At 37.9% G+C, this 57,671-nt stretch carries 57 protein-coding genes, 1 tRNA gene and 4 pseudogenes (2 of these 62 running past the window's edge); 27 read left to right on the top strand and 35 right to left on the bottom strand.

The window, feature by feature from the left end:
* The 16 genes from ACFIJ7_RS03275 to ACFIJ7_RS03200 form a co-directional block, all read right to left on the bottom strand.
* A protein-coding gene (locus ACFIJ7_RS03275) for a hypothetical protein (protein WP_375644601.1) crosses the window boundary here: on the bottom strand, positions 1-1,261 show its 5' portion. 140 nt of this gene lie to the left of the window's left edge; the window shows 1,261 of its 1,401 coding nt (coding positions 1-1,261); its start codon is at positions 1,259-1,261; the stop codon falls past the left edge of the window.
* Positions 1,262-1,267: 6 nt separating this feature from the next.
* Complete coding sequence (locus ACFIJ7_RS03270) at positions 1,268-1,531, bottom strand: hypothetical protein (RefSeq protein WP_375644600.1); 264 nt, start codon at positions 1,529-1,531, stop codon at positions 1,268-1,270.
* Between the two features lie 9 nt (positions 1,532-1,540).
* Positions 1,541-2,521 carry a tail fiber protein gene (locus ACFIJ7_RS03265; RefSeq protein WP_375644599.1) on the bottom strand — a complete coding sequence of 327 codons (981 nt, stop codon included), beginning with the start codon at positions 2,519-2,521 and terminating at the stop codon, positions 1,541-1,543.
* The gene (locus ACFIJ7_RS03260) at positions 2,514-3,506 is read right to left on the bottom strand and encodes a transglycosylase SLT domain-containing protein (protein WP_375644598.1); all 993 of its coding nucleotides are present in this window, start codon (positions 3,504-3,506) and stop codon (positions 2,514-2,516) included. The genes ACFIJ7_RS03265 and ACFIJ7_RS03260 overlap by 8 nt, the downstream gene beginning before the upstream one ends.
* Positions 3,506-5,737, bottom strand: coding sequence for a hypothetical protein (locus tag ACFIJ7_RS03255; RefSeq protein WP_375644597.1), 2,232 nt, complete (start codon positions 5,735-5,737; stop codon positions 3,506-3,508). Before ACFIJ7_RS03255 ends, ACFIJ7_RS03260 begins: the two co-directional genes overlap by 1 nt.
* Positions 5,730-7,589, bottom strand: a complete 1,860-nt coding sequence (locus ACFIJ7_RS03250; protein WP_375644596.1) for a hypothetical protein — start codon at positions 7,587-7,589, stop codon at positions 5,730-5,732. Before ACFIJ7_RS03250 ends, ACFIJ7_RS03255 begins: the two co-directional genes overlap by 8 nt.
* Positions 7,589-8,644 carry a tail fiber domain-containing protein gene (locus ACFIJ7_RS03245; protein ID WP_375644595.1) on the bottom strand — a complete coding sequence of 352 codons (1,056 nt, stop codon included), beginning with the start codon at positions 8,642-8,644 and terminating at the stop codon, positions 7,589-7,591. Before ACFIJ7_RS03245 ends, ACFIJ7_RS03250 begins: the two co-directional genes overlap by 1 nt.
* A 1-nt stretch (position 8,645) precedes the next feature.
* Positions 8,646-9,029: a hypothetical protein gene (locus ACFIJ7_RS03240; protein WP_375644612.1), complete on the bottom strand. Its 384-nt coding sequence runs from the start codon at positions 9,027-9,029 to the stop codon at positions 8,646-8,648.
* 41 nt (positions 9,030-9,070) lie between these two features.
* The gene (locus ACFIJ7_RS03235) at positions 9,071-10,528 is read right to left on the bottom strand and encodes a hypothetical protein (protein WP_375644594.1); all 1,458 of its coding nucleotides are present in this window, start codon (positions 10,526-10,528) and stop codon (positions 9,071-9,073) included.
* On the bottom strand, positions 10,528-11,214 hold the full coding sequence (locus ACFIJ7_RS03230) for a hypothetical protein (protein ID WP_375644593.1): 687 nt from the start codon (positions 11,212-11,214) through the stop codon (positions 10,528-10,530). Before ACFIJ7_RS03230 ends, ACFIJ7_RS03235 begins: the two co-directional genes overlap by 1 nt.
* A gap of 72 nt (positions 11,215-11,286) precedes the next feature.
* On the bottom strand, positions 11,287-11,745 hold the full coding sequence (locus ACFIJ7_RS03225; protein ID WP_375644592.1) for a hypothetical protein: 459 nt from the start codon (positions 11,743-11,745) through the stop codon (positions 11,287-11,289).
* A gap of 19 nt (positions 11,746-11,764) precedes the next feature.
* The gene (locus tag ACFIJ7_RS03220; protein WP_375644591.1) at positions 11,765-12,907 is read right to left on the bottom strand and encodes a N4-gp56 family major capsid protein; all 1,143 of its coding nucleotides are present in this window, start codon (positions 12,905-12,907) and stop codon (positions 11,765-11,767) included.
* A gap of 97 nt (positions 12,908-13,004) precedes the next feature.
* Positions 13,005-13,916: a hypothetical protein gene (locus ACFIJ7_RS03215; protein WP_375644590.1), complete on the bottom strand. Its 912-nt coding sequence runs from the start codon at positions 13,914-13,916 to the stop codon at positions 13,005-13,007.
* A gap of 11 nt (positions 13,917-13,927) precedes the next feature.
* Complete coding sequence (locus ACFIJ7_RS03210) at positions 13,928-15,982, bottom strand: portal protein (protein WP_375644589.1); 2,055 nt, start codon at positions 15,980-15,982, stop codon at positions 13,928-13,930.
* Positions 15,967-17,292 (bottom strand): PBSX family phage terminase large subunit, encoded by a 1,326-nt coding sequence (locus tag ACFIJ7_RS03205; protein ID WP_375644588.1) that lies wholly within the window; start codon positions 17,290-17,292, stop codon positions 15,967-15,969. The genes ACFIJ7_RS03210 and ACFIJ7_RS03205 overlap by 16 nt, the downstream gene beginning before the upstream one ends.
* The gene (locus ACFIJ7_RS03200; RefSeq protein WP_375644587.1) at positions 17,273-17,587 is read right to left on the bottom strand and encodes a hypothetical protein; all 315 of its coding nucleotides are present in this window, start codon (positions 17,585-17,587) and stop codon (positions 17,273-17,275) included. The genes ACFIJ7_RS03205 and ACFIJ7_RS03200 overlap by 20 nt, the downstream gene beginning before the upstream one ends.
* A gap of 306 nt (positions 17,588-17,893) precedes the next feature.
* On the opposite strand from ACFIJ7_RS03200, the gene ACFIJ7_RS03195 reads away from it, so the two are divergent.
* Complete coding sequence (locus ACFIJ7_RS03195; protein WP_375644586.1) at positions 17,894-19,027, top strand: hypothetical protein; 1,134 nt, start codon at positions 17,894-17,896, stop codon at positions 19,025-19,027.
* 263 nt (positions 19,028-19,290) lie between these two features.
* On the opposite strand, the gene ACFIJ7_RS03190 is transcribed toward ACFIJ7_RS03195, so the two are convergent.
* The 4 genes and pseudogenes from ACFIJ7_RS03190 to ssb all read right to left on the bottom strand — a co-directional run bounded on the left by ACFIJ7_RS03190 (position 19,291) and on the right by ssb (position 20,861).
* The gene (locus tag ACFIJ7_RS03190; protein WP_375644585.1) at positions 19,291-19,518 is read right to left on the bottom strand and encodes a DUF6290 family protein; all 228 of its coding nucleotides are present in this window, start codon (positions 19,516-19,518) and stop codon (positions 19,291-19,293) included.
* 25 nt (positions 19,519-19,543) lie between these two features.
* Complete coding sequence (locus ACFIJ7_RS03185) at positions 19,544-19,801, bottom strand: AbrB/MazE/SpoVT family DNA-binding domain-containing protein (RefSeq protein ID WP_375644584.1); 258 nt, start codon at positions 19,799-19,801, stop codon at positions 19,544-19,546.
* A 69-nt stretch (positions 19,802-19,870) separates the two neighbouring features.
* Positions 19,871-20,365 carry a hypothetical protein gene (locus ACFIJ7_RS03180; RefSeq protein ID WP_375644583.1) on the bottom strand — a complete coding sequence of 165 codons (495 nt, stop codon included), beginning with the start codon at positions 20,363-20,365 and terminating at the stop codon, positions 19,871-19,873.
* A gap of 53 nt (positions 20,366-20,418) precedes the next feature.
* Positions 20,419-20,861, bottom strand: a pseudogene (gene ssb / locus ACFIJ7_RS03175) (single-stranded DNA-binding protein).
* A 189-nt stretch (positions 20,862-21,050) separates the two neighbouring features.
* Between ssb and ACFIJ7_RS03170 the strand changes: the two are divergent.
* The gene (locus ACFIJ7_RS03170) at positions 21,051-21,332 is read left to right on the top strand and encodes a type II toxin-antitoxin system RelE/ParE family toxin (protein ID WP_252619286.1); all 282 of its coding nucleotides are present in this window, start codon (positions 21,051-21,053) and stop codon (positions 21,330-21,332) included.
* 16 nt (positions 21,333-21,348) lie between these two features.
* Positions 21,349-21,642: a HigA family addiction module antitoxin gene (locus ACFIJ7_RS03165; protein WP_375644582.1), complete on the top strand. Its 294-nt coding sequence runs from the start codon at positions 21,349-21,351 to the stop codon at positions 21,640-21,642.
* A 49-nt stretch (positions 21,643-21,691) separates the two neighbouring features.
* Here ACFIJ7_RS03165 and ACFIJ7_RS03160 read toward each other — a convergent pair.
* The 4 genes and pseudogenes from ACFIJ7_RS03160 to ACFIJ7_RS03145 form a co-directional block, all read right to left on the bottom strand.
* A pseudogene (locus tag ACFIJ7_RS03160) lies at positions 21,692-22,020 on the bottom strand (hypothetical protein).
* 155 nt (positions 22,021-22,175) lie between these two features.
* A complete protein-coding gene (locus ACFIJ7_RS03155) occupies positions 22,176-22,694 on the bottom strand; it encodes a hypothetical protein (RefSeq protein ID WP_375644581.1) in 519 nt (172 codons plus the stop codon).
* Positions 22,636-23,683 (bottom strand): annotated as a pseudogene (locus ACFIJ7_RS03150) (YdaU family protein). The gene ACFIJ7_RS03155 and the pseudogene ACFIJ7_RS03150 overlap by 59 nt, the downstream one beginning before the upstream one ends.
* Before the next feature lie 124 nt (positions 23,684-23,807).
* A complete protein-coding gene (locus ACFIJ7_RS03145) occupies positions 23,808-24,059 on the bottom strand; it encodes a helix-turn-helix transcriptional regulator (protein WP_375644580.1) in 252 nt (83 codons plus the stop codon).
* 109 nt (positions 24,060-24,168) lie between these two features.
* Between ACFIJ7_RS03145 and ACFIJ7_RS03140 the strand changes: the two genes are divergently transcribed.
* The 13 genes and pseudogenes from ACFIJ7_RS03140 (at position 24,169) to ACFIJ7_RS03080 (ending at position 31,893) form a co-directional block, all read left to right on the top strand.
* On the top strand, positions 24,169-24,786 hold the full coding sequence (locus tag ACFIJ7_RS03140) for an XRE family transcriptional regulator (RefSeq protein ID WP_004865405.1): 618 nt from the start codon (positions 24,169-24,171) through the stop codon (positions 24,784-24,786).
* 157 nt (positions 24,787-24,943) lie between these two features.
* Positions 24,944-25,318, top strand: coding sequence for a hypothetical protein (locus tag ACFIJ7_RS03135; RefSeq protein WP_375644579.1), 375 nt, complete (start codon positions 24,944-24,946; stop codon positions 25,316-25,318).
* 66 nt (positions 25,319-25,384) lie between these two features.
* A complete protein-coding gene (locus ACFIJ7_RS03130; protein WP_375644578.1) occupies positions 25,385-25,747 on the top strand; it encodes an antA/AntB antirepressor family protein in 363 nt (120 codons plus the stop codon).
* 14 nt (positions 25,748-25,761) lie between these two features.
* Complete coding sequence (locus ACFIJ7_RS03125) at positions 25,762-26,490, top strand: Rha family transcriptional regulator (protein ID WP_375644611.1); 729 nt, start codon at positions 25,762-25,764, stop codon at positions 26,488-26,490.
* Between the two features lie 12 nt (positions 26,491-26,502).
* The gene (locus tag ACFIJ7_RS03120) at positions 26,503-26,820 is read left to right on the top strand and encodes a hypothetical protein (protein WP_156850804.1); all 318 of its coding nucleotides are present in this window, start codon (positions 26,503-26,505) and stop codon (positions 26,818-26,820) included.
* A gap of 14 nt (positions 26,821-26,834) precedes the next feature.
* Positions 26,835-27,404 carry a hypothetical protein gene (locus tag ACFIJ7_RS03115; RefSeq protein ID WP_330168699.1) on the top strand — a complete coding sequence of 190 codons (570 nt, stop codon included), beginning with the start codon at positions 26,835-26,837 and terminating at the stop codon, positions 27,402-27,404.
* A 75-nt stretch (positions 27,405-27,479) separates the two neighbouring features.
* A complete protein-coding gene (locus ACFIJ7_RS03110; protein ID WP_375644577.1) occupies positions 27,480-28,289 on the top strand; it encodes an ERF family protein in 810 nt (269 codons plus the stop codon).
* A gap of 1 nt (position 28,290) precedes the next feature.
* Positions 28,291-28,914, top strand: coding sequence for a lambda exonuclease family protein (locus ACFIJ7_RS03105; protein WP_375644576.1), 624 nt, complete (start codon positions 28,291-28,293; stop codon positions 28,912-28,914).
* Positions 28,915-28,981: 67 nt separating this feature from the next.
* The gene (locus tag ACFIJ7_RS03100) at positions 28,982-29,470 is read left to right on the top strand and encodes a DUF488 family protein (protein ID WP_015856313.1); all 489 of its coding nucleotides are present in this window, start codon (positions 28,982-28,984) and stop codon (positions 29,468-29,470) included.
* 131 nt (positions 29,471-29,601) lie between these two features.
* Positions 29,602-30,147, top strand: a complete 546-nt coding sequence (locus ACFIJ7_RS03095; RefSeq protein WP_375644575.1) for a hypothetical protein — start codon at positions 29,602-29,604, stop codon at positions 30,145-30,147.
* The gene (locus tag ACFIJ7_RS03090) at positions 30,144-30,530 is read left to right on the top strand and encodes a hypothetical protein (protein ID WP_375644574.1); all 387 of its coding nucleotides are present in this window, start codon (positions 30,144-30,146) and stop codon (positions 30,528-30,530) included. The genes ACFIJ7_RS03095 and ACFIJ7_RS03090 overlap by 4 nt, the downstream gene beginning before the upstream one ends.
* Before the next feature lie 75 nt (positions 30,531-30,605).
* Positions 30,606-30,854, top strand: coding sequence for a hypothetical protein (locus tag ACFIJ7_RS03085; protein WP_015857131.1), 249 nt, complete (start codon positions 30,606-30,608; stop codon positions 30,852-30,854).
* Between the two features lie 2 nt (positions 30,855-30,856).
* Positions 30,857-31,893, top strand: a pseudogene (locus ACFIJ7_RS03080) (tyrosine-type recombinase/integrase).
* 56 nt (positions 31,894-31,949) lie between these two features.
* Here ACFIJ7_RS03080 and ACFIJ7_RS03075 read toward each other — a convergent pair.
* The 3 genes from ACFIJ7_RS03075 to ACFIJ7_RS03065 all read right to left on the bottom strand — a co-directional run bounded on the left by ACFIJ7_RS03075 (position 31,950) and on the right by ACFIJ7_RS03065 (position 32,823).
* Positions 31,950-32,249: a HigA family addiction module antitoxin gene (locus tag ACFIJ7_RS03075; protein ID WP_330168901.1), complete on the bottom strand. Its 300-nt coding sequence runs from the start codon at positions 32,247-32,249 to the stop codon at positions 31,950-31,952.
* A gap of 18 nt (positions 32,250-32,267) precedes the next feature.
* A complete protein-coding gene (locus tag ACFIJ7_RS03070; RefSeq protein ID WP_004865366.1) occupies positions 32,268-32,549 on the bottom strand; it encodes a type II toxin-antitoxin system RelE/ParE family toxin in 282 nt (93 codons plus the stop codon).
* 199 nt (positions 32,550-32,748) lie between these two features.
* Positions 32,749-32,823, bottom strand: a tRNA-Gln gene (locus tag ACFIJ7_RS03065).
* 894 nt (positions 32,824-33,717) lie between these two features.
* Between ACFIJ7_RS03065 and ACFIJ7_RS03060 the strand changes: the two genes are divergently transcribed.
* Entirely contained in the window at positions 33,718-34,320 is a 603-nt protein-coding gene (locus tag ACFIJ7_RS03060) for a superoxide dismutase (RefSeq protein WP_012754850.1), read from the top strand.
* An 83-nt stretch (positions 34,321-34,403) separates the two neighbouring features.
* On the opposite strand, the gene ACFIJ7_RS03055 is transcribed toward ACFIJ7_RS03060, so the two are convergent.
* Positions 34,404-36,497: a S9 family peptidase gene (locus ACFIJ7_RS03055; RefSeq protein WP_375635750.1), complete on the bottom strand. Its 2,094-nt coding sequence runs from the start codon at positions 36,495-36,497 to the stop codon at positions 34,404-34,406.
* Between the two features lie 863 nt (positions 36,498-37,360).
* On the opposite strand from ACFIJ7_RS03055, the gene ACFIJ7_RS03050 reads away from it, so the two are divergent.
* Positions 37,361-37,798: a MucR family transcriptional regulator gene (locus tag ACFIJ7_RS03050; RefSeq protein ID WP_012754848.1), complete on the top strand. Its 438-nt coding sequence runs from the start codon at positions 37,361-37,363 to the stop codon at positions 37,796-37,798.
* Between the two features lie 98 nt (positions 37,799-37,896).
* Here the strand turns inward: ACFIJ7_RS03050 and ACFIJ7_RS03045 are convergent, their stop codons facing one another.
* Both ACFIJ7_RS03045 and ACFIJ7_RS03040 read right to left on the bottom strand, forming a co-directional pair.
* Complete coding sequence (locus ACFIJ7_RS03045) at positions 37,897-38,307, bottom strand: SufE family protein (RefSeq protein ID WP_012754847.1); 411 nt, start codon at positions 38,305-38,307, stop codon at positions 37,897-37,899.
* A 166-nt stretch (positions 38,308-38,473) separates the two neighbouring features.
* The gene (locus ACFIJ7_RS03040; RefSeq protein WP_375635751.1) at positions 38,474-38,791 is read right to left on the bottom strand and encodes a DUF5330 domain-containing protein; all 318 of its coding nucleotides are present in this window, start codon (positions 38,789-38,791) and stop codon (positions 38,474-38,476) included.
* Positions 38,792-39,925: 1,134 nt separating this feature from the next.
* Between ACFIJ7_RS03040 and ACFIJ7_RS03035 the strand changes: the two genes are divergently transcribed.
* Positions 39,926-40,750 carry a peptidoglycan-binding protein gene (locus ACFIJ7_RS03035; RefSeq protein ID WP_375635837.1) on the top strand — a complete coding sequence of 275 codons (825 nt, stop codon included), beginning with the start codon at positions 39,926-39,928 and terminating at the stop codon, positions 40,748-40,750.
* Positions 40,751-40,858: 108 nt separating this feature from the next.
* Here ACFIJ7_RS03035 and ACFIJ7_RS03030 read toward each other — a convergent pair whose 3' ends face one another.
* From ACFIJ7_RS03030 to ACFIJ7_RS03015, 4 genes are all read right to left on the bottom strand, one after another.
* Entirely contained in the window at positions 40,859-41,044 is a 186-nt protein-coding gene (locus ACFIJ7_RS03030; protein ID WP_375635752.1) for a hypothetical protein, read from the bottom strand.
* A gap of 1,452 nt (positions 41,045-42,496) precedes the next feature.
* The gene (gene ppdK / locus ACFIJ7_RS03025; RefSeq protein ID WP_375635753.1) at positions 42,497-45,163 is read right to left on the bottom strand and encodes a pyruvate, phosphate dikinase; all 2,667 of its coding nucleotides are present in this window, start codon (positions 45,161-45,163) and stop codon (positions 42,497-42,499) included.
* Between the two features lie 171 nt (positions 45,164-45,334).
* Entirely contained in the window at positions 45,335-45,997 is a 663-nt protein-coding gene (locus ACFIJ7_RS03020) for a DsbA family protein (protein WP_375635754.1), read from the bottom strand.
* 82 nt (positions 45,998-46,079) lie between these two features.
* Positions 46,080-46,580, bottom strand: coding sequence for a DUF721 domain-containing protein (locus ACFIJ7_RS03015; protein ID WP_375635755.1), 501 nt, complete (start codon positions 46,578-46,580; stop codon positions 46,080-46,082).
* Between the two features lie 142 nt (positions 46,581-46,722).
* On the opposite strand from ACFIJ7_RS03015, the gene mutY reads away from it, so the two are divergent.
* On the top strand, positions 46,723-47,781 hold the full coding sequence (gene mutY, locus ACFIJ7_RS03010) for an A/G-specific adenine glycosylase (RefSeq protein WP_375635756.1): 1,059 nt from the start codon (positions 46,723-46,725) through the stop codon (positions 47,779-47,781).
* Positions 47,782-48,554: 773 nt separating this feature from the next.
* On the opposite strand, the gene ACFIJ7_RS03005 is transcribed toward mutY, so the two are convergent.
* Complete coding sequence (locus ACFIJ7_RS03005; protein ID WP_372440009.1) at positions 48,555-49,643, bottom strand: site-specific DNA-methyltransferase; 1,089 nt, start codon at positions 49,641-49,643, stop codon at positions 48,555-48,557.
* A gap of 371 nt (positions 49,644-50,014) precedes the next feature.
* Between ACFIJ7_RS03005 and ACFIJ7_RS03000 the strand changes: the two genes are divergently transcribed.
* The 7 genes from ACFIJ7_RS03000 to ACFIJ7_RS02970 all read left to right on the top strand — a co-directional run.
* Positions 50,015-50,710, top strand: a complete 696-nt coding sequence (locus ACFIJ7_RS03000) for an HAD family hydrolase (RefSeq protein ID WP_375635757.1) — start codon at positions 50,015-50,017, stop codon at positions 50,708-50,710.
* A gap of 912 nt (positions 50,711-51,622) precedes the next feature.
* Positions 51,623-51,979 (top strand): hypothetical protein, encoded by a 357-nt coding sequence (locus ACFIJ7_RS02995; protein ID WP_375644573.1) that lies wholly within the window; start codon positions 51,623-51,625, stop codon positions 51,977-51,979.
* 181 nt (positions 51,980-52,160) lie between these two features.
* On the top strand, positions 52,161-52,523 hold the full coding sequence (locus ACFIJ7_RS02990) for a hypothetical protein (protein ID WP_375635759.1): 363 nt from the start codon (positions 52,161-52,163) through the stop codon (positions 52,521-52,523).
* A gap of 217 nt (positions 52,524-52,740) precedes the next feature.
* Positions 52,741-53,103, top strand: coding sequence for a hypothetical protein (locus ACFIJ7_RS02985; protein WP_375644572.1), 363 nt, complete (start codon positions 52,741-52,743; stop codon positions 53,101-53,103).
* A gap of 615 nt (positions 53,104-53,718) precedes the next feature.
* A complete protein-coding gene (gene thrC / locus ACFIJ7_RS02980) occupies positions 53,719-55,116 on the top strand; it encodes a threonine synthase (protein WP_375644571.1) in 1,398 nt (465 codons plus the stop codon).
* Positions 55,117-55,199: 83 nt separating this feature from the next.
* Complete coding sequence (locus tag ACFIJ7_RS02975) at positions 55,200-56,474, top strand: M16 family metallopeptidase (protein ID WP_375635762.1); 1,275 nt, start codon at positions 55,200-55,202, stop codon at positions 56,472-56,474.
* 400 nt (positions 56,475-56,874) lie between these two features.
* Positions 56,875-57,671: the start of an EAL domain-containing protein gene (locus ACFIJ7_RS02970; protein ID WP_375644570.1), read on the top strand. 2,089 nt of this gene lie beyond the right edge of the window; 797 of the gene's 2,886 nt are visible here — the first part of the coding sequence; the start codon lies at positions 56,875-56,877; the stop codon falls past the right edge of the window.

Here is a 57,671-nt window from a genome sequence, read left to right as displayed (position 1 = left end):
TCTCACCACTGATGCCCCCTCTGTTTCCTCCTCCATCCCCGCCTTTCTCTCCAAAGTTAACGAGAGCCATGGAGACGGAATATCCTCCTTCTGCTGTAACAAGCCCTTTGATCATTGTTCTACCACCATTGCACAAAATGTTACTGTCATTGCCTTTACCACCACGACCAATGTAAGCTGTTTTTAATTTATCTAAATCAGAACCTTTCATTTTAACATGCACGCATTGACCGCCGCCGCCGCCGCCATCTTTAACGCCACCACCACCACCGCCCCAAGCCCATACTTCAATATCGGTGTCAGCAGTAATACCATCAGGCAATGGAATATCTCCGCTTTCTGTCATCAGAATTTCAACAGGTTTTCTAACCCCGCCACCATTGTTGCCGCTACCACCGCCGCTGCTATTGCTACTATTTGCTTTGATTGAAGCCATCAATTTGGCTGGTGAGATAAGTGCATCCACTGTCTTTGTGCCATCAATCCAGTCTTTTTTTGCAAGAGGTTGAATGAGATCAACTTTTTTCTGTACACTATCCGCTGTTTCTTGTGCGACACTTGCCACATCTTCAATTTTATCAATTTTTGCAACCTGTGCACGTTCTTGAGGGGTTAAAATAAGATGCGTATTCCCCTCTTTCATATTCTCCATATCAAAGGCATCTTTTTCTATTTTATCTGGATCATAAACTGATTTTGACATACCAACAGACTTTGAGCCTACAAAATAACGAATGGTATTTTTGAGATCTACCGGAGATATGGGATAATAAACACCTTCATCTCCCCTCCGCCATTTTTCCATCGTTGGCTGCGTAGAACTCAACCATCGTAGCTTTGATCTTTCCTCTGTGGTTAAAATCTTTTTGGTAGGACCCTCGTGCATATTTTCCATAGAAAATGCATTTGCCCCCACATTGTCGGGATCATATGTAGCAGCCTTCATATCGCCAATCCCTAAAGGCGATATTTTTACCCAGCCAGCGCCTGATAAAATCGTATTCTCACAAGCTTCACCACTTGCTTTAATATCGTGAATTGTGACCTTATCTTTGTAAGCAAGAGCTCCAATATCTCTCTTTGCAACAGCATCATCAGCCTTTTTTCCTTGAGCAGCAGTTGCAAAATACTCTACCTCATAAGCTGCTGCACTCCCCACTGAAACGGGTGCAAGAGCCTTACTATCTAAAACACCTTCTTTAACTTCTTTCTTTGTTGCTGGTTCAAGCTTAAATATATGCGTATGATAGGGTAATGGCATCGCGTTTCATTCCTTAGTAAGTTTGTTTTTGAGGTTGTGGGGAATGAGAGACTGTAATTCATCAATAAGTTTTTGCATGATCTCTATGCGTTTATCTGTTGCTTCTTGATACTGTGCCAAAGCGCTTAAAAGATCATGCTGTATATCGTTTTTGACAAGATCAAGAATCTTATTCAATGGCGCATGAACCATTCTATTGCTTGCATAAAAAAGGACGCGGATTTGCTCCGCGTCCGCAATATCATCAATAGCAGACGGATTATTGATCATCTGAAAACCTTATGATTTTATGGCATAAACAACCGTAGCATTAACAGGGCGCGTTTCTGCCTCGCCCGTTGAAGAAAGTGTTACCTTGTGCGTGTGCACTCCAGCAGGTTCTGTTGTCCCTGTAAGGGTTTGATAGTGATAAAAGGGATTCCTTCTGCCAATATCATTGGCGCTCCATCCAACTCCAGCATACTGAAAATTGTGTGCGTGTTGTCCCGCCGATTCAACACTACAAGCATGTGTGTGCGATTTAAGGCAATCTTGCTGTATATCAGCAAATTTTCTACTTCTGTCTAAACCGCGTCCATTATCAAAGCCGCGCAAAAACATTCCTCTAAAGTCTGGAACTTTAAAGGTTGTATCGCTGTTTTTTCCCCATTTATCCCCTATCGCCTTGAATAATTGCGGATAATCCTTGCGTTCATAAGTAGCGCCATCACATAAAAGCCAGCCGTTTGGGACTTCTTGCATAGCAAAGGTCGCAATAAACCCGCAAGGAAAAGTTTCGACCTTTGGTGGTGGAATGGGGGTAGGATTTAAAAGATACCAGCCCTCAAGACCTTTTGTTGATGCGCCATCATTATAGACTATTTCATAAATGCCCCCTGTTTGTAACTCACCACCTGTCAATGGTACTATTCCCGTGCTGGTGGCTTTATAGAGTGGCTTTGCTCCTATATTATTCATGTTTATTGTTGTCGTACCAATATTTATACCACGCGCCTTAAAGCGGATAATGATATCGTTTTTATATTTTGCTATTGGCGAAACCGTCGTCAACGTAATTGATGTTGTTTGTTCCTTTCCATTCACAATAAACTTTGAGTCAAGAGAACCACCATTATCGGCAAGATATTCACGTATACGTTGCATCATGACCCGCGCACTATCATTAACAGAACTAGGCGGCTGCCCTTCTGCCCAATTAATGATACTATCGGAATTGGCATTTTGATCAGCTGTGAGTGACCAGTCATAAATATCAGACATGATAAGCCCCCGTTCTTCTTAATAGCTCTTCGCGCAATTGCTCTTCTTTTTGCCGCCCATAGGAACCAACAGATTGCCGCCTAGAGGGATCAATGAGAGGTGTTAAATCTGTCGGGCGCCCAGTCGATTGTGAGAAACCCGCCATGACTGGTTGCTGCAACATTTGTTGTTGTACCATCTGTGCCTGCTGTTTTTGTCTTTCTCCATTCTCTCTCATTAAATGAAGCAAGCCGGAAAAGCCCTTTTTAAGAGCACCTGCATCAATACCTTGCCCTTGCAATGGTGTGGTTTCCATAACCTGTCCTGTTAAATTGTCTCTGCTTTCAGGTGCCATCATTCTGTTTGGGAATGGCGTGTCATATGCCTTCAATTGGTTGCCCCCTTGATCACCTTGACCCACCTGATTACCTTGAAGTGTCTTTTGAAGCCTCTCAACCCCACGCAAAGGACCCACCTCGTTTGGTGCTGCTTGTCCATTGCTTTGGTTTTGCTGTATCGTTCTCTTCAAAGCATCTCCCGTTTTATTGTAAAGCCCATAAATATGATTCATAAAATCCCCTGCTGTAGCTTCCATGTTGCCACCGTTGAGTGTGACTGCCTGTCGACCTAAAAGCTGGCTTGCTGGAATATGTGGATTTTTGATAAGCTTTACTGCCCCTGCTGGTCCTTGTTGGTGTGCGAGGTAAAGCTCTGCCTCTGATGGCTCTCTGCCTAATGCTGTGGCTAAATAACGTGTATTATCCTTCGTTAACCGCGCCATAGCATCGGTTGCTTGAAAGGGATCAAACTTATTATTCAGTTGATACTGTTTTGCTGTTGAATCGAGAAATTGATACAGCCCCCCTGCACTGCTGTTCTTATTTCTTGCATTTGGATTACCATTACTTTCTATCATAGCAACACGTTCAAGAAAGCTTTCTGGCAAACCATATTTTTGTGCTGCCTGTGAGATAGCACGCTTCACATTAGGATGAAAATTGATCATTAGTTTATAACCGTTCTATCAACGCTGCTATTCAAAATAATGCCAACAAAATTAATGAATTTCGTATAATTTTCTCGTGTTATTAAGCGTTTCTTTTCTGCTTCATGAAACGTCTTAATTAATTCAACAGCTTTTTCTCTTGCTAACCCAAAATCTCCTTTTTCCCGCGCTGTTATAAGCGCTGCAATATCTCTCTCAGTATCTTTATGGACGCTTGAGAATTTGCGTCCAAATTCTCTTGCGAAATTTTTTACAACTGCCTTGATGAAAGCAATCTTTCCTATACCCATAGTCTGTTGTTCCCCCCTCTCTTCCACTTCACCTATATGGTTTGGCAAGCGTGCAAAAAGCTTTGTTCTTTCCACTTCTGGTCGCAACACTTTCATAAGTTGCTTAGCTTTATCTTCACCAAAAATACGCTGTAATTTTTCTTGACCATTTTTTGTGTCAAACAAACTCAAAAGATTGTGGTCAAAATTCTGTGCATTGCCTGCCGCAGTTTCTATTTGTGACCGTACACCTTTTTGAAACGCATCTTTTTCCATCAACCCAAAATCCGAAAGTTGACTGTTGATTGTGTCGAGATTAACGCTCTTCTTCAGCGCTTGCTCTCCCTGCTCGAGGGCATCACCAATAGTACGCTCGTCATAATAAATTTTCCGTGCTTTAGCATAATCTGGAGAGGACGTATCCAAAACGTCCAGAATGCGTTGTTTGAAATCAGTCAAATCTCGCGCATATCCTTGTTTTCCTTTGATGCGCGCAGAATTAATTTGATCATCCAAAACCTCTTTCATCTTATGTAAAATTCGCATATTCAGCTTTGGATATCCATTGCTCCCTATAACTGTTGCATCCGCTTCATTTGGCATTTGCGCAATTGCTTTTTTATAGGCTTTTTGGAAGGCAGGAGTTTCTTGCAACCGCGATAAATCTTTACTGACAGCATTAGAAATAGGAGAAGCTTTCGCCCTCTCATAAAATGGTTCAGCCTTTTTCTGTGCTTGTTTGATAATCTCTTGCTTTAAATTAAGCGTATCTACTTTTGGACCCATCACATCTGTCAACGCATCCTTTACCCGCAGTGCACTCGCATCTTGTCTTTCATTCAAACGATTACTTATGAGCGAATATGTATCATGGTCTTTTTTTGCTGCCTTAAAAGCTCTTTTAGCAAGCTCATCATGAAGATCAATAATCATTGAATCAGGACCTCGCTGTTTTAATGCTCTTTCAAGTTTATCAACACCTTCATCCCCTAAAGTTTGGCTTACATCCCTAAGCGCTCTATCGCTTATCTGAAATGCTTCTTTTTCTACACCTTGTGTTATTGGTTCAGTTTTACCAAACAATTTCTCAGCTGTTTTTTTGACAACAGCAGATGTTTTCTTAACACCAGAAGCCGTTACTTTGAATGGTTTTGTAACAAAAGGTGTAACCTTTAAAGCAGAATGTGCCACAAATGGTGTTGCAACGCCTAACCCTGCACCAAACCCAGCAGACACTAGAGTATCTGCAAGCCCTTCCCCTTCACCACTGCCTGCTATTCCACCATAAATGGCTCCAGTTTTTGCTGCACGCCCCAAGCTAAATTTTGCCGCCTCTTTACTTGCTACTGCTTTCATTGCTGCTTCACCTGCAGCTTTTGCCGCTGCCCGTTCCACACCCTCTGCTAAAGCAGATTGCACCGCCCTTTCTCCTGCTGCTAAAGCTTTACTGGTTATTTGTGCTCCTGCAACACCAGCTCTTCCTCCCAGCACAACATCAGCCCCAATTGCCGCACGAGCAGCCGCAGGAGCGCCAAGACCTGGTATTAGAAAAGGAATTGCAGCACCCGCTAAATTCCCCGCAATAGATGCATAAAACTGATCTCGGTTCGCCGCTCTTTGATAGTCACGCCATCGCTTTGTCACTTCATTATATTTTTTAACTGCTTCTTCATCTCCCATCCAATAATTAATAGGTCCCAGAGGTCCCGAAGCGAATACTCCAGCTATTTCATCATCATACCCCATAGTTAACCCATGAAGAGCTCCCCATCCAAAAGCACCCGCTGCACTTGGATGTGGACCATCTTCCTCTGTTGCACCATTATTTCCTGTAACAGAACCACTTAGCCTTTCCTTATTCTTCGCGAAAAGCTCTTGAAGCTGTTCTGGTGTATAGTCACTTATATGCCCAATGACTCTTGTGTTTTTACGATTAATAAGAGGGGGGATTACTTCAGCCATTGGTTTGTTTCTCCTTAATGCGTCCATCTCTATCAACGAACAACATGCCTTCCGGCAATGCTTCTATCTGTTTTTCTAGTGGATCATTTGACTGTGCATGATTTCCCTTATAAGCATCTTGCCCATAGGCGGCTCGAACGAGCTCGTTTGTTGCTTCTGCACCACCAAAAAGAATTGCGCGCGTTGCTGCATTGGATTTATTGAAAGTGTCAATAACTGTTTTTAAAGATTTCTTCATTTGCTCTGCAGAAAGATCTTGATACAACGCCGCTACAGAGTTTTGCAATGCTTGCAATTCCATATTAGACAAATTCCCAAAGCCAGATGCACCATTTGGTGAAAATGCCTTTGCTTTTCTCAAGGCATCAAGCCCGATACTCGCCTTCAATGAATCGAGCATATGCCCGAAATCTTTTGCCTGAGAATTAGGAAGGAACGACATTATAGGACCAGTGAAACCAACAACATGCGGGTGTTCCTCAACAATTTTTAGCAATTCTTTAGATGCCGAAAGTATACGATTTGACCTGTCTGCTGTTTCCAAAATTCGCATTTGCGTTTGTTGGTTTTTACGCTCCTCCTCCTTCTGTTCTTGAATTAATTTATATTCTGCACCACTGCCTGCAATTGGCACCGCACGTATGCCACCAAGTGCATTTTCGTCCTTAACATACATATAACCTGATTCAGGCTTTGACAGCATGCCATCAGTATTTCCCCCTAATCCAGAAGCAGTGGAACGCTGTCCTCCTTGGACAGGTATAATTTTCCCTGTGCTTGTTGAGACTTGGAAAGTCATATCCTCAGGCAATCCCTGCTCTGCCTTTTCTTCTGATGTCAATGTTCTATAGCCTTCTTGAGGGCTTAACGTGTTGCCTATAACTTTCATGGCAAGATCTGGATATTGCACAAGGGCTTGTGCGTCTTTATCACTATATCCTTTAGAGCGTAAAAACTCAAAAATTGGTCTATTTTGAGCACGTACATTATTGCCCTGCCGCATAACAAGTGCCGCATTTGAAAAACTTTCTTGCGGTGTTTTTCCTGATGCTAACCCTGCAAAAAAATCCATTAAATGCTCGGAAAATTCTGATTTTCTAAAACGCTCCCATAAGCTACTTGGGTCTGCATCTTTATGGATAAAGTTTCCAACTGCGTTTACATAATCGGTTGCCTGTTCGGGCTTAGCACTTGCTTTTAAATGCTCCTCTTCTGGTAAGTGTGCATTCAAATGTTTTTCTTCTCCTATGGGTGCATCAAAAAGCTTTTCCTCATTATTTCCAGAATCGTTTTTCAAAGAGTTTTCCGCTACAGATTTCTCATTAAGTTGAGCAATATAATCCATCACATTTTTTTGCTGTCGCCCAGCTTCATCCCCACTAGACTGATCAATGTTCGCAACAAGTGGAGATTGAGGGATCATTGATGCAACACCTCCCTGCTCTGAGAAGTCATGCTTTTGTTGCTCTGGCGCCTCTTGTATCTTAACAGTATCCTTTGAAACATCCGGCAATGGGGGCATTTGGCGCTTTAAATCATCCGTAGACATAATCAATTCTGCTGGCGTTTTTTTCCCAACTTCTCCTCCTCCTGTTTGAGCACCACGAATAAGCTCTGTAGGACTCAATTTTTGTGGAGTATTATCCCCATTGCTCGCATCAAAAGAGTTTGTGCTAAAAGCAGCACGTTCTAAAAAACTTGGCTTGTATCGCCCTTCCAACGGCGTGCTTGGAGGCGTAGAAAGCTGTTCGAACAAATGCTTTGGCAATTGAGGCATGACCTGATACATCAAGGGACGCAAAAATTTTGGATCAAACAACTTTAAAAGAGAATTTGTGTTTTCTTGTTCCATCACTGCACCCTTTCCATCTCAAAGCCAAGCTTGCCATAATCCACATGCAAAAAGCCTGTCGCCTTATGCAAGAAAACAGCTTCAGGTTTTGACTTCAAAACATCCTGCGCCATCACCCCACGATAGCGCTCTGGGTGCCCCTTGTAATTATACTCATAGAGTTTGTGTCCATCTCGCTGCCCCACTTGCACGATATTTTCTTTCGCTCTGATATCACTAAGCCCAGCAAAAGTACCAAGGATAGTTCCAACATTTCCAACAATCTCCCACGGATTAGGTTTTGGCTGTGGAGTCAATGTCGTCATTTGTCCTGTGCGCGTTCCATAATTTCCAGCAACAGCCCCACCAGCTGCGAGCAACTTACTTAACTGGTCCCAATCAAGATTGTTCTGCTGCTCCCATTTTTGCCGCTCTTCATCCAATTGCCGTTGATGATTGGCATCAAGTACACTCCCTCCCGTCAACGCATTAAGATTTGCCTGACCTTGACCTTGAAAGAAGTTATTGGCGCCCGCCAACTGATTTTGGTTTGCTTGGTCAATGAGACCATTGGCATTCATCATGTTGTTGACATCTTGGTTATATTGCTGTGATAAAGCTTGTGTTGCTATGCCCCCCAATTCGTTAGCAAGAACCCCAGTATGCGCCCCAGAACCATAACGCCCCGCACCTGCCAATGAACTATTAATAGAGCTTGTTGCCTTATTTAATGTGTTTTGAAGCGCTTCATCAAAGTAAGGGTTATTGCCTATTTGTTGCCCTGAAGCCATGTTCTTTAAGTTTTGGCTTGTTGAATTTTGCCCTGTGGCTAATCCATTTAAATAATTGTTATCATAGTTATGCGTATTATTGCTAAGCCCATTAATCGCATTCTTTGTTTGATCACTTAAACCCGCAACACGCTGCCCGTCATAAACGGCTTTTCCGCTGCCTTGGTTATAAAAAGTCATGGCATCTTGAGCTGCGTGTTCAAAAATACCTTTTGCCCATGCAGGGGGTTCATTTGTTTGCGTCGTGTTTTGGGTATTCTGGATTGGTTTAGAACTTTTTCCCATATTAAAGCTGCTTTCTATATTCTAAAAGATTAACGAGATATCCATGCGATTTAAGAGATTTTTCCCACCCTCGCCTGCCTATGATGACAAGCTCTTTTACCCCTTTTTTCTTGTAATAGGCTTCAATCTGAGTGATAAGCTTTGTTAAGGGCGCTCCTCCCTTTCCACCAAGCGTGACAATAACCGCCCTTAATGCTCCAGTGACGAGTTCCTGTAACTGTGTTGTGACATGCGCCATAAAGTTTTCATGCGCATCAACGATAATCCAAAGAACTTTTTCTCCCTTCAAAATATCGTTTAAAATGGTCTCTGTATTATAATCATCAGGGAATTTTTGATTAAAGTAAGCTATCGATTTTATGACATTCTCAAAATAGGGCGCCATTTGTTCAGCGCTCCATTTTTCTGTATTATAGATCTTAAAATTCATCTTATGCCCGCGGGTTTGAGCGTTACATCAAAGCCTGTTATATGTGTCCATGGGGTGCCTTCTGGTATTCTCAGACGCAAGGCGTGATAACGCGCCCGTGAGCGGATATTATACATCCCAATATTATAGCCGGCATAACGCTCTTTAGCCCAATTTAATTGGTTCTTGTTATCAATGATAAATGCCGCCCCAACACTTAAAAAACCTTTTGTTGTATCCGCTTGAACAAAAGCCTCACTCATCAGGTTGATTTGCCTGCCCGTATCCCCCACAATTTGTGAAGCAATAACTGCTTCCATCGGAGGACCTGCAAAAAAACCAAATGTGTTGTCTGGCGTAAAGGCTCCTAAAACAGGCGCACCATTTTGCCACATTTTACTATCAAGAGAAGCTGGTAAATCTTTCAAGCTCTCTTGTACTTTGTCTAAGCCTTCTAATGTATAACCGGCTGCAAAAAGGGGAAATAAGAGAAGGTTTTGCCCCTTAATGACACTCCATATTTGCAAGAGCCAATCATAAACATAAATATGCATCCCTTCAGTGTTATCATTGATAGAAAAATAAACACGAGAATAGACCGGATCAATACATGCCCTCATCTCATCAATGGCAAAGTTATTGTAAAGTGTGAAGATAGTTTTATCGACTTTTCCAAAGCCAATAGGAAGCATTTCACCAGCACTGTTGATTTGATAAAAACCATCATCAGATGCAAAGAAAGTACAGTCTCCACGGCTTGCAATTGCTGTACTGCTTTTCGCCCCTATTTTGTCTTTTATTTTTGCAAAACTGAAGATAATTTTAGAGCCTGGTACAAAGGTTGCGTGATAAATGGCGGAACGCATAAAAATAAGTGGATTTGTTGATTCCGTAGACCCTTGAACATATTCTCCATCAGGAAAATCTTGATAATCGCAACTTTTCTCCCCAACTGTCCAATGTGTTGCATCATTGAGACCTGACCACTGAACACGGTTTGGCTTATCTGTTAGTTGCATCAAGCAAACAAAATCACCCCACACACGCACAAGTCCAGCACGCGGGGGATTACCGCTCAAATCACAAAACCTTTCATCCGTTTTTAACGAAAGCATTTGTGGTGGGTCATTGTTATTAACAGCAATGATATGATCACCAAAAGAGGCAAAAGACCAAAGCGCAGTCTCATTGGCGTGATATTGTGTGTGAGGCTTGCTAATGTCTTTCCAGCCGCGCGTACTGTTGTCATATTCATAAAGCTTTGTTGGGGCACCCACAATGATGCGCACACCACCCAATGAGCGCACAGCATAGACCCCCAAAATCACATCCGGAAAAGGATCTGAGACCGGCGCAACCATGGGAAACGGAATATACGAATTTGGTGCAGGCAAAACATTCACTATCTCATGAGAATAACCGCTATTAATAAATGCGGTGTCTGGTCTATATTCAGCAATAGGGATAAACGTCATCAGAAGTCCGTGTGTTGAATTTTGAACAGATTTTTGCGCCGCGAAGTCTCAATTCTCAATGCATCTAACTGTTCTTGGAACATGGCAAAAGCTGCTGCTGCCATCTGTGGTTCTTTAATAATATTGGTATAAATTTCATATTTTGCGCGGGTTTTGATCAATTCATAGGCTTCACAAAACCATATGGACGCTTCTTGTGCGCTCTCAATGTCTTTTATTCTCACAGGATCAAGAATAAGCCTTATGGAATAAACTCGGTCTGGTGTTGGATACAAGACAAACTTTTGTTCAAAATAGGCATAGCGCGTAGGCATGCCATGGTGAGAGTCATCCTCAAGGCTCTCAATGAAGAGCGCGTCCCCATGCAAAAGCTTTGATTTGCTATGATTATCCTCATAAATATAAGCATCAACAATTCGAACAGCCCCTGTTATAGAGGAATGTGCCTCTGCGCCATAACGGCTTTTGCCCTTTAGAGTGGTGAAAACAATTTCACGGCTTTCATTGAAATAAAAAGGCAATCGTTCACAAAAGCGAATAGCCGAAAATATCGCCCTTTGCACTTGATCAACATACTCATCTATTTCATCCTGAATATCGTTTAACATCTGGATAAAATTTTTATCCCAAGGAACAATGGTCTCTTTTTCTCCAATCGGACCACCTGTCTGTACTATTATTGTCATATCACCCTCTTCCAAATGTCTTGGGGCATCTTGTATGGGAGGGGGACGCAAGCAATAAACGCCCCCTTGCCTTTAACGATTGGTGTAAAACTCAACAATCACCTCAGCATCACCTTTGGTGCTTTGCTTGTCTCGTGTCATGTAAATCGTATTTTCAGCTTCTAATGGAACATCTCGTTCCTCCATGGGTATGTACACATTGCCATTGGTAGATTGCGTAAGCCCTACATCTCCATAATTATTACCATGAGGCTCTTTTCCAAATGTAGCTTTTACATCTTCAAAATCCTCCATGGTATAAGCTGTAATGCTTTTGATAAAAGCCCCTCGGGGTAGAACGCCAATTTTCGTTATCAACCCTTGGTCTGTACATTTAATACGCGCTCGTAAATAACTAACCTGCTGCGTAGAGTTGTTACGTCCCTGCAAAACAGGTGGCAATCCCTCATCTATCATGCCAACGGTTTCAACAGTCTCAACGGTCTCAACGGTTTCAACAGGTTCCTGTGTAATTAGCGATTTTTCTGCCATAATTGTCATCCTTTAATAATTAGCTTGCTTCAGCAAAAGAAGGGATGACAATGGTACCAAAATCCTGTCCCCCTTGATCAGAATGAGGCAAGGTGTAGCGTGATTTTTTCATGCCGATAATGGTTTTAGCTGCAACCCCAAATTCACGTTGATAATCAAACAGTTCTTCAACAAGTTTATAGCGTGTTCCCCCTTTCCCATCGCCTCCTGTTGCTCCATTGCCAACGCGCCCATAAGCCATGATAACACTTTGCGCACCAAGCAACACAGCACGGCGAACAGATGTTACAGGCTCTTGTGTCTTTGAATTGATACCATTGGGGACATGTTCAGCTTCACGTAAGATAACTCCATTATACATCCCCAGAGAGCCCTCAAAAATTGGGTTCTTAGCTCCAGAGCCATCATAAGCTGCCTTAGTAATGTCTAACCATTGACCACTCTTTGTATTGGTACGCAATTGGGTCACCTGTGTTGGGTGGAGATACATCACATATGCCGATTTTCCATCAACACGAACAGGGCGCAAACGTGGATTAGCAAGTTTAGCGCGTTCAACAGCCCGATCTATAAGATCTAATGTAAAAACATCGTCTTTTGTAAGTTCTTCATCAGTCTTTTTCTTATTGGCACGAATAACACGCAGTTTACTTGGCTCTAATGGAGCATTAAAACCATAATGTACCGGTTTAAGGTTTATGGTGCGTCCTTCGAAATGAATCCACGGTGCTGTATAACCTGCTGCCTGAATGAAGAACATCAAACTTAAACGGTCTGCATACCAATCAACAAGCCCATCCTTTGCTTCTGTTCGTAAATTAAATAAAACACGTTGTTGATCAATGGTGCCCTCATATTTTACGCGTACAGCATGAGAAAGCTCGTTAATACGCACCGTTTCATTCATAAATTGGAGTGCTTCTTCATTGCCTTCCAGCGTTTGTCCCTCGCTAACGCCATCCCCCATAAGTTGGACGCGTAATCCGCTCGTCACAGAGTCACCAGCGGATTTTCCTAGCATATCCAATACTTGAATAATGCTGTTTTTGCCTTTTCCCATCAGCGGTGCAATGGGCAACGCTTTTGAAGTTTCTGTGTTTAGCATCTTAGCCCAAACGCCAACGGCTAATGGGTCATTAAGATTTACCTGTGTTACTGCCATTTCAATCAATGCCTTTCTTGGTTTTTAAAACTCGCCTTGCAGCTCCCCCAAACGATAACAATCACTTGGTTCTCTCTGTCGCGTCACCACGCACATCTCACGCTCTGCTCATAATTTGTTCAAATTTTTCGGGATTTTTCTCAACCCATACAGCAAATTCGGCTTCTGGCATGGAAAAGAGCGTTCTCACATCCATACCGCCGGTTGGAACTTGTCCGCCGCGCGCTGTAAGCGTCCGCGCTGCTTGAGAGCGCTCTTGAAGGGCTCCCACTTCGTCCTTAACTGGCGCTCCACTATAGCCAAAAGCTTTCGCTTTTTGCACCAGCACCTCAATTGGATTTATACCGGCTTTCTGACACTGCTGGCATATTTGGCGCAATTCAGCACCAATTTGTTGTTGCCGTGCCTCTGGGTCTTTCCATTGCGGATAAAGGCTTGCTTGCGCTTGTAAGACACTGTCTGCTCTTTCATAGAGATAGTCTGTGATACTGTCTAAATCTGGATATTTATCTTGTACTTGCGCTTTGGCTTCCTCGAAATAATCCCCCAACTTTTGGCGTTCATATTCCTCTTGTCTCATGCGCTCTTGGCTCTCTTTCATATGAGAAAACTCATCAAGCAATTTCTGTTGTTCCTGTACCTTATGACTAAGCCATGCAAAATGTGCTTTTGGGGTGTCTTCTAGGGAGGGAATATTTTCCTCACGGCGGCGCGTGATTTCTTCCTGCATTGCGGCATATTTTTGCGCAAGTTCAATAGCCAATTCACGCGCTTCAATGGCGCTTTGTTCTGCCTTTTGGCGTGCTTGCCGCTCTTGCTCTAATTTATCAGATTCTATTACATCAGAATTTGGCTGCTCTTGAAGTGGTTCTACAGCTGGTTGTTCAGAACTTTCCTCTGTATCAAAAACTTCCTCAACTTGTTCAGGCTCGACCAACTCAACGGCATTATCACTGGCAAAATGTTCATCATAGATTGCTTGTTCTTCAGGCGTAAACTCTTCTTCCATATTCTGTCCCTTCAATGTGCTATTATATTTTTTGTCAAAACTCGATAGTGTTCCAACTGTGCCTGTAAAGCTTTGCGTTCTAAATCACGCTGCGCTATCTCATTTTTTGCCTGTTGCAATTCAAGCTGCATCCGCGCTTGTTCTTGTTTCAAGAAAAGTTCGATATTTTTCTGCTGCAATGCCGCTTGTTTCTGCTGCGCATCAAGTTGATAGAGTGTGCTCTTTGCTTGTGCTTCTTGCTGTAAAACAGCAATCTTTGCTTGTTGCTCTGGAGTTAATTGCGCCCCTTGACTTTGTTGCATCATTTGCTGTTGCTGTTGTTCTTGTTGTGCTTGCTGCGCCTTTGCGGTTAAACTTGCCACAAGTGTTGCCGGTAGTGGGGAAAGCTTTAAAAGATCTGGAATCATCTCCGGTGTTAAGAAACCACCAAGCAACGGCAACATCTGCGTAATTGCCGCAAAAGTTTTCTCTTTTTCATTGGGGCTTGTCGGTGAATCATCAACAATAATGTCATACTCAAGCGTCGTAACAGCTTCACGCGTCAACGGCACATATTGGGCATTCTCTTGTCCAGAAATACGTACCAGACGCCCATCAGAGAGATAATTCTGAATGAGATAAAGGATAATCTTTCCCTGCCTACACCGATAAAGCTTGAGATTATCAAACAGCCCCGCAAGCAAATTAAGCGTTGATTGCCGGCGTGTATTTTCCAGCACATTGGCTTGGTTGACCTCCCGTGTTCCAATAAACTCGGCCGATAACCCTGTTACATGCGTTATCGCTTCACGCGATTCATTAAACAGCTGGAAAAATCCATTGGGAAATTGTGCACTTGGCTTTGGTTGAATTTTCCCTCCTGTAAGCGCGCCATTTTTAACCCAAGTAATCGTATCTGTTCGCGCCCAGCTTTCTAACGCTTGGCGATCATCATCGAAAGCGTCTCGTTCTGCCATCAAGCCGCCCTTAGACTGACTATTAAGGATATACATCACTTGGCTAAAATATTTATTCGACCATTTTTGTGGGTCTTTTGCGGGGCGAACAATCCCGTAAAACTGGTTTTTAAGCTTATCCAGCGTGCCCGTGATACATTCCCAACCTAGCTGCTCATCAGGTGCTAATGGCTTATCGGGCTTTGCTAAAAGGCGTCGTCCCAGAAAAGCGCGTCTCACCACTTTTTTATTAAAACACACCCCTTGTAGTTGTGGCATTACCCTTTGAAGCTGTTCAAACTCCTGTTTGCTATAGTTGCGCATCTGACCTGTTTGAAGATCAGGCGCCTTGTAAGTGGTCTCATATTCAAACCAACGGCATTCAACCAGCGTAACATAGCGTTTCCCAGAACACGGCTCTGAGAGAGAAGACGCATTGGAGTCATCATGATACGCATCAAGCGACACATGAGAATCCTCAGAAGCGGTTGTACTATCGATAGCCCAATCGGCGTTAAGATCTTCAACAGCAACATCAGGAAAAAGACTTTTAGCATCCTCAACGGATTTGCGATCAACATACCACATACGCTGTGCGTCAATGAGATTTGGTCTTACAGCATTGGCATCCCAAACCATTTTTAAGGGATCTAAACGTTGAACAGCAGGTATCCCTTCGGGATCTGTATCATAATCAAGCCGCGTATCTGTCCAGCCCATACCGCAAATAACCATATCCTGAAAAGCATCGGAATCGGCATATTCCGCCTCTGCCTCATCACGAAACCATTCTGCTGCTCCAGTAAGCAATTCATTGGGTATTGCTGCTCCCATTTGCCGTGGTTGAAACTGTACTTCGCGCTTATTATTACGCTCCGCCCCAACAATAGCATTCACAAGGGGTGCAATGCGGTTAAAAGTCATGACAGGGCGGCGTTGCTCTTTTAAAACTGCAAGATCTTCCTCTGCCCATTGACGACCATTATAAAAATCAAAATCTTCACGCGCCTGTTCACGCCATTCATTAACATGTTCAATATCTTCTGCGTACCAAGACTTTAAACGCTTATAGATTTCATATTCATCGAGGATTGTCGTTTTTTGAAAGTCTTGATCTAGAATGCCATCCATGATGCCGCTTCTCTTTCCATAGTGCGATAACGCTCTTGCTTGGGTTTGACACGGGGCGCTTCATAGACAATGCACATCAGTCCAAAAGCATCCGCCCCATGGCTCGACCAATCATGCTCTGCACCCAAACCAATGCCGCGCTTCTCATCCCATTTCTCGTGATACCAATTCAGTGCTTTGCGCCCTGCTACCGTCATCTCTTCATTGAACCAAACAGACGGCAAAATACGCCGCACCGCCTCTATACGCATTTTCACAGCGCCTGCCCCTTGATTAGGGATCACTTGCGTTTCAAAACCCGCATCATTTAAAGCGCTCTCAAAACTCACATTGTGCACACGATCTCTGGTCGCACCATCATGGGGCAAAACCATCAATGCTTTCTCATAGCCATTTTGACGCAACCAGCCTATATGCTCTGATAACGGCTGTCCCTGTGCTTCATAATAATTAAGCACTCTGATCTCTCTACCAACAAATTGCGCTATCCATATCGCTGTGGCATCTGCCTTGGCTCCCGTTCCCCCAATGTCCCAAAAAGCACGTATTTGTATCAAGGGGTCACGAGCAACGCGCCCTATCCGCCCCTCCTGCTCGGCTGCCAACATTTCCTTTTGATAATAAGCGCCTTGAACCGCTTTCAGATAATCCCCTTCCCAGATATGCTTATAGGTTTCGGGGCGGTTTCTCAGATCATCAAGTCGTGCTTCATTCAAGATCTTGGGAAACTTCGGATTGTCTGACCAGTTGATCTCCACACGCTTGATTGCCTCATTGTCTGAAAAGCGAAACCGCTTCTCAACGGGGGCATTCTCTCGCAATGGATTCCATGTCACCCATAACTCTGCCCGCCATCCCTCTCCCTCTTCTCGCAAAGTCGGTATAAGCGTTTGCCAAGCTGTCTCTGTAACTGGCTCTGCCTCATCAACCCAACAAAGCAAAATACGCCCCATGGATTTGATACTTGCAATATTCCGGTCAAGTCCAGAAAACTGAAAGGCTATACGACCATCTATCGATTTAATCGAAGACTCCCCAACCTTGTAATAGTCCTTTAAAAAGTCATGCGCTTCAATGGCGCGTTTAATCTCCTCTAATGAACTTTCTGCTAGCGAGTTTTGAAACTGCCGTGCACAAAGTATAGTTCCTGATATCCCTTCCCTACCAAATTGATAGCCTTTTAAAGCAGCCATCAAGGCAAATGATCTTGTCTTTCCAGACCCTCGTCCACCCCAAGCCGCTCGCACCAAAGCCTTACCTGTAAAAATCGGTATAAGCTTTGGAACAATATTAATCTGTCGTGTTGTCATTGACCAAAGGCGCGATTTCTACACGCGTTATCATCTTAATGGCTCCCCCATCTTCCCCTGTCACTTGAAGAGGCAAAATCTTCCCCAACAATGACAGATAAGCAGCGGGGCATTTGATTGCCTGTTTTTCGAGATAAGAGATCAAACCATCATCACCATATTTCTTACCAGCGCGCTCTGCTGCCTTAAGCACTGCTTCTTTCAAAATACGTGTCGTTTTATTTGGCACGCCTTTTACCCGCCCTTGACCTGCCTTTGGGGGCGTTCTTTTTGCAAGTTTTTCAGTGGTTTTCATGTGTGTTTCTTTTTGTAAACAAGACAATAAAAAAACCCCGCAAAAGCAGGGCTCTGAACAATCAGATAAACTTATAAGAAAGGTTATACCTTTACCGTAATTCTAGACGCAATTCGACTAGTACAGCAACGCCATAAAACACTATTTTTCATATCCTGTCAACAAAAAAATCACTATATTGTGTATTTTTTATTTTTTTACCTAAATCTAGTGTCTTTAACAACCAACCACTCACAATTGTATCTTCTAAACGAATCAATTATATGGAAGCACAAAGTTATTGATTAGCAAAAAGTGGGGGGAATAATGGAAATAATCATAGTCATAGGAGGAATATTAATAGCAGCAAATATGATCTACCACATTTCGAAGGTAGGAGAGAAAGGGTGGAATGTAGGATTCGAAAATACGATTTTATTAATCATAATAATCGATGTGTTTTTATATTTTGAATTCTCAGTGAACATATTACTAATAATAGCAACTTTACTGTCTTTTAGGAGCTATTTGAGAATAAATGACTATGAAGAACAATTCGAGTTACTTCAGGAACAGAAAGATCGAGAAATAGAAATATACAAAGAACAAATTACGAAATGGGATAGAAGTCTTTTAAAGAAGGCTCAAAAAATATCGCAAAAATGGATTAAGCAATGGAATAAAGAAATTAGACAGTGGGAAAAGGATATACTAAGAATAAAAGATCCCATAATGATAGGTGAAGATTATGAACATCACCATCCCATCATAAAAGATATCTGTACTCAAGGATATAAAGAAATACCGTTTCTCTATAAGAAAGCTTTGGAAACAGAACCTTCTGCTGAGCATTGCGAAAAAATCAATGTATTCAAGAAACACATAGCTTTTAAGAAAAGCTATCTAAAAACAATGCGACTCATGAAAAAAAACGGGATAGTTGTTGAAAAAATCGTAGATCCCCTTACAGAAAAAACATGTCATAAACCTACAATGTTTTTGTTGCATTGGTGGTTATATGTGGTTGATGATATGATCATAGCCGAGTACGAAAAACAAGCGTTACATGGGTTTTATAAAAATGATAAATCGCTTGACATCTACTGGGATGAAATGTCTAAAAATACAGAATACGAAGAGATAGAAGAAATACTGAAATCATGGCATTTGCCTCCTAAGTATGAATGCCTAGTAGGGATAAAAAAATATTTACTGACATTGTTGTATGACATTTCGGATGACTATAGAATAGCAAGAGAAATTTTTATTCATTATAAGCGTCTTCTTGAAACTGTTACAGAAGGATATATTGCTTTAGATGAGGATTGCTCTGCCGACGAGGTAAAATGGCGACTAAATGAGTATAAAGAAAAAGATAATCTACAAAATTCTGAAGATATTCCAACATTTGAGAGAGCTTATCAACTAGGAGCAATAGAAAGAATTAAATCAATGCTATGATAGGTTAAGCTATTGGAATACACTTATAGGACAAGAGAAGCTAAATATAATCTTTAGTGCTGAAAAAATGAAAACATTGAAAGAGGCTTCCAACGAAGAAAGCAGACAGTTTAATATTGAAATGCGAGAGGCGACTTTTAAAAATAAATATTTTAATTTCGACAGATCTTACGGACACTTGATACAGTATCTGTTATGATATCTAAGCAGTTGTAAATTTTTCTAAAAAACATTTATGCAAATTTTTTCTTAGTTTCTCATATCTAATCGTTCAAGCCAAGCTCTTTCCTCACCTCTTCAGAGCTATAAAAAGTACCCTCTCCCCTTCGAACGCGCTCTCTTACTTGTGAAGCTAAATAATAATCCTCTGCTTCCTCTATTCCATGTTCAATAATCTCACGTAAATAAAAAGACTTTGTACGTCCTGTCTTAGCAGCTAAATTATTCAAACGTGTTTCGAGATCACTTGGCAATCGAATAGATATCGTCATAACACAATCCTCTTCCCGCTCTTCATTACAAGAGCTCTCTGCCAACAGGCTTGGCATAAAACCACTCCATATCATCATCCGCAAAATCATCTGAGGGGTTACATTGTGCTAACAATTCTTCAAGAGTATCATTTGGCGATACCCGTGGCTTTACAATTAAGCATCCATTCTCAACAACCAAACCCACTTGCGTATTTTCAGAAATATGAAGAACATCAAGTAATGCAGACGGGATAGAGAGCATAACTGACCCTCCAACTTTACGTAATTTTGTTATATACATAAAATGCTCTCTCCAGAATTTATCCTTCAATAACTTTCCATATTGTATAGAAAAAGAACAATAAAACATTTACCATTTAGTTTTTTTGTCAAAATATTTATGAAGCGCGTTAAGAGCAACCCGCAATGAATTCACAAGATGTGGTAACATTTGGTCTTCTACAACAAGATATTGTATTGCTGCATAAAGATTATACTGTCTATAGAGATGTTGTGTTTCTTTTATCGCCTCTTGCATATTAGAAAACTGTCCTGTTGCAAATTCGACCCATTTTTCTCTTGCTTTGTCATCAGAAGATGATGGTATTTCATCATAAACAGCGCTTGGTAAACCTTTTGCACACAAATAGTCATTTTTCACTTCAAGATATTTTTGCGCAGCATCATACTGGTCTTGAGTAAGCACGCCTTGCAAACACAGCCGCCCAACATAAGTACCAGCAAGCGGATTTTTAGCCTCTTCAATAGTCAAACCAAAGCGTTTAGCACGCATTTCAATTGCCAATTGATTAACAGGATCTTGACGTACTTTCACTTGTGAAATGTAAGCATCTTTCTTCTTCATACATCCCCTAATCTGTGGGAGCCCACATACTTCTCTTTGTTATATTTTATCAATCAAAATGGTATGCTGTCATTAAGAAATGCACTATGATCAGCAGCACCTGAAGCGATAGCATAATTTTGAGAAGTAATAGATGAAGGGGCAGATTGCTCTTTCTTTGCATCAAGCAAATACAACTCGCCTTTGAATTGTGGTAAAATAATCTCTGTTGTGTAACGGTCATGCCCATTTTTATCTTGCCATTTGCGTGTCTGTAATTTGCCTTCTACGTAAACCTTTGAACCTTTGTTGAGATACTGAAGCGCTATTTTTGCTAAATGTGGATTAAAAATCACCACGGAGTGCCATTCTGTTTTCTCTACTTTTTGATTGTTTTTTTATCTGTATAGCTCTCAGAAGTCGCTATACTAAAATTGACTATTTCTGCTCCAGAATTCATTGTTTTGCTTTCGGGATCAGCACCTAAACGCCCGATTAACATCACTTTATTTAGCATGTTTTTTCTTACCTTAAATTTGTATTTTAATACATACAAAATCCTAGCATGATTTGCATATTTTTTCAATTATTTCAAAAGGATATTATTGTTTTTTAACATATAAAATTATGTCTTAAAGCGCTCTTTGATAAATAATCAATTGACATAAATGCATGGTGTATAGTATCAAGTATCAAGAGGGTATATATGGCAATCGTTAGTTTTAAGCATAAAGGGTTGAAATTATTCTTTGAAAGAGGAGTCTGCAAAGGCATACAACCCGCGCATGCTAAAAAATTAGCAAACATTTTAGTAATTTTAGATACAATATCCGCGCCTGAACAAGTTACTCTTAAATCGTATCGTCTACATGCGCTTACGGGCGATTTAAAAGGTTACTGGTCAATGCGTGTCAATGGAAATTGGCGTGTTACCTTTCGTTTCATTGGGACAGACGTTGAACTGGTTGATTATCAAGATTACCATTGAGTTTTGAGGTGTTATTATGATGTACAATCCTCCACACCCTGGCGGCATTTTGAAAGAAGAATTGCTTGATGAATTAGGGTTAACAGTAACAGAAGCTGCAAATCGTCTTGGTGTTGCACGTTTAACTTTATCCCGCGTCTTAAACTGCCATGCGGCGATTAGTATTAATTTAGCTTTACGGTTAGAAAAAGCGGGTTTAAATGATGCGGAATTCTGGCTTAAATTGCAACAAAAGCATGATTTGTGGCAAGCTCGGCATAACAGCCCAATCCCACATATTTCACCTCTAGAGCAAGTAGAGCATCTTTAGAAATACTTAGTCCATCTTTCTTCACACCTAGAGGTCATGTTCTTTAAAATTAAGCAACTTCTGATAGTTTTTTTACGCCTTTATTGATCTCGTCTATAAGAGGTTCGTAATTGAGAACGCTTTTCGGAATAGCACTACCGTAAACCCAAGCTTTTACTTGCGCTTTGGTACTAAAATCCGCATTTTCTGGTGTGGTATAATACTGTCCGCCATCAAACTTTTCACACTCTCTTGTGCCGTCTTCATATTCGTAGAGGTTATAAAAATACTCCTCTGCTCCGTCCCCCCCCAAGGAACATAACCAACAGCTGTTGCAACAAACTCTTTTTGCATGGGTTGTTTACGCTTTTTTAAGAACAGGTTTTTTAATATTCTCATGTTTTTAGTCCATAATTTTACCAATTGGTCTATTTACCTAAAATTTGACCGTACAGAGCGTTTTATATTGCGGATATGTTTTCATCGTAAAATCTTTAAATCGCTTTGTGTGGTACCTTTTTGTCGATTTAAACACATACCTAACCGTAAAATGATCAGCACTTTTCACTACTTTGCTGTGGACCAAAGCGTTTCATTATCCCACCAATGCCATTTAAAGTCCCTTCAAGCTCTTGCTTGTGAACAAGCGTTATAGGCGTTGAATGCTCTTTCGCTGCTTGTTCTTTCAACTCCTTTTCACGGAATCTCAAAACAGCATTGCGTACAAAATTGGCTTTTCTCAAAAGATCGTTTTCCAAATCACGACACAACCTGACAAGTTCACGCGTGCTCGGAAAAAACGTATCGGATAAACAATTTATTTCATCACATAAAATCCGTTTGACCACTGTCATCAGTGACCATGCAGAGACATTTTCCAAAACCATTCCATAGGTCAACGCCATTCCCTCATGGTCTGATTGTTGTGCTATTTTCAAACCACACGACAGCATGCGAATAGCTTTTGCTATATCCTCTTTACCTGCTTTCACTGCGAAGAGCTCTTGCAATTGATCACCAGCCTCTAAAGCAATCGATTCCTGCTGTTTCGTTAATTGGCTGCCTTCCTTCAAAATAAATGGACCTCTCGGGGGTATCATCGCATGAATGTGCTTCAAAGTACCCTCGATTTCCGATATCAAGGAGACTGTCTGCGATACGTTCCCCAATGCTTTTTTGCTTTTGAGTGTAATTTCCATTGTTTCCACCATTGTTGTTCGTGTTTTTTGTTTTTTCTAAATCATCAACCGCCTTTCGCACCCAGTTACGCCATGTTGCTTGCCAATCTATTTTGGTTGCATTTGCTCCGGCTTTTGAACGCCAATAATCTCGAAATTTTTCAATTTCGACTTTCACGCGCTCTGGAGGCAAGCCCTCTTCGATTGCAAAATCGTAATCGGGTTCAAAATCCGTAGGCAATCGACAACCGCGATTAGCTTTCGCTCGTTTTGCTTTTTTGGGAACGTTTTCTTGCTCGTGAATGGGAGGTTGGTTGTCTACACCCGTTGCGATTTGCTCTGATGTGGTCTCAACAGCAACCTCTGTTGGCTCGTCAACCTGTTCGTTTGTTTCTAAACTTTCAGAACCAATTTCTTTTTTTAATAAAACGTCAGTTTTATTTTTTTTATATATATTCTTATTCTGGTTCTTTATAGCTTGATTTTGCTTAGCATTTGCTTCAGCAAAATTATTAACATGTTGTTTTGTATTATTTTTTGCTTGCGCACCTTTTTTACCAGCCTCACTACGAACTTGCGATATATGCTCTTTTTTATCAGCAAAATCGTTCAGCTCTTCTTCAACGCGCGTATTCCACAATCCATTATCTGTCTCAACAAGTTTATTATTTATCATGAGATATTCGACAATAGCTTCAAATTTTTTCTGCGAACAATTGCAAGCACGTGCAAGCGTTTGAAAATCTGTTTTAAGTGGTTCTTTTTTTTCATACATGTAAACGAGAAGGGTTATATAACCCCCCCCGTTGTTCAGATGTCATTCCATTTGTACCACTTATCCAGTCATACAAATGGAATCTTATCCATGGCATACCATTAGACATGCGCATCCCCTTCTTTCTTTAAATATAAATTAGTGATCATAATCCCCCCTTAAGGCTGTTGCGTATTTATGCGTGCGCATGGTGACGCGTAATCTATTAATTTTGTCTCTTTATTTTTGCCTGTTTAAGAATGTGAATGGTGCTGTTGATGTTCATCATTATCTGTAGGAGCAGCAATAAAAGCAGAACTAGAGCCAGAACATCCTTTCAGTTGTTGCAGCTTTAGATAATTTATTACGGAGATAGATCCTCTTTTTTCCCACTTGCAAACAGCTGCTTGAGTTACACCAAGCATTTTCGCCATTTCTGATTGTGTCCAATTAAATTTGCCCCGTATTGACTTAGCCAAATTCTTAAAATCTTCTCGTTGATCCATTTACAAGCTCCAATTACAGCTTTGTCTTATTTTATTCATATAATTATAGTTATATAAAGTCAAGGAAATTTATCTTTATCAACGATAAAAAAATAAGGTAAGCAGAAGTATGAGTAATAAATCTAATATCATAAGCACATTAAAAAAGATTTTGACCGAGTTTAACTTAACGCAAGAAGATGTAGCCAAACGGTTAAACGTAACACAAGCTTCAGTGTCTAAGTGGTTAAAAGATTCTGATCCACGCGGCTCTAATCGAGATGCCATTTTAGAATTATACAAAGAACTAAAAGGGGATAATCACTTAACAACTTTTGTTCCTCTTATGGGGTATATTGGAGCAGGAACACAGATAGATCCAAGCTTTGAACAAATCCCTGAAGATGGTCTTGAACAAGTAGAAATTCCTTTTGCTTTACCTGATGATATGGTTGCTTTTGAAGTTAAAGGAGACTCTATGCTTCCAGCTTATAAAGATGGAGATATGGTTATCGTAAGACGGCGCCAAATTAAAACAATAGAATCCTTTTTTGGCAAAGAAGCCGTTATTTTAACACATGATAATAAAAGATATATAAAGCAGATTAGCAGGGGTATGAATGGTGAAATAGATCTGCTTTCTTGGAATGCCTTACCCATTAAGAATGTTAAAATTGTGTGGGTTGGAGAGATATTTGCTATTTTGCCAATAAGTTCTTACAGCAAGATGATTCGGACTTATCGCTAATTATCCCCCCCTCTTATTTAGCAAGATATTATAATATTTTTTATAAAAAATATAACTTTTTATAATTTTTTGCTTGCTATTTTATAATTATAGTTATATAAATAATTATACAAACCGCAAATAAACAATCGCCAAGAGGCGTTAGGGAGGAAAAATTATGGATAAGCCAATTCTTATAAATTCCAATGAAATTTTATTAGTTGCCTACGATAAAGATCAACACATTGCAGAGTCTGGACCACTTGATGCAAGCCAAATTCTAAGCATTGTTGATGAGGTAGATGATGCAATCCAAATCTTTCGTATAAATCCTTCTGAGAATAATTGTGAAGATATCTCTGAAGAGATTGCAGACGCATATGTAGAAGCAAATATCGAACATCTCCATGAGGATAGTAAGGTTCATTACTTTGTACGTGAAAGTGATGCTTACCACGATCTTTTATCTGATTTAGCAAAAGAAAAATATAATGATGAGATTTACGGTACTTACGAACAACAACACCGTTTGCGTGCATGTGATGTGCTTTAAAAATTCTAAAGGGCGCTTTTAAAAGCGCCTCCCCTTTTCCCATCAATAATTGATTAGAGTAAACTTATGACCACACATGATACTCATATTCATAGTGAAGGATATCTCATACCTGAAAACGAGGTAGACAACAAAATTGGTTGTGTCCAAATGGTTAATGCCCATGTAATGCATAGGCACTTACATTTGAAACAAGATTTTTCCACTTGGTTTAACGATTGTGTTGAAAAGCTTGATCTAAAAGAAGGCGTGGATTTTGTTTTTACAAAACAAGAATGGAACAGACAGAAGATTTGTCCAAAATCTGAAATAGAAACAGATAAAACTGATAATCATTACTTAAAAATTCACGCAGCAAAGAAAATCGCTAAAGCAGAGCGCCATAGAAACTATGGCAGAATATTATACCAAAACTTATGTTTTTCTTAATTAAGGGGGTGATGATGCGAAACTTTATTACAATACCTGAAAACAATTTTCAAAACACAACAGTTCAAACGATGTCTAGTCGTGAAATTGCAGAGTTATGCGGTAAGCAACATGCGCATATTATGCGTGATATTCGGCAAATGTTAGGAGAATTATATCCTGAAGGGGGTCAATCCAAATTTGGATCCACCTATTTAGATAAACAGGGTAAACCCCAAAACTGTTACAACCTCCCTAAGCGTGAATGCCTTATCTTAGTTTCCGGTTACAGCATGACATTACGTGCTAGGATTATAGACCGTTGGCAAGAATTGGAAAAGCAAGCAGTAACACCACAAATCGACTACTCAAGTCCAAAGGCTATGATTGGCTTTTTGAATTACCTACAAGGTCAAATAGATCAAAAAGACACCATCATTGAAGATTTAACACCAAAGGCAATGGCTCTTGAAAGCTTACAGCGTCATAATGGACTCTTTGGTCTTACAGAAGCCGCTAAAATACTCGAGATGCAACCAAAACAGTTCATTCTCTTCTTACAGAAAAAAGGTTGGGTTTACAGACGAGTAGCAGGTGGAAATTTGCTTCCTTACCAAGACAAAATCCAAAAGAAACTTATGGATTGTCCAACCATCACACTTCAAACCGCAAGTGGAATAGAAAAAGTAATTCCTTGCGCAAAAATCACAGCAAAAGGAATTGGTGTGCTGTCTCAAGAGCTTAAAAGACAAACCATGCATTAAGAGGAGGTTATTATGATAAAAAAGAAATACGAATTGACTGATGAGACAATTAAAGTTGATAGAATAACGCTTTACCGTATCCGTGCATTAAAAGACTTTGGAGATGTTAAAAAAGGTGATCTTGGTGGCTGGGTAGAGAGTGAAAGAAATCTTAGCCATGATGACAATTGCTGGGTTGGTGGTGAGGCATGGGTTTATGAAAATGCCAAAGTTTATGAAAATGCTAAGGTTTATGATGATGCCGAAGTTTATAATAACGCAAAAGTTGGTGGTAATGCCATAGTAGCTGGCAAAACAGCATTTTATGGAAGTGATGCTATCTTAAGGTAGGGGGGCAATAAACCATGGAAAAGAAATACGAACTGACTGATGAAATAAAAGAATTTTATGATGCAAGAGCCGATAAAAGTAAAAAACTTTATCGCATACGTGCATTAAGAGATTTTAGAAATATTAAAAAAGGTTACTTAGGCGGCTATATACAAAAAGAAGACAACCTATCGCATGAAGGCGATTGTTGGGTTTGGCATAAAGCTATGGTTTATGGTGACGCTAAGATTTTCGGCAATGCACAAGTATTTGAACGCGCAAAAATTACAGGCAGGGCGCGTGTTTATGAAAATGCAAAAGTTTGCGGTGAAGCATATGTTGAATATGATGCGCAAATTTACGGCAATGCACAAATTTATGGTGAGGCTCGAGTTTTGGGCCATGTTTATGGCAATGCCCGTGTCTATGGAGATGCTTATATAAGTGATAAAGCACACATTTCCGGAAATATGAAAATTCTAGATGGAGTATATATTTTCGATAATGTAAATATTTCTGGTAATCTTGAAATTCGTGGACGCAATTCAATCATCTACGAAAGTGACTATTCAGCAAGCGATATAAGCTACATAAGCCGTTTCTAGCAACAAAAACAAAGATTTTAACACAAGCGTGATTCACGCCACGGGTGGATTGCGCTCAAATAGGAGGAAATCAAGATGAGTGAACTAAGTACCACACAAACGGAATTAGTGGAAACAACGAACAATTGTGAAATCGAACCTACAGCTATGGAGCTTATTTTAGAAAGAGCTTTAGAAAATGATGTTGATCTGGATCGTCTCAAGCGTCTTCTTGAATTGCGAGAACAAGAGATAAAACGACAAGAGCGTCAAAACTTTGTCCGTGATCTTTCTGCTATGCAAATGGAATACAAAGATATCGAACAAAACGCCATTAATACACATACTAAAAGCCTCTATACCACGCTTGATAAATATATTGATTCAATCAAAGAAACTCTTGCAAAATATCACTTTGCCTTGTTCTCTCGTATCAAAGACCAGAGTTCAAATGACATAACTGTAGAAATGACTTTAAAGCATATATCAGGCAATGAAATATCAACAGAAGGAACATTTCCTTTTGACGCTACAGGAGGCAAAAATAACATACAAGCGGTTGGTTCTACTCTCACCTACGCACGTAGATATCTCTTAGGCATGCTTCTTAATGTTGCAAGAAAAGAAGACGATACAGATGGCAACACGCTTCTTGCAGGTATCTCTCCTGAACAGATGAATGAAATCAAAGAATTAATTAAAAAAACACAATCTGAAGAAAGTAGGCTTCTCTCTTTCATAGGAGTAAAAAATCTAACAGATATGTCTTATAAACAAGCACAAATCGCTTTGTTTTCTTTGAAAAAAAAGCAACGAAAGCAAATGAATAAAGCACAACAAGAGCAATTAGATGCACCTATACAAGATATTGAATATGCACCAACTCAACAACAAACGGCGGTGTGAGATGGAGCAAAGAACAGCAGAATGGTTTCAAGCAAGGCTAGGAAAAGTCACTGCTTCAAACGTTTACAACGTACTCAGTAAGACAGCAAAAGGTTTGCCTACAAGCAAATATGAAGACTACAAAATCAAACTCATGACAGAACGCTTAATAGGTGAAATAAGCCAATCTTATACAACAGCGGCTATGCAATGGGGCATTGAACATGAAGAGAATGCCTTGAGAGAATATGAATTCATTTATGACGCAGAAGTCACAAGATGCGGGTTTATCCCACACCCAAAAATGAAAATGGCGGGTGCAAGTCCTGATGGGTTCATTGGAGAGGACGGCTTAGTTGAGGTCAAATGCCCACAATCAACCACGCATTTGCGCTTCTTTATATATGACGAAATCAAGCCTGAATATATCGCACAGATGCAATTCCAAATGGCGTGCACAGGACGCAAATGGTGTCATTTCATGAGCTATAATCCAAATTTTGTAGGCAAATCTACTGGTTTGAGAATGAAAATCAAACGCGTCAACCGTGATGAGAAACACATTGAAGAGATCAATAAAGCGGTCGAAATCTTTTTAGGGGAAATAGAACAAGAGATGCAAAAGATTTTGGCAAAAGCTGCTTAAACCTATGGGGGCGCTCTCTGCTTCTCCTTGCCTAAGCACCCCCACCCATTTACTAAGGAAATTAAACGTGTGTAACACCAAACATATTATCATACAGCCTGCTAAAGATGAGGAATTTTGTTTTTTTACCATTGGCTATGAAGGTAGGTCCCTTGAGAATTATCTTAGTTGTCTCATAGAAAACAATATCAAAACTTTATGTGATGTTCGTAAAAATCCAATAAGTAGAAAACAGGGATTTTCGAAAAGACAATTAGAGCAAGCTGTAAGCAACATTGATATTGAATATATGCATATGCCTGAACTTGGAATTACTTCTGAAAAACGAAGAAATTTGAAAACACAAAAAGATTATGACCGCCTTTTTGAAGATTATCAAAATACAACTCTCAAGAATAATTCTTGTGCAATAAACAAATTATATCAAATTTTTTTAAACAAAAAGCGCGTTGCAATCACCTGTTTTGAAGCCAATGTATGCATGTGTCACAGAGGACAACTCGCATTAGCTCTCACTCAATTGCCTGATTGGAAATATGAAATTGAACACATCTAAAAAATAAACTTACAAACTTTTTACATATGGGGGTGCTCTCTCCTCCCAGCACCCCCACCCTTTTCTAACACTTTCAACACATGCGTGATTCACGCCACGGGTGGATTGTACGCAAATCAAGGAAATAAACCATGAAAAATAAATATGAACTGACAGATGAAACAATCGAAATTGGGAGCAAAACGCTCCGCCGCATTCGTGCATTGAGAGATTTGGGGGACGTCAAGAAAGGTGATCTTGGCGGCTATATCGAGAAAGAAGACAACCTATCGCATCATGGTAATTGCTGGATTGGGGATTATGCCAAGGTTTATGATGATGCTAAGGTTTACGAAAATGCACAAGTTTACGGTTATGCACATGTTTACGGCAATTCTCGTATTTATGGCAAAGCAGAAGTTTTCGATGAACCATGCATTTACGGTCATGCAGAAGTTTACGGTGATGCATATATTTGCGGTGAACCGCACGTTTTTGATAATGCAGAAGTTTATGGCAATGCACAAGTTTACGAAGAGCCATACATTTACGATAGGGCGCGTGTTTACGGCAATGCGCATGTTTACGGTGATGCGCATGTTTACGGTCATGCAAAAATTTACGGTGAAGCATGTGTATGTTGGGACGACTGGATTGATGACGATAGAAGAATCTCAACTGGAGAAAAGACCCGATGAGAAAATACGAACTTACTGATGAAACAATTAATGTTGATGGATTTACGCTTCACCGAATTAGAGCATTAAGAGATTTTGGTGGCGTCAAGAAAGGTAACCTTGGGGGCTTTATAGAGGATGAGGACAACCTAAGTCATGAAGCCGACTGTTGGGTTAGTAATGAAGCTATGGTTTATTGTGGTGCCGAAGTTTACGACAGCGCTAAAGTGTTTGGTAACGCGAAAGTTGCTTATTTTGCACGCGTTTATGGCAATGCACAAGTTTATGATAACGCAAAAGTATATGGGGGGGATATTTTTGGGGACGCACAAATTTATGCCGATTACAAAATTGTTTACAAGGAAAAGACAGAAAACTTAACAGGGGACGACGTTCCTTTCTAGCAACACAAACAAACTTTTAACACCAGCGTGATTCACGCCACGGGTGAATTACATCTAAAATGAAGGGGAATAAACATGCCACACCGCCCACCCACTATCACGCAACCAGCTATTGCTCGTGCTTTAAGAGAAGCTAAAAAACAAGGATGTGAACTCATAGAAATCAAACCTACAGGGGAATTATTAATTCATATCAATAAAACCATAACACCAACAACGACAGATAATACTTATAGCATTGATGATTTTCCACCGCTTGAAAATGAACAAGAAGACTACGAGACCAGCAAAAGCTGCCCCTCTGTCGACGGTATAAAGTTTTAGCCATGTCAAAACGCCGTCCACCGCATCTTGTTCGTGAACGTACACGCCATGGTAAAGTTATATGGTATGTACGTATTGGTCATGGACCACGGTTTCGGATTGAAGGAACCTATGGAACGCAAGAGTTTGTTGACAATTATACGCTGGCTATTAAACAAGCGCAAAATGGCTCCTCCAAAACAAAGAGGCGCACCAGACTCACAGAAGGGTCTTTCGATTGGTTGTTGCATCAGTATTTACAAAGCATGCAATGGCATAATCAATCAGAATCTACTAAAAAAGTTAAATATCGAATTCTGAATAATGTTTCTAAACATATCGGTGATCGTGCATATAAAAGCATAAACAAACAACACATTCTTGAAGCCGTAGACAGAAGGCGAGATACCCCCGCCGCGGCAAAACATTTTTTGACCTCTTTAAACGGTCTCTTTAATTGGGCGGTTGATAATGCCCTTTTAAATAGAAATCCTGCCTTTAATATAAAAGCACCAAAATCTTTAAACAGTGAGGGATTACTGCCATGGCTAGAAGAGGACATAGACAAATATTATCACCGTTGGTCACATGGTACACATGAACGCGTCTGGATGATGTTCTTCTTTATACAGGCTTGCGTCGTGGTGATGCCGTTCGTATCGGCTGGAAAGACGTCAAAGATAATATCATTTATCTCAAAACAGAAAAGAGCCAATTTAAAACAGATGTTTTTCTTCCTATTTTACCAGAACTAGAGAAAACCCTTAAAATTGGTCCTATAGGTAATGAAACATTCATTTGTGGTAAAGGTGGAAATAAGCTTGTCAAAGAAAGTTTTGGCAACCTCTTTCGTGAAGCATGTAATGCAGCAGGTATTAAAAAATCAGCGCACGGATTGCGAAAATTAGCAGCAACACGTGCAGCCAATGCTGGTGCGACAGTTTCGCAAATGAAAGCGCTTTTTGGCTGGACAGAAGATAAAATGGCATCCCTTTATACCAAAACAGCTGATAGAAAACGACTTGCAATAGAAGCAATCAAAAAACTTCAAAAAAGTTAGGAGCATAGTTGACAGTAAGAAAACAAACCAAAGCCCCGTCAAAATTATGAATGAAATTAATGCGGTGTTTGAGGTGCATCAGAAACCAGAGGAGAAATAGGTGGTTGTGTCTGTTGCATTGTTTGCCATAAATTATAATTCGTTTGCATATCCAGCCAAAATTTTGCTTTACTAAAACCAGCTAATTCTAATTTCACTGCAAGTTCGGTACTCATAGAGGCATGTCCGTTAATCACTCTTGATAGAGAAGCTCTTGTCATATGGAGATGATCAGCTAACTTTTGTATTGTTATCCCCATTTCTTCTAAGAAAGCTACTTTTAGAACTTCGCCCGGATGTGCGGGGTTATGCATCATTTGTTTTCGTTCCTTTCATCAATGGTAATCTTGATAATCAACAAGCTCCACATCTGTTCCTATAAAGCGAAAAGTAACACGCCAATTTCCATTCACCCATATAGAATAGTATCCTGTAAGTTCACCTTTAAGAGGGTGCATTTTAAAGGCAGGCGCTTTCAACATTTCAGGCGTCGTAGCACTTGTTAAAGCCGTCAAGATAACGCGTAATTTTTTCACGTGATCTGATTGAATAGCTTTTGTAGAACCTGTTGTATAAAATAATTTTAAGCCCTTATGTTTAAAGCTCACAATTGCCATTACCGCCCCTTGTCGTATATCGTCACTATACGATCAATAAAAATAAGAGTCAAGCGCCCTGCTAGCAAATCCAGTTATCTAGATAAAATGATTGGGTATAAGCTATAAAAAAGTTAGGGATAGGTAGAAAATAAGTTAAAAGAATCAACGAAATCAAAATTCCCGAACTTTTATATAACCTATTGATTTGATTAAACATTGGCTGGGGTACCTGGATTCGAACCAGGGAATGCCGGTACCAAAAACCGGTGCCTTACCGCTTGGCTATACCCCAAAAAAAACACGCTTTATAGCGACTCTTGCACCTTATAGCGATTCCTGTGATTGGACGCAATATCTGAAAATCAAAGACCTTACTTTTTTATCATAAAGTGCCTGATTTATCATAAAGTGCCTGAGTCTTGTATGGTATTGCATCAATACAAATTCGTAGCAGAAATTGATATACTGTTGTACTTTTAACACAAATAGAAAACATTTATCCACCAATAATTATTTTGCTCTTTGTATTGATTTTTTAGGAACAGAAAATGAAAATCTTGTAGTTTACTCATGTATCTAATAAATTAGCATATGATTTACTTTTCTTGATATATTCCAATCTCATCTTGCTTCATTAAGATAAAAGCTGTCACCATATTGGAAACTGGTAAAGTGTGTGATAGTTGCTGTGCTCTTTCATTAAGCGTAAAGATGATAATGTCCACTGGTTTTTACATTATATTATTCATGAGTAGCGCCATAAAATGAAATCAAGCACATTGAAAAATATCTCCTAAAAATAACACTTAAATATTCTATTGCAAACACTATGACACACCTAATAGGTTAGAAGAGTTTTGCAAAAATTAAAAATATTTTATCTGGCATTTGAAAAAATAAAGATATAAGAACAAGGGATAATAGCTATTTCTATTTACTTTTTATTCAAAAGATAATGATATTTTTATCGGTTCATAGATGTAAAAAATCTTCAGAAATAATCTTTATATAGACTAATGCCTTTTTTGATTGATTGGCATACATTTCCTAAAAGCTCCTTTTATAAAAAGAGAGACATTAAAATTAATTTCACACAAATAGGTATTCAACATTTGCTTTTCAATTCTGTAAATGGCAAATTAGACTTATGAAATAAGCTTAACAATTAGAATCGAGGAGATTTTTAATGGCTTTTGAATTGCCCCCGTTGCCTTATGATTACGATGCCCTTTCACCTTATATGTCACGCGAAACGCTTGAATATCATCATGATAAGCATCACCTCGCTTATCTTAACAATACCAATAATTTTGTGAAGGAGTTAGGCTTAGAGAATGAAAGCCTTGAAGATATTGTTAAAAAAAGTTTTGGAAAAAATATTGGTTTGTTTAATAATGCAGCACAGTATTACAATCATAACCACTTTTGGCTTTGGATGAAAAAAGATGGTGGTGGTCAAAAACTTCCTGAAAAGTTAGCAAAAGCTATTGACGCTGATCTAGGTGGTTACGACAAATTCCGCGCTGATTTTATTGCTGCTGCTAGTGCCCAATTTGGTTCTGGATGGGCATGGGTTGCTGTTAAAGATGGCAAGCTTGAAATTATGAAAACGCCTAATGGCGAAAATCCCTTAATTCACAATGCTCGACCTATTTTGGGTGTCGATGTGTGGGAACATTCCTATTACATTGATTATCGCAATGCTCGACCGAAGTACCTCGAATCCTTTGTAGACCATTTAATTAATTGGGACTATGTTTTGAAACTTTATGAAGAATGTGAATTTTAAGCTATCTAGATAATTTTTTTAGTGTATGAAAGTCCCTATAATCCAATAAATTATCGGGGACTTTCAAACAAAGATGTTGTGGATTAGCAACAGCCTTTTCCTGCTATCTTGAGAATATATGCATAGATATAGGCAACTTCTTCTAGCTTTGAAAAACGTCCAGCTGCACCAGCGTGCCCCGAATCCATATTAATACGTAATAAAATTGCATTATCGTCTGTTTTTAAGTCTCGTAATTTTGCCACCCATTTTGCAGGCTCCCAGTAAGTTACACGAGGATCTGTTAATCCTGCCATCACAAGTATAGGGGGATAGTTTTGAGCTTTGACATTATCGTAGGGTGAATAGGAAGCAATAAGCTTATAATCTTCTTCTGATTCAAGAGGGTTCCCCCATTCGGCCCATTCTGGAGGTGTGAGTGGCAATGAAGCATCTAACATTGTCGCTAAGACATCAACAAAAGGCACATTCGCTACGATTCCAGCAAAATCCTGTGGAGCTATATTGGCAATGGCTCCCATCAACATCCCCCCTGCTGAACCACCATAAGCAATAAGCCGGTCGTGAGAAGTGAATTTATTGTTTACAAGGTAACGTCCACAAGCAATAAAATCTGTAAATGTATTGTGCTTAAAGAGATGTTTTCCTTTCTCATACCATTCTACTCCCTTTTCTTTTCCTCCGCGAATATGAGCAATCGCGTAAATAAAACCTCTGTTTACTAGAGAAAGTACATTACTATTGAAACTGGCAGGAATAGAGATCCCATAAGCACCATAACCGTAAAGAAGACAAGGCGCACCACCATCAAGAGGAGTGTTTTCGTGATAAAAAAGTGAAATAGGAATCTTCTCACCATCGTCTGCTATTGCTGTAATACGTCGTGTTACATATGCATCTTTATTATGCCCAGAGGGAATTATTTGCGTTTTTAAAAGCATTCGTTTACGACTTTTCATCTCATAATCAAACACTTGATCAGGTGTTGTCATAGACGAATAGGAAAAACGAATAGTTGGACTGTTATATTCTGCAACCCCTTGTAGACCTAAAGAATAAGCCTCTTCAGTAAAAGCAATGGAATTAACTTTTTTAGTGGTACGTTCCATTACTTTTATACGTGGAAGCCCCTCAAAACGTTCGATCCAGACAAGAAAATCTTGATAAGCATCATGGGATAATATTAGGCACCCAAGCTGATGTGGGACAAACTCAGACCAATTTTCTGATTGTGGAGATGTATATGGCGCTACCATAATTTTGAAATCTTTTGCATTATCTAGATTGGTCAGAATATAAAAGACATCACCACCTTCTGTAAGTGAATATTCAATACCTTTTTGTCGTTTCCGTACACATTGGGGAGTAGTAAAAGGCGCCTCAGCAGGAATCAACCAGATCTCTGATGTTTCATGATCATGAATATTAATATAAATAATATCATTAAGCTTAGAGCCGCTTACATCTAAGAAAAAACCTGGATTGTCTTCGCGAAAAATAAGCTTATCTTGTGATTGATCAGTGTTTAATCGGTGATAATAGAGCTCTGAAGGTCGGTGATTTTTATCCATTTTAGTATAGAAAAAACCTTCAGATCTAGCATCCCATACAATTTGACCAGATGTATCAGTAATTGTATCCATACAGTCAGACAATGTCTCAAAATTACGAATTTTAGCTGTATAGAATTCTGATCCTTTGTCATCATAGGTCCATACCACATGTGTATGGTCAGGAGATTCTTGAACTGAACCAAATTTGAAATATTCTTTGCCTTCTGCCAAGACATCACCGTTAAGGTAAACGGTTTTTTCTCCGCCATTCCTTGGTGTCCGAAAATAATGCGGTTGTTGACCTCCGGTAACATAAGAGAATCCGTAAGCAAAAGGACCATGTTTTATAGGAACAGAACTATCATTCTCTTGGATCCTGTTTTTCATTTCGGTAAAAAGCAAATCTCGTAATGGTTTTGTATCAGCCATTTGAGCTGATTGATAAGCATTTTCTTTTTCAAGATAATGTCGAATATTTGGATCAAGACAGTTAGGATTTTTAAAAACATCTTGCCAGTTAGACGCACGTAGCCAATGATAGGGATCATCACGAAAAATACCATGATATATTTCCTTATGAGTGATTCTAAATGCTTTGGGAGGAATTGCAAAAGTGCGGGTCATACACAATCCTATATTAAAATATGTTAACAGCTTCGTTTATTCGTTTATATGTTAGAATCATAATTATTGATGCAAGTGTAAAAATCTATAAGTTCTATTCACTTGTAAAAATAGCGCCATGATAATTTTTAAAACTAATACCTTTCTGTCCATTACATATCACAGCTATTGTTTTCTAGGGATATAATACCACTTTTATAACGAAAGTGATTGGTAAGACAATTAAACTATGAGAAAAAGAATTGATTTTTTTTGAAACAGTATAATCTTATAATTTTATAGAAAGTAATAACTATATTTAAAGTATTTTTATTAATGTATAAAACATAAAAATATTCTATGTCGTTTTAATGAATAGTTTTATATTATAAGTAATGCTGTTGTGTCTTATTTATAATATAGTATGTTCTTTATTATTAAATTTAATAAATATAAATAATAAAAACAAATTTAAAATTTAGTAAAAATAAAATTACTAAATTATAAGTATTCAAAATAAAAAATACTAATTTATATATTATATTTTTATAATTAGTAATTTTATTTTTACGTTCTCAAAAAAAATAAATAAATTTTATCCTATATTTTTTTATATTTGTGATGTATTATATGTCATGTATGATATGTTATAGGCTAAAAATATATTTTAGCATGTAATAATTTCGTTTTTCTTATTTTATATTATGACAAAAAAGAGGTATTTATTTGATTTTTTTGTGTTTTGGCAATTTTATAGAATAATTGAATTGACAAAAAAGATTTTTGTACAATATGAAGCTCATGTGCATGAGATCTTTATATCATGAGTATATGCACTATATCTCGATTTTGAATTACTCAATTTTAAATTAAAGGAAACAAGAATGGAACATCGTGCAGTCTTAGAGACTGAAAGCAATTTAGTTATTACATTGGTTGCTGATATTGTTGCTGCCTACGTGAGTAATAATTCTATTCGACCGACTGAAGTGCCAAGTTTAATTGCTGATGTCCATGCTGCTTTTCGTAAAGCAGGGAATTTAGAGTTAACAGAAGTCGAAGTTGAAAAACAAAGGCCTGCCGTTAATCCAAAGCGTTCAGTATTTCCTGATTATCTCATTTGCCTTGAAGATGGGAAAAAATTTAAATCTCTAAAGCGTCATCTCATGACACATTATGGAATGTTGCCAGAGGAGTATCGTGAAAAATGGCAGTTAGATAGTTCTTATCCTATGGTGGCGCCTAATTATGCAAAAACACGATCAGCTTTGGCCAAAGAAATGGGTCTTGGACGCAAAAGTAAACGGAAAAAAACTAAATAATCTTATTTTGCGAAAAAATGGTTTCGTGTATAAATTTGATTTCAGTATACATGTTTTGTGTGAAGCTTTTGTATATATAGCAATTTCTATCAAGGGGATTATACATAGCTTTCGTTACGAATCCGTTTAATCATTGATTTCAGACCATTTGATCGTTGTGGTGTAAGATTTTCATTTAAACCAAGTTTTTCAAAGAGCTCTTGAGCATCGGAATTGCGAATTTCAGAAGCTTTTTTGCCTGAATAAAAAGCAAGAAGTATGTAAATGAGTCCACGCACAATATGAGCATCGGAATCACCTTGAAACGTCAATATTGGATCTTCTGAGTTATTACGTGAAGATAAAAGCCACACTTGGCTAACACACCCAGGAACTTTGTGAGCATCGTTTCGAGCGCTTTCCGGAAAAGGTGGCAATTCATGGCCAAGCTCAATGACATAACGATAACGGTCTTCCCAATTATCCAAAAGCGAAAAGTTCTCTATGATATTACCGATTGTTTCCGCCATTATTTTAGTCCTGTTTTGTTTGAATAATCATTCTTAAATACACTTATAAAAAATAAATATTTATTCTTCCTAACATAAATAACACGAAGAACGTTAAAAATCCTTATTTCAAGATAACATTGTATGGTTTTGTAAGAACTCTTGTATTGCGATTTTGCAAGAAACATTAAGGGAAATCTCTGATATTATTGTTGTTCCCTAATATGTTGCCTAAATATTCATAAGCAGCTCTTGCACCGTAATATGCGCGTTCACCAAGTGAACTTAAAAATGATTTTCCTACTTTGCAGGTTTCTATATTACGGTCACAAAATGCTCCTAGGTCATTTAAAGCTTCTTTAAATGACCTAATCACATCGCTCGTTGTTGTCTCATTATTTTTGGGGCTAAAAGAATAGTCACTGGTTGGATTTGCTACAAAAAATGAAATAATGACAAAAATAAAAAATAAAAAAAATGATAATTTGATTAAAAAACGTATCATGGGCAATCAATGTACCGCAGTGGTAAATACAATAAAAGAAACATTTTATACACTGTTTCTTTATAAACAATTTATAAAATTTGTTTTTTATAAAATTGAGTATTCATTTATTGGATCTATATCATTGGCTTTTTTATAAATATGGCACAATGCCGCTGTATAAAATGGGATACATTGTCTATTCAGTAAAAATTTAACATCCCAATTATACACTTACAGGCTGATCATATTAATGAACATACCATGATAAAAAATGAGAGATATAACCATGATCGTGCATAAGAGTTAAGAAATGTACCCCCCACATTTATAATCTTTTATTCCACAAGAAAGTGTAGCAATGAGATAAGGATTAAACACAGAGTCCAATTTCTTTTCCATATTGTGTACATACTTATTTTAAATAATAGTTCATCATCTTAGCTTAGTTGAAAAGACTAAAAAGAGTCAGACTCTGTTATTCTGACTCTAGTAGTGATAAAATATTTATATTATCTATAAAATTTTTACTAGAACATCACCAACATGATCAATATGTCGATCAAAAGATCAAACAATAGCTTCATCTCTTATAACTCCATCTCAAGATCTCAAGACAAGTTTTTCTATAACATTGTAAACATCAATTTAATTGATACAAAAGTAGCTCCACCAAAATATAATAACCTTAAGAGACCAGTATTCTCACCAAACCGTTTACAGAAAAGTAACCCTATATATGTAAATTGTAAAGAATATAATGACTCTTATCTTTTTAACGTTATAGAAAAATAGTCTCTAACTTGTTTTTAAATGATAGGCAAACATCTGCGCCAAAAATGAAGAATAACGTGATATTATTATTGAGATGATTATATGTGATAATGCAGTTTGCAAACACTAAAATGCTCTTGAACGTTAATCATTCGATGTTCTCTTTATACATATTGAAAGATTTGTAAAATCTGAAATTAATAAAAATTGATAAGAGCTCTTGTTGATTGATCAACTTATACATTGATAGAATGAAGCTGCTTATTCTAGGAGTTTGAAAGGAAAAAACAATAATGTAAATGCATTTCTCTCTAGCGAAAAGTAAGAACTAATTTGCATTCGTTTCTTTGTGAAACATAAACGCAACTGAAAATAAAAATGATGACAACAAAACGAAAGACGACCCGAAAAAAAACTGTAAAACACCGTAAATACTATAGTAGTATTGTTATAACACTTCTTCTTATAATTTTTCATTTTATTTTTTGGATAGCAAAAACTCTTTATTTCTATACACGAAAAAATACTTTATTTTTTGTTGGATCTCTTCTTTTTAGCATTAGTTTTTTATTTATTTCATTTAATGCTTTATTTTCGCAAATGACAACGCATCAAAATATTTTAACTCAAATGAAATTTTCCTCCGTTCAAAGTATAGGGAAGAGCTCTACTTTATTGGAAAAAGAAGCAAAATCACAAGAACTCTCTCGTGTAACTTCTCTACATTCTCCAAGTCATCACCATACAAATTCACCTTTACCTCCTCAATCAGCAAGCATTCTGGAAAAGCAAAAAGAACTAGTAAAATTAGGACTTTATGATGGACCTTTAGATGGACTGGAAGGACCTAAAACACGCCGAGCTATCACTTTATGGAAACAACAAACTGCTCAGAGAATGCAAAAGAATGCTCTATCTAATCCCACAACAGATGAAATTGCGATATTAATTAAGCAGAGCGAAATAGAAACAAAAAATATGACGCACTTAAAAGAAGCTATTTCAGAGCCTTCTGTCGAAGATATTATACAAGTGCAAAAAGCTTTACATATTTTTGGGAATGAAGAGGTTATTGTCACAGGAATAGAAGATCAAAAGACGATAGAAGCCTTAAAACAGTTTCAAAAAATGTTTGATCTTCCTGTAACAGGTAAAATTAATCACACAATTTTAATGAAAATGCGCGAAATTGGTTTATTAAATTGAGGCTAATCATCTATACTATAAAAATAATCTCTTAATTTATAATGATAATTCATCTTTCGCTTGTTTAATGCCCCCCCAAACATTCCTTCATCTCAAGCCCTCTTATATTCAATCAATCAGAATGGTTTTCTTACACATTATATATTGCGCCATACAATCTGCTGTAAGAAAACCACAACCAATTGCAGAAAAAGAAATATTGCAAAATAACAAACGCGCTTGTTCTAGCATTTTTATTACTTCTGATGATAAAAGGACACGAAATTTTATTGTAGTATCATGTAAACCTTTCATATTCTCGAGCCACGAATTGTCCACATCTTATCGTCAATTTGATCTTTATAAATATGACGCAAAGAATTTGTGCAAACACCTGTAAGGATAAGTAGACGTAAAGCTAGTTGTGTTATGCTTGTTGTTTTGCAAAGTGTCTGATAAAAAACCGGCACTTCTCTCCAATCTATTGCTGGAAAGTTTTGTGTTTTATGACGTTGTTTTCTAAGAGAGCGTGTGCTTTTGGTGTCGTCTAAAAATCAACATCCAAACCTAACGCAGCAGTATGTTTGAAGCAAATGTTAAGACAGTTTAGTACTTTCTCAACTGTTATAGCTTTTGTATGCCAAATGGAGGCAAGAGCATTGCACATCTCTGTTTGTATAATCTCTGAAACAGAGAGACAGTCTAATTTGGGAAGAATATGAAATTTTAAGGGTAGAAACCAGTTTTCATCTTTGCCATTTCCTTTTAATTTAGCTTTACGACTTTCAAAGACATCTAAAGCAATGTCTTTAAAATAATGGAGATTACCTATTGCCTCATGCTTTTATTTAGCTCGCGTCTTTTTGGGCCCCCCCTCACGTAAAACAAAATGTCCTAAACGGAATATACGTGGATTGCCATTCACGATCTTTCTTAAAAAAACATTTCTAAAGCACCCAAGCCCATTTCGCAACAACGGCCCGTGAATAATAATAGCAGCCTTCTCTGTGCGCTATCATCTTTACGCTTGTGAAGAAGCAAACCGGCACCATTACACACTACCTACCTTCAATTTGTGACAGCTCTTGACACTTGAAGAAGCATATCCTTGCTTTATTTTTTTATCCATAGACGCTAATTCCGCCTGTAATATGCAAAAAACATGGTTTTAATTGATTCATTATCAAAGAAGTTGAAATGAGACAATCTTGTGATATTTACAGCTTTCGTTCAATATGAGAAATAAAAAATTATCATTATAAATCAACATATTGTATAACTTTGATATTCCTTCAGGAATGTAAAGATGATAGCGCATAGTAGAGTTTATATACTTTGGGAAGATTTTTATAAACTTACGGGGAGTTTTACATAATCCCCATTCCACGAATGTCAATGTGAAATGGGGCATCCACTGAGAGATGTCTATCTCAAACAGCATGATGTGCAAAAAAAATGCATTTGTTTGGAGCATTCTATTTTGCGTGAGGAGTCCATTACCCTATAAAAAAGCAAACGTGTAAATTGACTGCACAATAACACGTTTCTCTCTATCAAGAGGTTCGTCAATAGAAAGTGTATTAATAATACATCTTTGTCTATCCTGCTTTATATTTTCTCTCATAAACCTCTCAAAAATACACTTTCTCGCGTAACATAACTTATCGTGCATTTTAGAAGCAATTTTATTTCCTTTATTAAAGAAAATAAAAGAATATATAAAAAATTATTTCAGTAATAACTATACAACAAAAAAATATTAACCCATTATATCCTTTTTGCTATTGCGGCCTGGGCTGCTGCTAAACGAGCAATTGGTACTCGAAAAGGAGAACACGAAACATAATCTAGGTTATTTTCTTCGCATAAAGCAATAGAGGCCGGATCGCCTCCATGTTCACCGCAAATTCCTAATTTTATTTTTGCACGCTTTGATCGTCCACGCTGTGCAGCAATGGTAATAAGTTCTCCTACTCCATCACAGTCAATAGACACGAAAGGATCTTGCTCTAAAAGACCTTTTTGAAAATAGGTTGCCAAAAAAGGAGCAGCATCATCACGGGAAATCCCAAAAGTGGTTTGTGTCAAATCGTTTGTTCCAAATGAAAAAAATTCAGCAGTTTCAGCAATTTCATCTGCTCGAAGCGCCGCCCTTGGAAGCTCAATCATCGTCCCAACCATATATTGAATAGTGCTTCCCTTTTCTTTCATCACTTCCTCAGCAACCTGATCAATACGTGCTTTTACAAAATCGAGTTCAGATTTAAGCGCAACAAGTGGCACCATAATTTCAAGCATAACAGGAGATCCAGATTTTTGGGCAGCTTCTGCTGCTGCTTCAAAAATCGCCCGCGCTTGCATTTCTGCAATTTCAGGATAAGTAATAGCTAAACGGCATCCACGTAATCCAAGCATAGGATTAAATTCATGCAACTGCTGAGCGCGTTCAGCAAGCACTTCAGCAGAAACACCCATAGCTGTTGCAACATCAAGAATTTCTGTTTTCGTTTTAGGTAAAAATTCATGTAATGGTGGATCTAGCAAGCGGATAGTAACAGGTAAACCACACATAATTTCAAATAATTCACTAAAATCTGAACGCTGCATTGGCAAAAGCTTATCTAGTGCTTTACGACGACCATTTTCATCATGACTTAAAATCATTTCACGCATGGCAACGATACGTTCATCAGAAAAAAACATATGCTCCGTACGGCAAAGACCTATACCTTCAGCCCCAAAGGAACGCCCCATACGGGCATCAGATGGTGTATCAGCATTAGCGCGAACTTTGAGACGCCGCATTCCATCAGCCCATTCCATTAATTTTGCAAAGTCTCCGCAAAGCTGAGGTTGCAACATTGCAACTTTCCCTTTGAAAATTTCTCCACTTCCACCATCAATTGTAATAATATCACCTTTTTTAAAGCTTTCTCCTGAAGCAAACAGCGTATTTGTGTTATAATCAATCCGCACACTTCCAGCACCAGAAATACATGGTTTCCCCATCCCCCGCGCAACAACAGCAGCGTGACTTGTCATACCGCCACGCGTTGTTAAAATTCCTTCTGCAGCATGCATACCATGAATATCTTCTGGGCTTGTTTCTACACGGACCAAAATAACTTTGCGACCTTCCGCCGACACCGTTTCTGCCTCTTCTGAAGTAAAAACAATTTCACCAGTTGCGGCTCCAGGAGAAGCAGGTAAACCACGTCCTATAATAGAACGTTCTGCTTTGGGATCAAGTGTTGGATGCAAAAGTTGGTCCAGCGACTTTGCATCAATACGCATCACAGCCTCTTCATGGTTTATTAACCCCTCTTCAACCATTTCAATTGCTATCTTGAGAGCCGCACGAGCCGTGCGTTTTCCTGAACGAGTCTGAAGCATCCATAATTTACCTTTTTCAATGGTAAATTCGAGATCTTGCATATCCCGATAATGCTGCTCAAGCTTCTGCGCTATCTGACATAATTTCAAAAAAGCCTCAGGCATAATTTTTTCTAATGACGGCCTATTTGAACCAGCAACAATACGCGCATTTTCTGTAATATTTTGAGGTGTTCGAATGCCCGCCACAACATCTTCCCCTTGCGCATTAACTAAAAATTCACCATAAAGTTCTTTTTTCCCTGTCGATGGATTGCGTGTAAAAGCAACACCTGTTGCCGAATCTTCACCCATGTTGCCAAAAACCATAGCTTGCACATTAACTGCCGTTCCCCAACTTTCAGGAATATTATGTAAACGGCGATAGGTAACTGCACGTGCTGTCATCCAACTTGAAAAAACGGCTCCAATTGCTCCCCATAACTGCTGTTCAGGATTTTGTGGAAAAGGTTTTCCTAATTTTTCTTCAACATATGCTTTATAAGAAGTAATAATATTCTTCCAATCACCTGCTGTCATTTCTGTATCAATAGTGTAACCATTGCGTACTTTTGCTTCATCAAGAATTTCTTCAAAATACGCATGATCTAACCCCAAAACAACGTTAGAATACATTTGGATAAAACGCCGATAACTATCATAAGCAAAACGTTCATTATTAGCTTGTAAAGCAATGGCTTTTACAGTCTCATCATTCATGCCAAGGTTAAGCACTGTGTCCATCATCCCTGGCATAGAAGTTCTAGCACCTGAACGAACAGAAAGCAAAAGTGGCTTTTGCTCACTCCCAAATTCACGTCCTGTTTGTTCACCAATGCGTCTTAGTGCTTGCTTAACAGATTCCTGTAGCTCTTCTGGATATGATTTGTCATGGGCATAATAAAAATTACAAACTTCTGTTGTCAGCGTAAATCCGGGTGGTACGGGCAAACCAAGATTACTCATTTCTGCCAAATTAGCCCCTTTACCTCCGAGAAGATTACGCTCACTTGCACTTCCTTCTGCCTTTCCATCTCCAAAACTATAAACCCATTTTTTCATTGTACAAATCCTCCCATATCAGCATCAAAACATCATTCAACCTAGGCTCACTTAAAAGCAATGACTTGATTCAAAATCGGCTCAACAAAAAATATTGCTTCATAAATGCATAATATTAATCCTTCCAAAAGCGATAATGACTAAAAGTATCACTATCTATCTTCTGGAAGATTAAGATTCATTTTTAAGAAAACTATCAATCACCGAAAAAAAGTCTTCTACTTTCATGGCACCTTCATATTTACTACCATTAATAAAGAAAGTAGGCGTTGCTGTAACACCAAGTTTTTTACCACGCTCAAAGGATGCATTCACTTCATCTAAAATGGCTTGATTTTTCAAACATGCAGTAAAACTTTCATCTGTAAAACCAGCCATTAAGCCAATTTTTTTCAATGGTGTTAGAGCATCTTTTCCGAAAGCCCATTCATTTTGTTTTTGAAATAAAACTTCTATCAAAGGAAAATAGCGATCTTCTGGTGCACACTGTGCCAACATAAAACCTGCTGTTGCCCGAGGATCAAAAGCATAATCGCGGAAAATCAGTTTTACTTTTCCTGTTTTGATATATTTTTTACGAATTTGAGGAAGTATATCATTATAAAAATGCGCACAATGGGTACATGTCAACGAAGCATACTCAACAATGACGACTGGTGCATCCGCCTCTCCCTCAAAGCGATCCTTTACTTTACCCGATTGGAGAATCTCTTCCATATCAACAGTTGCCACTGGTTTGGGATCACGCGCTAAAGCAACTGTTACACTGTTTTGTACAATCGTTATGAAGAGAAAAATTATCCCGAAAGATAAAAAAGAACGATATTTTACCATAAATAATACTTTTCTGTTGTTATTAACGAATAAGAATCCAATGCTTTCTCATATATTAAAGAAAAATATATAAAATATCTTGCTATTTATTATTTTTTTCCAAGAAAATGCAACAGCCAAGTTTATAAAGTGATTGGCGCAAGCTTTTATCTTCAATTCCTTCAAGCATTTCTCCCACGCATTTTTTGTCTTGTTCACTCAAAGACGATTTTAGAGGCAAGTGATTCATAAAAACCGTCATACTCCTTTGCTCAATCTTGATGCGATCAATAGCAATATAGCCAAAAAATCCGTTAATTCTATGAAGTAATTCCTCTGTTTCATGCATCAATTTTAACGCAGCAAATCCTTCACATGCGACAACAAGTGTTGCTGGCTGAAAAACATCATCTTGATCTGCACGACGTTTCCAAATAATTTTAAGCGGCATTGTATGTTCACTGATATCATAGCCCGCAATTTGTGGCCAATGTTCTATAAGCGCTACATTAAGCCCTGTCCGTTTGCGTAAAACTGGATCAAGTATTTTGTATACCGTCTCAGAAAGAGAATAAAAGATATGTTTTTTAAGTTGTTTTCTCATTTTTAGATCATTGTTCAATCGCTTACTAAATTAAAATCATTTGTTTCATCTAAAAATTATTGCCTCCTCAATTTATGAAAGATCAACAAAATAAATAATTTTTTCTTTTGCATTTTATATCTTCCTATGCTTGAAAACAATCATGTATGAAATTTCTTCGCACCTCCTTGCTTGGTACGATCAAAATCACAGACATCTCCCATGGCGGATTACCCCCGAAAAGCAAAAACAAGGTATCCGTCCTGATCCTTATCAAGTTTGGCTTTCTGAAATCATGCTTCAACAAACAACCGTTGAAACAGTTAAGCCTTATTTTAAAAAGTTTCTGAAATTATGGCCTGATCTTTCCTCTTTAGCAAAAGCCTCACAAGATGACATCATGAAAGCATGGGCTGGACTTGGTTATTATTCACGCGCACGTAATCTTAAAAAATGTGCGCAACAGCTTGTTGAAAACTACGCGGGACAATTTCCACAATCTGTAAAAGAATTGCGAACTCTAGCCGGTATTGGAGATTATACTGCCGCAGCCATTGCTTCAATTGCTTTTAATCACCCTGTAGCAGTGGTTGATGGTAATGTCGAACGTGTGGTAGCGCGCCTTTTTGCTATCACTTCAATATTACAAAAAGCAAAAGTTGAAATTAAAGAAAAAACACAAAAAATTACTGCTTTAAATCGTCCTGGTGACTTTGCTCAAGCAATGATGGATTTAGGAGCAACAGTTTGTACTCCACGCAAACCATCTTGTTATACCTGCCCTCTTCAATGTTTATGTAAAGCAGCAAAGACGCAACAACCGGAATCTTTTCCAGTCAAAGCCCCTAAAAAAGAACGCCCTTCAAAAACAGGTATTGCTTTTGTGGCTCTTAATAAAAAGAGACAAATTTATTTGGAAAAACGACAGACGCAAAAGCTCCTTGGTGGAATGACCCAAATTCCTAACAATATTGGCATAAACAACGAAAATGGGCTCCAAAATGCACCCTTTACTGCCAATTGGCAATTCAAAGGACAAATTACGCATGTTTTTACTCACTTTTCTCTAAAACTCGATGTTTACTATACTGAGGATATTCATGAAATGAATTGTGAAAATGGTTGGTGGTGTAACATTCAACATCTTGCCGAAGAAGCACTACCTACTGTTATGAAAAAAGCCATTTCCGTAGCACTTCCCAATTCTTTCAGATTTAAATAACCTTCCCTATTCGTAAAAATGTTTTCTAACGGAGACTTTTGTATCTCTAACGGTCATTTATTAAGTCATTTATTAATCTGTAAAAGAAAAACTTAAAAAAATGAAATAACCAATTTTTTCTACAGATAAGAATTAAGGAGGGGTAAAAAAGCTTAGAAAGCTTAGATTAAAATTTCAGAATCTATCCTTTTTTGCTTATGAAGGAGCAAGTCAGCACCATCATTATATTTACCAGTCCCCTACAACAACCCTTGGCACTTGAAACGGTTCATAAAAGGTACTTTTTAGTTCTTTCTTTAACAATTTTATTCACACGCCAACCCCGCTTATGACATGCAAGCAAGTAAATTTTATTGATTCAATATGAAACAGGTCTGAAATAAGAAAATTTGACGATATTCGGGGGGAACTCAATATGAATAACGCTAAATTATCTTGATAAACCAATACATTTTACGCACTTTATAGATGCACATATTACCTCAAAAAAGCACTTAATTTTGAGCTTCTGAATGAGCCTTTTAATTTTGATATTTCATTTTTATAAGATTATATTAAAATTTTACTGTTTTGGAACTAAAATCAGAACATAGAGTGAAAGTTTCTCATTTTAATTTCTTCTACAAGAAGCAAAAAATACTCGCTTGCCGCTTACAAGCGAGATTAGTGTGTTAATAAAAAACATCTAAGAAAGGCATAAAATGCCCTCACGTCCATCTCAATCAAGATCAGGTACATTGATGATCACTCTAGAATGAAGCGATCAGCTTAGTTCATAAAACACCCGTTTTTAACATTTGTGAACGTATGATCATTCTTAAATGATCTATGGACTTCAACCGTCCATTTTCCTCATAATACCAAAATGTCCAACCATTACAACTCTGCGAATCTTGAGCCTTTCTTCCCATTGCGTGAATTGAGCCCGCTTCACCACCATGCATAATCGTACCATCAGCTCTTACAATAGCAGACACTTGCTTCTTACGATCATAAAGAACTTCTCCAGGATAGAGTAAACCTGCTTCAAGCAAACTGTTGAATGCTACGCGCGGTTCTGCTTTTTTTCTATCCAAAATCGCTAGTTCTGGTTGCGCTAAAGGTTTAACCGCTGCAATTCTCTCACATGCTGCATCAATGTAATCTTGCTCGCGTTCAATCCCAACAAAATCACGCCCTAAAAGCTTGGCAACAGCACCTGTTGTTCCCGAACCAAAAAACGGATCAAGAATAACATCACCAGGTTTACTAGAAGCCATAATAATACGCGCTAATAACGCTTGCGGTTTTTGTGTTGGATGTAATTTACGCCCTGAATCATCCTTTAAACGTTCAGCTCCAGTGCAGAGAGGGAAAAGCCAATCTGAACGCATTTGTAGATCTTCATTGGCCGCTTTTAAGGCATCATAATTAAATGTGTACTTTTTATCTTTTTGATCTCGCACGGCCCAAATAAGCGTCTCATGAGCATTTTGAAAACGGCGCCCTCGAAAATTAGGCATCGGATTATTTTTGCGCCAAATAATATCATTAAGCATCCAAAAACCTAAATCTTGTAATGCCGTCCCAACTCGAAAAATATTATGGTAAGATCCGATAACCCAAAGTGTTCCGTTGGGTTTTAATACACGACGACAAGCAAGCAACCATGCACGGGTAAAAGCATCATACGCAGCAAAACTCTCAAACTGATCCCATGCATCATCAACCGCATCAACAAGCGAATGATCTGGACGGTATAAAGCTCCGTCCAATTGCAAATTATAGGGTGGGTCCGCAAAAATCATATCAACGGAATGTTTTGGAAGTTTTTCTAGAACGGAAACACAATCTCCTTTAAAAATTTTATTGCGCCATGGCATCTGTGAGGGAGTACGAAGAAAATCTTTTTGAAGCTGAATAACTGTCATGAAAAACCCAACAAAATTAACTGAATTTGCCCTATAATCAACCAAAATAGTTTATAGGCCCGCATTACCAATCCATATTTACAAAATAGCGTAAACGTATCGTTAAATTTCTACAAAATTGATAATTGTTTTTGTTTTTTTAAGTAAAAAAACTTTCATATGAATGAAACCTTATTTTTCTTTTTTTCAATGTACTGTTCCCATATCATTTATTTCGTAAAAGAATTAAGAATCATTTTCAAAGCGTATTTTTATGAAATAAGATCTTCTCAATATCGTTTTCATAAAAGTTGTCCATCTCGTAACATGTAAAGGAATATCTTATGCCTCAGATAGATCTTATTATTTTTGATTGTGACGGAGTTCTCGTCGACTCTGAATATCTTGCAGCAAAAATTGGATCTCAATTGCTCAAACAAACAGGATATGAAATATCATCCGAAGAATTGAGTGAGCGTTTTGCAGGACTTATCTTTCCCGATATTCTTAAACACGTTGAACAGGAAACAGAAAAACCAATTTCTGCTCATCTCATAGATCAGATGACTAATATTTTTCGTACACAAATAAAAACTAAATTACGGGCTATTGATGATGTAAGAGAAGCCGTAGAAATTATTCAAACACGCTATCCCTACTGTATCTGCTCTAATGCAAAAAGCGTAGATATAAAAGAGATGCTCACCACGGTTGATCTCTATGACCTTTTTGAAGGTAAAATATTTTCAGCACCTGAAGTTGGAACAAAAAGAACGAAACCAGCCCCTGATGTTTTCCTTTTTGCCGCACAACAATTACAGGCAGAGCCCCAAAACACTATCGTTATAGAAGATTCACTTCATGGTGTACACGCAGCCATAGCAGCAGGCATGCGTGTCATCGGCTTTACGGGAGGATCACATAGCTATCTTGGCCACTCCAATGCACTTGCAGAAGCTGGAGCAGAAACAGTTATCGCAAAACATGCTCATTTAGGAGAAGTCTTAGAAGCAATGGCAGTATGGCGAGATCTATTATAAAAAATCTCTTGAATATATCAGTTTGTAAACTCTTGTAAGAAGCATTTTTACTCAAATGCCCTTCTCTTCTCGCTACTTCTTTTATAATAACTTTAGTAAATGCGTAATTCAGGACATCTTTCTTCTTTATAAACGTCAAAGATTCTGATGCCCTAAGAATTTTATATTATGGGGCTTTATCATCATATCTATTAATTGCAAAATAGACTTGAGTACCTTGAGAAGGATTTCTTAAAAAAGCACATAAATATGAAACATAGAACAACGTAAAGAGATACCTGTAGTTGCTCAAAATTTTCTGAAAGCACTTGTATAGATTTTTTAAATAAGCAATGAAATCAGATCTTTTCAAAAGTAATCCAACTTTAGGAAAGGCATCCTTTCTAAAAATAAAAGTGGCTTTTCGGTTTGGAAAGAAGAAAATGTTGAAAAATATTATCTAATGCCGATCTTTCAGCACTCATAAATGTCTCTGAATTGATATTCTGCTATACACTGCTTTACATCACAGTAATATGCTGTTCACATTGGCGAGAAAATGATAATATCATTTATCTCTATCCAATTCGAGCTCTACTTTATACTATGAGCGAAATGTATATTTTTAGTATCTATAAATGTATTTAAAAAATAATATTAATATCATTTTATAAAAATTATGCGATCACCACATGTTATTTATATATAACACATAACGAAATATTTCATAAAATTTTAAAAAATATTTTTGTAATTATTACTGTTACATTTTTACAATAATGTTTATAAAAAAATATATTTATATTTTTATATGTATTTTTATTATTGACTAAAAATACATATTGAAATATCTAAATTATATATAGTGTGAGATATATAAACATTATGTATATTTTCTTACATATATAACTTAAAAATATTTGAGGTAAAGTTATGGTCAAAATATTTAAAAATTATATCTTAAGCACTTTTATAGCGAGCACTTTTTTTATTTCACAAACTGTAACTGTTAATGCAAACTATTTGAAAAACGATACTCCAAAAGAGGAACTTTCTGTTTCCCCAATGGAACAAGTAAAGTATGCGAAATCTGATGTAGTTTCTACGACTGCTTTCTATGTTCCATCTGTAAATTATCAAACAGAAAATGGAACAACAGGTGAAGGGAAAATTGAAAAGGTCGTTGAGCCTATGACTGTAGGAGTGGGACTATTGTTTGCTGGATATGCAATGAGCTTTATAGGATCGATAATAAGTTGGATAAAGGACATAGTGTTGATGTTCAAATAATTCAACCTCGTCTAGAACTCTAGAACAATAGCTTCATAATGAATCTATTGTTCATTGTAAGTAATTACATAATGGAGCTTATCTTGCTACAAAATATAAATGTTGTAGATTATATCCAAATATCCAAAGTATAAATTTACGCATATATATATTGAATAGTATAAAATATTTGAGGTAAATTATGATTAAATTGTTTAAAAATCATATGTTAAGTATTTTCATTATGTCTGCCTTTTTTCTTTCACAGGTTGTAAATGTGCATGCAAACTATTTGCAAAATAATACTCATCGTGAAAATATTTTTGTTTCTGCAATAGAGCAGAAAAAACAGGATGCAGTCCATACCGTTTCTCTCTATAGCCCCATTCTAAGTCGTGGAGTGGATAATGAACCTACTATTGAAGGAAAATTTGAAAAGGTCGTTGAACCTCTTACACTCGGAACCTTTGGTGTTGGGATGGCAATTGGATATGCATCAAGTACGATAGGCATGTTTTTAGGATGGATAATAGGTAAAATAATATCGTATTTTAAATCTCGTTAAAATTGAAATCTTATCAGAATAAAACCTTCTCATACGAAATATAAACTATGGATATATTCTGTGTTTATCCATTGTTGATGACAAAAAACTAATGAATTAGTGCACATTAAGAATGAAAAAGCTTTAAATGCTTCTGTTTCTCTTAATGTGCACTAATTCTGCCGATGCATCTATTCAATTCAGAGTAAAATAAAAGTAAAAGTATTGGTGATAAATTATGATTAAAGTATTGAAAACTTACGTATTAAATATTTTTATAGCAGTTTCTTTTTTGCTTTCACAAGTTATAAATGTTCATGCCAATCATTTGAAAAATGATATTCAATGGGAAACTGTCTCTCTAATAGAACAAGGAAAGAAAAAAGCTATCAATATAGCTACTCTTTATGTACCAAGTTTCACTCATGGAGCAAAAAGTGAAACTGCCATTGAAGGAAAATTTGAGAAAGTGTTTGAACCAATTACGTTAGGAGTTTTTTCTACAGCAGGAGCTTTGGGTTTTGGATTCTTGACTGGATCTATTATGGCCATATTTAGCGGGATAATCGGATGGGCAATAGGAAAACTTAAAGGCAAATAATTCAAAGATACTCAGTTATTTTTTCTATTTAAAATAAGAATATTTTACAGCCTGCTTCACATCATTTAGCAGGCTGTCGTATGTTTTCTATGGATAAAAGTTAGGTTACCATACTGTATAGAACAAATATAATATCTATAATAATAATTAAGCTAAACAAAAATTATTCAAAGTATAGATTTGCGCACGCAATGCCATAAAATTACCTTACAAATCTTCCAGTGTGAATTTTGATCTGTATCATTTCAATATTCATTTTAGCAGATTTAATTGTTACAAAGTATAAGAGCATAAAATAACTATAAATGATTGAGTTTTACAAAAAAAAGTTCTTCAATAAATACCATTCTATCTATTTGATTTTATTATTTAAGAAGATGCACAAGTGAAGATACGTTGTAAAATTTAAGTAAATGAATAATAGAGGGAAAATTTTCGACTTTAACAGATTTTCTGTGAACATTTGACGTTTATATCTCAAAAATAAAAATGCTTAAGAATATTTCCTTTCATTATTGAGTTAAAAACTCTATCCATTTAATAATTTAAATATTATGAAAAACGTGAAATAAATAACTTCACCAATTTGCCAGAAATAAAAAAAGGATAAAACGTATGGAATATATCAGCACGAGAGGTGAAGCTCCTGCTTTAAGCTTTACGGAAACGATCATGACAGGATTGGCAATTGATGGGGGACTTTATCTGCCAGATAAATTTCCTCAGCTATCATTTGATGCGTTACGAGCACTTCGTGGTCAGTCCTATACAACAATTGCTAAAACTATTCTGTGGCCCTTTGTGAATAACGAAATCGAATATACAGCTTTTGAAAATATGATCGCTGAATCTTATGCAACCTTTCACCATCCAGCAATCTGTCCGTTACGACAAACTGGAGCAGATGAATTTATCCTTGAACTCTTTCATGGTCCTACTTTAGCTTTTAAAGATGTCGCAATGCAGTTTCTTTCTCGACTGATGGATTATGTTTTGACTGAAAAAAATAGATGTGCAACGATTATTGCTGCAACATCAGGTGATACAGGAGGGGCTGCGATACAAGCTTTTGCTGGAAAAAAACACTCAGATATTTTTATTTTATTTCCTAAAGGACGTGTATCACCTGTTCAACAACGGCAAATGACAACCAATCAATGTTCAAATGTTCATGCCATTGCCATTGAAGGAAATTTTGATGATTGCCAAGCTCTTGTCAAAGCAATGTTTAATGACCACAATTTTCGTAAAAAAAGAGCGCTTTCAGGTGTTAACTCTATAAATTGGGCGCGTATCATGGCGCAAATTGTTTACTATTTTTCATCTGCACTTTCCTTAGGGGCTCCTGATAGAGCTGTTTCATTTACTGTTCCTACTGGAAATTTTGGTGATATTTTTGCAGGTTATGTTGCAGCCCGTATGGGATTACCCATTGCTCAACTGGTCATCGCAACGAATGATAACGACATCCTTGCACGTACATTGACCAGCGGTACTTACGAAACACAACCAATAGTCCATACAACATCACCTTCTATGGATATTCAGGTCTCTTCTAATTTTGAACGTTTGCTCTTTGAAAGTGGTAATCGTGATCCAATGTGGATTCGCAATGCAATGGACAACTTGAAACAATCAGGACGTTTTACTCTTGATGAAAAGCAACTCAAAAATATTCGTTCCCTATTTTCTGCTGGGAAAAGCAACATGGCTGCAACAGCTCAAACAATTAATAGTGTCTATAAGGAAAGTGGCTATCTTGTTGATCCACATACAGCCGTCGCTCTTCAAGTAGCGCGTAAAAACAAAAAACCGCATATTCCAATGATCGTCCTTGCCACGGCTCATCCAGCTAAATTTCCTGATACTATTAAAAGTGCTTGTGGACTTCATGCCCCATGGCCATCTCATCTCAATGATGTAATGAAACGCAAAGAACACTTTATAAGTCTTGCTAATGATGAAAAAATAGTAAAAGATTATATCTCTTTAAAATCGCATGCATCTTATTAAAGTTAGCTGCATTAACTTAAATCAAGAATATTCTAATACCCTTACAATGAGGTATTTAACTTATTTAATGGAGTTGTAAATACATGGATGTAGATATATGTCGCCTTAGTAATGGCTTGACTATCGCCACACATACAATGCAACAAATTGATAGTGTTGCCCTCGGAATATGGGTTAAAGTGGGCTCACGCAATGAAACCTCCACACAGCATGGTATTGCTCATCTTCTTGAGCATATGGCTTTTAAAGGAACCGAAAACCGCACTGCTTTTCAAATTGCAACCGATATTGAAGATGTTGGCGGTGAAATCAATGCCACCACCAGTATTGAAACAACAGCTTACTTTGCACGTGTACTTAAAAGCGATATCCCACTTGCTATAGACATTTTAGCCGATATTTTAATGCATTCAAAATTTGACGACAATGAACTAGAACGAGAAAAACAAGTAATATTTCAGGAAATTGGTGCCGCTCATGACACTCCTGATGATATTGTTTTTGATCACTTTACAGAAACAGCCTTTCGTCATCAATCCCTTGGACGCTCTATTTTAGGAACAGCTAAAACTATCCAATCATTTACATCTACTGATCTCCATGATTTCATCAATAAACAATATAGTGCAGATCGTATGATTGTCGTTGCTGCAGGAGCTGTAAAACACGAAAGTTTCTTGCGAGAAGTTGAAAGTCGTCTTGGTACTTTTCGCTCCCATTCAACCGCACCTCTTACTAATCTTGCAAATTATGTTGGTGGCGACTTTCGTGAATATCGCGATTTAATGGATACACAAGTTGTTCTGGGGTTTGAAGGGCGTGCTTATCACGCGCGTGATTTTTATGCGGCCCAAATTCTTTCAATCATTCTTGGTGGTGGTATGTCTTCACGTCTTTTTCAAGAGGTAAGAGAGAAACGTGGATTATGCTATTCTATTTATGCTTTTCATTGGGGATTTTCAGATACTGGTCTTTTTGGTGTTCACGCAGCTACCGGACAAGAAGGGCTCAAAGAACTTATTCCCGTGATTCTTGATGAACTTTCCAAGGTCAGTAAAAACATTCACGCCAATGAACTGCAACGAGCACAAACGCAATATCGTGCGAATCTGACAATGTCACAGGAAAATCCCTCTAGTCAAGCACATCTCATTGCTCGCCAAATACTCCTTTATGGTCGACCAATTCCAATATCGGAAACAATTGAACGCCTCAATCTCATCACTCCTAAAAGATTAACTGATTTAGCACATCGTCTTTTTACAAATTCCACTCCAACACTAACTGCTGTCGGACCTGTAGGACCCCTCATAAATTTTGATGATTTAACGTCAACTCTTTCATACAAGCTAAAGTAAAAAACTTCTTTTCAAAACAGCATCACAATAACATACACATATTTTATCGTAAAATTTACCACAAAAGCTCTTCTCATTAAATAAGTTTTGGAAATATTGGGCAAAGAAGCGTACAAAACTACCCAATTCATACTTCATGTGATAAAGATTCTAATGAGTGAAGGTATATCCATGAAATCTGGAAATTCATGGTTTAACTTTGCCCTTTTAACATATAAAACTTCATTCGCTTCAAGTTCCATTGAAGCAAATGGACATGTGGTCTATTTGTATACAAAACCACATAACTTAAGAAAAAGTGATAACAATTTATTATGTAAATAAATTATAAAAGGTGGACGTTTTTTCTCAAAAATCGAAATGAAAATTAAACATCCTAAAATATTGAGAGTGGGACATTGTGAAGAGTTTGCGTAAAATAATTGATATCATTTTCATTGTAGTCGTTAGTTTTCTTGTCCATCTTACATCAGCACAAGCAATTGAGCCAGTTAAAATTTCTTCTCAGGATGCTGCTCTTGATCTCTCAAAAGCAATTGAAATTCACCATACAAACAGCTCTATTTTTCAAACAAGTACAGCGCCAGGACCAGATGGTATTGTATGGCGTATTGAAGTGCAGGCAAAAAATGAAAAATTTTCCGGAAATTGGGCAGTCTTTTCTCTTGCAAATCCAACAGATGAACAAGTCGATCGTCTCATCGTTGCCCCCCATTACCGCATGGCGCGTTCTGGATTTTTTTGGCCAGATCTTGGATCAGAAAGGATTCAATCCATAACGCCAAGCGAAGGGTTTTCCCTCGATCGTCAACTTAGTGCAAACTCTGACATCTTTCGTATTACCCTTAACCCTGGTGCTGTTGTTACATTTGTGGCCGAACTTAACTCTGCAAATCTACCGCAAATCTATTTATGGCAACCTGAAGCTTATAAAGATGCAATTAATTCTTATACGCTTTATCATGGTATTCTTCTTGGTATATCTGGTCTCTTAGCGCTTTTGTTAACTGTTCTCTTCGTCGTCCGTGGAACAGGGCTGTTTCCTGCAACAGCAGCTGTTGCTTGGGCTGTGCTTTTTTATATTGGTATTGACTTCAACTTTTTAAATAAATTCTTTGCAGTTACACTCACAACACAACCAATCTGGCGTGCTGGTACAGAAGTAGCACTTACTGCTACACTCTTCATTTTTCTTTT

This window comes from Bartonella sp. MR100HLJHH (assembly GCF_042194215.1).
GTDB lineage: Bacteria > Pseudomonadota > Alphaproteobacteria > Rhizobiales > Rhizobiaceae > Bartonella > Bartonella grahamii.
The sequence above is the reverse complement of the archived record's forward strand: the minus strand, read 5'-3'. Positions and strand labels throughout refer to the sequence as shown.

Excerpts from the sequence above, each read along its gene's own strand:
- mutY (WP_375635756.1), top strand. The coding sequence starts at position 46,723 with ATGTATGAAATTTCTTCGCACCTCCTTGCTTGGTACGATCAAAATCAC.
- ACFIJ7_RS03165 (WP_375644582.1), top strand. The coding sequence starts at position 21,349 with ATGATGTACAATCCTCCACACCCTGGCGGCATTTTGAAAGAAGAATTG.
- ACFIJ7_RS03045 (WP_012754847.1), bottom strand. The coding sequence starts at position 38,307 with ATGGCGGAAACAATCGGTAATATCATAGAGAACTTTTCGCTTTTGGAT.
- ACFIJ7_RS03235 (WP_375644594.1), bottom strand. The coding sequence starts at position 10,528 with ATGACGTTTATCCCTATTGCTGAATATAGACCAGACACCGCATTTATT.
- ppdK (WP_375635753.1), bottom strand. The coding sequence starts at position 45,163 with ATGAAAAAATGGGTTTATAGTTTTGGAGATGGAAAGGCAGAAGGAAGT.
- ACFIJ7_RS03000 (WP_375635757.1), top strand. The coding sequence starts at position 50,015 with ATGCCTCAGATAGATCTTATTATTTTTGATTGTGACGGAGTTCTCGTC.
- ACFIJ7_RS03015 (WP_375635755.1), bottom strand. The coding sequence starts at position 46,580 with ATGAGAAAACAACTTAAAAAACATATCTTTTATTCTCTTTCTGAGACG.
- ACFIJ7_RS03245 (WP_375644595.1), bottom strand. The coding sequence starts at position 8,644 with ATGGGAAAAAGTTCTAAACCAATCCAGAATACCCAAAACACGACGCAA.
- ACFIJ7_RS03060 (WP_012754850.1), top strand. The coding sequence starts at position 33,718 with ATGGCTTTTGAATTGCCCCCGTTGCCTTATGATTACGATGCCCTTTCA.
- ACFIJ7_RS03200 (WP_375644587.1), bottom strand. The coding sequence starts at position 17,587 with ATGAAAACCACTGAAAAACTTGCAAAAAGAACGCCCCCAAAGGCAGGT.
- ACFIJ7_RS03115 (WP_330168699.1), top strand. The coding sequence starts at position 26,835 with ATGGAAAAGAAATACGAACTGACTGATGAAATAAAAGAATTTTATGAT.
- ACFIJ7_RS03240 (WP_375644612.1), bottom strand. The coding sequence starts at position 9,029 with ATGGCGCCCTATTTTGAGAATGTCATAAAATCGATAGCTTACTTTAAT.
- ACFIJ7_RS03055 (WP_375635750.1), bottom strand. The coding sequence starts at position 36,497 with ATGACCCGCACTTTTGCAATTCCTCCCAAAGCATTTAGAATCACTCAT.
- ACFIJ7_RS03260 (WP_375644598.1), bottom strand. The coding sequence starts at position 3,506 with ATGATCAATTTTCATCCTAATGTGAAGCGTGCTATCTCACAGGCAGCA.
- ACFIJ7_RS03095 (WP_375644575.1), top strand. The coding sequence starts at position 29,602 with ATGAAAAATAAATATGAACTGACAGATGAAACAATCGAAATTGGGAGC.
- ACFIJ7_RS03085 (WP_015857131.1), top strand. The coding sequence starts at position 30,606 with ATGCCACACCGCCCACCCACTATCACGCAACCAGCTATTGCTCGTGCT.
- ACFIJ7_RS03005 (WP_372440009.1), bottom strand. The coding sequence starts at position 49,643 with ATGCCATGGCGCAATAAAATTTTTAAAGGAGATTGTGTTTCCGTTCTA.
- ACFIJ7_RS03075 (WP_330168901.1), bottom strand. The coding sequence starts at position 32,249 with ATGATGCATAACCCCGCACATCCGGGCGAAGTTCTAAAAGTAGCTTTC.
- ACFIJ7_RS03050 (WP_012754848.1), top strand. The coding sequence starts at position 37,361 with ATGGAACATCGTGCAGTCTTAGAGACTGAAAGCAATTTAGTTATTACA.
- ACFIJ7_RS03185 (WP_375644584.1), bottom strand. The coding sequence starts at position 19,801 with ATGTATATAACAAAATTACGTAAAGTTGGAGGGTCAGTTATGCTCTCT.
- ACFIJ7_RS03125 (WP_375644611.1), top strand. The coding sequence starts at position 25,762 with ATGCGAAACTTTATTACAATACCTGAAAACAATTTTCAAAACACAACA.
- ACFIJ7_RS03070 (WP_004865366.1), bottom strand. The coding sequence starts at position 32,549 with ATGGCAATTGTGAGCTTTAAACATAAGGGCTTAAAATTATTTTATACA.
- ACFIJ7_RS03215 (WP_375644590.1), bottom strand. The coding sequence starts at position 13,916 with ATGGAAGAAGAGTTTACGCCTGAAGAACAAGCAATCTATGATGAACAT.
- ACFIJ7_RS03250 (WP_375644596.1), bottom strand. The coding sequence starts at position 7,589 with ATGGAACAAGAAAACACAAATTCTCTTTTAAAGTTGTTTGATCCAAAA.
- ACFIJ7_RS03020 (WP_375635754.1), bottom strand. The coding sequence starts at position 45,997 with ATGGTAAAATATCGTTCTTTTTTATCTTTCGGGATAATTTTTCTCTTC.
- ACFIJ7_RS02985 (WP_375644572.1), top strand. The coding sequence starts at position 52,741 with ATGATTAAAGTATTGAAAACTTACGTATTAAATATTTTTATAGCAGTT.
- ACFIJ7_RS02990 (WP_375635759.1), top strand. The coding sequence starts at position 52,161 with ATGATTAAATTGTTTAAAAATCATATGTTAAGTATTTTCATTATGTCT.
- thrC (WP_375644571.1), top strand. The coding sequence starts at position 53,719 with ATGGAATATATCAGCACGAGAGGTGAAGCTCCTGCTTTAAGCTTTACG.
- ACFIJ7_RS03255 (WP_375644597.1), bottom strand. The coding sequence starts at position 5,737 with ATGGCTGAAGTAATCCCCCCTCTTATTAATCGTAAAAACACAAGAGTC.
- ACFIJ7_RS02995 (WP_375644573.1), top strand. The coding sequence starts at position 51,623 with ATGGTCAAAATATTTAAAAATTATATCTTAAGCACTTTTATAGCGAGC.
- ACFIJ7_RS03225 (WP_375644592.1), bottom strand. The coding sequence starts at position 11,745 with ATGGCAGAAAAATCGCTAATTACACAGGAACCTGTTGAAACCGTTGAG.
- ACFIJ7_RS03030 (WP_375635752.1), bottom strand. The coding sequence starts at position 41,044 with ATGAAAGGTTTACATGATACTACAATAAAATTTCGTGTCCTTTTATCA.
- ACFIJ7_RS03140 (WP_004865405.1), top strand. The coding sequence starts at position 24,169 with ATGAGTAATAAATCTAATATCATAAGCACATTAAAAAAGATTTTGACC.
- ACFIJ7_RS03110 (WP_375644577.1), top strand. The coding sequence starts at position 27,480 with ATGAGTGAACTAAGTACCACACAAACGGAATTAGTGGAAACAACGAAC.
- ACFIJ7_RS03135 (WP_375644579.1), top strand. The coding sequence starts at position 24,944 with ATGGATAAGCCAATTCTTATAAATTCCAATGAAATTTTATTAGTTGCC.
- ACFIJ7_RS03270 (WP_375644600.1), bottom strand. The coding sequence starts at position 1,531 with ATGATCAATAATCCGTCTGCTATTGATGATATTGCGGACGCGGAGCAA.
- ACFIJ7_RS03090 (WP_375644574.1), top strand. The coding sequence starts at position 30,144 with ATGAGAAAATACGAACTTACTGATGAAACAATTAATGTTGATGGATTT.
- ACFIJ7_RS03210 (WP_375644589.1), bottom strand. The coding sequence starts at position 15,982 with ATGGATGGCATTCTAGATCAAGACTTTCAAAAAACGACAATCCTCGAT.
- ACFIJ7_RS03035 (WP_375635837.1), top strand. The coding sequence starts at position 39,926 with ATGACAACAAAACGAAAGACGACCCGAAAAAAAACTGTAAAACACCGT.
- ACFIJ7_RS03265 (WP_375644599.1), bottom strand. The coding sequence starts at position 2,521 with ATGTCTGATATTTATGACTGGTCACTCACAGCTGATCAAAATGCCAAT.
- ACFIJ7_RS03205 (WP_375644588.1), bottom strand. The coding sequence starts at position 17,292 with ATGACAACACGACAGATTAATATTGTTCCAAAGCTTATACCGATTTTT.
- ACFIJ7_RS03220 (WP_375644591.1), bottom strand. The coding sequence starts at position 12,907 with ATGGCAGTAACACAGGTAAATCTTAATGACCCATTAGCCGTTGGCGTT.
- ACFIJ7_RS03130 (WP_375644578.1), top strand. The coding sequence starts at position 25,385 with ATGACCACACATGATACTCATATTCATAGTGAAGGATATCTCATACCT.
- ACFIJ7_RS03040 (WP_375635751.1), bottom strand. The coding sequence starts at position 38,791 with ATGATACGTTTTTTAATCAAATTATCATTTTTTTTATTTTTTATTTTT.
- ACFIJ7_RS02975 (WP_375635762.1), top strand. The coding sequence starts at position 55,200 with ATGGATGTAGATATATGTCGCCTTAGTAATGGCTTGACTATCGCCACA.
- ACFIJ7_RS03195 (WP_375644586.1), top strand. The coding sequence starts at position 17,894 with ATGGAAATAATCATAGTCATAGGAGGAATATTAATAGCAGCAAATATG.
- ACFIJ7_RS03170 (WP_252619286.1), top strand. The coding sequence starts at position 21,051 with ATGGCAATCGTTAGTTTTAAGCATAAAGGGTTGAAATTATTCTTTGAA.
- ACFIJ7_RS03230 (WP_375644593.1), bottom strand. The coding sequence starts at position 11,214 with ATGACAATAATAGTACAGACAGGTGGTCCGATTGGAGAAAAAGAGACC.
- ACFIJ7_RS03180 (WP_375644583.1), bottom strand. The coding sequence starts at position 20,365 with ATGAAGAAGAAAGATGCTTACATTTCACAAGTGAAAGTACGTCAAGAT.
- ACFIJ7_RS03145 (WP_375644580.1), bottom strand. The coding sequence starts at position 24,059 with ATGGATCAACGAGAAGATTTTAAGAATTTGGCTAAGTCAATACGGGGC.
- ACFIJ7_RS03190 (WP_375644585.1), bottom strand. The coding sequence starts at position 19,518 with ATGACGATATCTATTCGATTGCCAAGTGATCTCGAAACACGTTTGAAT.
- ACFIJ7_RS03120 (WP_156850804.1), top strand. The coding sequence starts at position 26,503 with ATGATAAAAAAGAAATACGAATTGACTGATGAGACAATTAAAGTTGAT.
- ACFIJ7_RS03105 (WP_375644576.1), top strand. The coding sequence starts at position 28,291 with ATGGAGCAAAGAACAGCAGAATGGTTTCAAGCAAGGCTAGGAAAAGTC.